Genomic DNA, 43,407 nt, shown 5'->3' with positions numbered 1-43,407 from the left:
CCGGCCCGCCGATCTCGCTCTCCTTCGCCGTGAGCACGCTGCACCCGGCGATCAGCACCGCCGTCGGCCCGGACGTGATGCTGGACGTCGCGGGCCCGCACCTGCCCGTCGTCGTGCGCTCCGCCGACGACGGCGACCTGACCACCCTTGCCATGCCAGTGAAAGGAACTGCCGGATGACGGACACGATGGCCGAGATCACCGCCGCGGTCGCCCAGGGCAGAACGGGCGCGACGGACGCCGCGCGGACGCGTCTGCAGAAGCTGTGGGACGAACTAGGACCGGGCGGGGATCCGTTCTGCCGCTGCGTTCTCGCGCACTACCAGGCAGATCTGTTCGCTGACCCGGCGGAGGCGCTGGTCTGGGATGTCAGAGCCCTGGACGCCGCCGCGGCAGTCACCGACGAGCACGTCCAGGCCCACGACGCCGGGCTTCGGATCGCGGGCTGCTACCCGTCACTGCACCTGAACTTGGCCGACAACTTCCGCCGCCTGGGCTCGTTCTCCGCGGCGGCGGAACAGCTCGCGGCCGCGCGAAACCGCCAGGACGCGCTGGCCGACGACGGATACGGCGCGATGATCCGACAGGCGATCGACGGGGTCGCGGAAGCCATCGAACGCCGGTCCACCGAACGACGCGCTACAGCGCCGGGGGCCGGATAGCCGGATGGGGCCCGGGCGGTTGCCGCGCTGGGGACGCCGCGACCGCCCGGAGGGTTACCGGATGTCGCGGACCAGTGCGCCCACGATCGCGTCCATCCGGTCCGACTGGGCCTTCGAATAGTCCGCCGTGTCGATGAACACGGTGACCGAGCGTTTTCCGTCCTCCGTCCCCGCGTTGCGGCATCCGCGGCCCAGGCTTTGCCGGCCGTGGTACCGAGGGTGCAGCTGAGGCACTGCGCTGCTGAGTCCGGCGCGGCGGCGCGGGCGAACCGCGATCCGCGCGTGCGTCGCGAACTACCGCACCACCGAAGCCGACATCGACCTGGTCGCCGGCCGGCTGATCGCGCTTGCCGGAAGGCGCTGACAGAAGTCCTTTGTGGAATGCGCGGACCGGTCCCGGAATCCGCTAACCCGGGTCCTGGCGGCGAACGTAGCGTCGCTGCTGTGCCGAAAGCAGTGCACCCCGAGCGGATCGACGGCCAGACCGTCGCGATCACCGGGGCCACCTCCGGGATCGGTTTCTTCGCCGCCGCGCAACCTGCCGAACTGGGTGCCCGGGTGCTGGTCCTCGGCCGCTCGGAATCCCGGGGCCACGCGGCGGTTTCCGCGCTCCCGAACCCGCGGCAGCACGAGTTCCTCCCCCTGGACCTCGCCGACCGGACGTCGATCGCGAGCGCCGGCGACCGGCTCGGCGCGGTGCCGCGGCTGGACGCGCTCGTGCTGAACGCTGGTGTCGTCGCCGGCGCGTTCGGTCCGGGTCCGGCGCATCGGATCGGCGCGTTCGGGGTGGAGGAGATCGTCGGGATCAACCATCTCGCGCACGCGGAACTGCTGCGGCGTGCGCTGCCGGCGGTCCGGCGGGACGCCGCGATCGCCAGTCTCGGCCGCGGCGGCGAATCCATCGAGGAATTGGCGCAGCGCCTGGGTTTTTCCGAGGCCAGCGCGTTCCGGCGAGCGTTTCGCCGATGGACCGGGCAGTCCCCCGGCGACTTCCGCTAACCCGGCACCTTCAACGCCCGCATCCGCGCGTACAACGTCGTCCGCGAAATCCCCAGCGTGCTCGCCGCTCGCACCTTGTTCCCGCCAGCCGACCGCAATGCCGCGACGATCGCGTTCCGTTCCGCCCGTTCGATCGGCGCCAGCTCGTGCCCCGAAGCATCGGCCACCAGCGCGGGCGGCAGGTCCCCCGGGCCGATCGCGCCCGCCGACCGTTTGCGGATCGCCTGGCTCAGCACGCCGCGCAGTTCAGGCAGGTTCCCCGGCCAGTCGTACGAGCCGAGGATCCGCAGCGCGCCGGGCGTGATGTTGTGCGTGCGCGCGGCCCCGAGTTCGGCCAGCATTCGGGCCGCGACCTCGGGAAAGTCCGCCCGGTGCGCCAACGGCAGCAGCTCGGTGTTCTCCCCGCACGACGCGATCAGCGCCCGCTCCGGGCCGGTCAGTCCCTCGCGTGGGCCAGTGGTCAGCACGAGGTGCGGGCCGACACCTCGGGCGGCATGGGTGGCGACCAGGCCGACCAGTTCGGCGGGCAGCTGGTCCGCGCCGTCGACGCAAATGCTGCCGGTGCCGGTCTCGACGGCGGCGGTGAACTTCGCGGCCCAGGCTGCCGACCCGCCGAGCACCGCTTCCGCGCCGGTCAACGTGGTGCACGGTTCCTCGGGCACCCGCAGCCGGGCCTCGGTGGTGCGGCCGGTCCCGGGCGGGCCCGAGATGTGCACGTGCCCGGTCACCGGACCGGGCGCGGCAGCGACGAGCCGCCGCGTCCGCCGGACCTCGGTCGCGGCCAGCGGGCGGATTTCGACCAGCACCCCGCCCCGAGCGCCGGGCACCGGTTCGGCCCGGACCCGGGCGCGCTGACCGGAGCGCAGTTCGGTCTCCAGTTCGGACGGTCCGCTTGCCTCGCCGGCCAGGTTCCACAGCAGCGCGACGTCCGCGCCCTCCAGCAGATCCGCGGCGGCTTGGTTGCACAGCAACAGGTCCGGGCCGATCGCGACCACCGGCCGGGTCGGGCGGGACGCTGCTTGGAAGGCGGCCAGCAGCGACCGTTCGGACACTCGGCTGCCTTCCAGCAGCTGCCGCTCGATGTCCTCGACAGCCTTCGCGACCAGCGGTGCGAGCAGCGGATTCGCCTCGGCGGCCAGCAGCGTGATGTCGAGCGCGCCCTCCAGCCTGCGCGTGACCGGATGGAAAATCGGGTGCCCGTAACAGCTGAACCCGCGCAGCGCCTCGGCGTAGTGCTCCGCCCCGTGCACCACGATGCTCGACCGGGTTTCCAGCGCGGTGCCCGGGCCGTTCGTCCCGATCGCGTCTTCCAGCAGGCAGGTGCCGACTTCGAGGCCCAGCCGCTCGAAGCAGTCCTCGGCGGCACGGTCGGCGCTCCACCGGTGCGCGATCCGGCCGTCGTGGTCGACGAGCACCGTGGACATGGCTGTTCCGGCGAGGCGATCGTCGAGGTCCTCCAGCACCGGCGCGGCCGCGAGCAGCAGCCGGCTGGCCGGGTCCACTTCCGCGGACCGCAGGTCGCACAGCGCCGTTTCGGGCCGCAGACCGGCGAGCGAGGCACGGCGCCAGGACTGGGCGATCGGTTCCCGCAGCGTCGCGCTGCGCGAGGACGTCATCGAGCTCACGCGGATCTCCACCTTCGTTGGTGACGCGGAGGACCATAACCATCGCTCTCCGCTGACGCTGTACAGAAGTTGAACAATTGGCGCCCAGTTCACCCGGCAAGGTGGTTGCCCACCACCACCTGCGTGCACGTGATGCGATCCGGCACGCTCTCGTTCCCTCGAAAGGGGAGGCAACGTGACTCTCAGTCACTCCGAGCCGGACACCGGGAAGGAGCGCGCGGGCGTTTCCCGGCGCGGGTTCCTCGGGTACGTCGTCGCGGCCGGGACCCTCGTCGTGGCCGCGGACGTCGGGCTCTCCACCCCCGCGGCGGCGTCGATCCCGTCGGTTCCGCAGCCGCCCGAGCTGTATGACCTCAACGACGCGCTCACCGACGCCGGGCTCCCGACGTCGCAGCTGATCACCGTCACCATCAACAAGGACGGCAGCGCCTCGTTCGAGATCCCGCGCGCCGAAGTCGGCCAGGGCATCACCACCTCGACCGCGATGATCATCGCCGAGGAACTGGACCTCCCGGTCGAGAAGGTGCACGTCACGCTCGCCCCGGCGCGTCCGGAACTGCTGTTCAACCAGCTCACCGGCGGGTCGAACACCACGGTCTCGACCTACACGCCGATCCGCGTCGCCGCCGCGATCGCCAAGCAGCAGCTGCTCGAAGCGGCCGTCATCCTGCTCGGCGGCACCGCCGAGCGGTTCATCGTCAAGGCCGGTGTCGTCACCGCGCCGAACGGCAAGTCCGCGACCTACGGCGAACTGGCGGCGAAGGCCGCGTCCAGCACCACCAAGCAGGTGCGGCTGGACCCGAGCAAGCTCAAGGGCTCCGGCGAGTTCAAGGTGCTCGGCAAGCCGCAGACCCGGCTCGACGCGCTCGACATCGTGACCGGCAAGAAGCAGTTCGCGATGGACCTCGACGTCCCCGGTGCGCTGCCGACGATGATCTGCCGTCCGCCGACGCTCAACGGCACGCCGAAGGCCTTCCGCAACAAGGCCGACGTGCTGAAGCTGCCCGGCGTCACCGACGTCGCGATCATCCCGACCGGGGTCGCGGTCCGCGCGGAGACGTTCGGCCAGTGCATCGACGGCGTGCGCGCGCTGCAGGTCGACTGGGGCCCCGGCAGCGTCGAGGGCGAGAACGACGAAACCGTGCTCGCCAACCTGCGCCGGGCCGAGCTTCCGCTGGCCGTGCCGAAGGTTCCGGTGCTGGCCAAGACGGTCGAGGCGGACTTCGAGTTCATGTTCCGCTCAAGCGCCGCGCTGGAGCCCTACTGCGCGGTCGCCGACGTCCGGGACGGCAGCGCCGAGATCTGGGCCGGGCTGAAGTCGCCGATCGTCTCCCAAGGCGAGGTCGCGCAGGCGATCGGATTGCCGCAGGGCAAGGTGAAGGTGCACGTCATCACCGGCGGCGGTTCCTTCGGCCACAAGCTGTTCGGCAACCACGCGATCGAAGCGGCGCAGGCGTCGAAGGCGTTCGGCAAACCGGTGCGGCTGATGTGGCACCGCGCCGACGAGCCGCGGCAGGGACGGCTGCACCCGATGGCCACGTCGCGGATGCGGGCCACCGTGCTCGCCGGCCAGGTGCTCACCTTCGAGCAACGGCACACCTCGGTCGAGACGTCGTTCCGGCACGGGCTCGGCGAAATGCTCACCTCGGTCGCCACGAAACTGCCGACCGGGCTGGGCAACCTCGGCGTGGCCGAGGCGGTTTTCGTGCTGAGCCAGGAAATGCCGTACAACTTCGGCGTCGTCGACCAGACGCTCACCGAGACCGACCAGCGGTTCAACACCGGCTCGATGCGCAACGTCTACTCGCCCGACGTCGGCTGCGCCAACGAGCTGATGGTGGACATCCTTGCCAGGGCGATGGGCAAGGACCCGCTGGACTTCCGGCTGGAATACCTCAAGAACGACAAGGTGAAGGGCGTCCTGCGCAAGGTCGCCGAGGTCGGCGGCTGGGGCAAGAAGATGGCCCCGGGCACCGCGCAGGGCATCGCGATCCACAAGGAATACAAGGGCGCGAGCGCCTGCCTGGTGGAGATCGACTGCCGCCCGGAGACGGTCAACCGCAAGATCCGCGACGGCGTCGGCGGCCCGCGCGTGACGAAGGCGGTCATCGCCCTCGACGCCGGGCTCGTGATCAACCCGCGCGGCATCGAGGCGCAGATCATGGGCGGTTTCGCCGACGGGCTGGCACTGGCGCTGACCAGCAGTGTCCACCTGAAGGACGGGCACTTCCTGGAAGCCAGCTGGGACAACTACTTCTACACCCGGCAGTGGAACATCCCGCAGGACTTCACCGCGATCGCGATGCCCTCCAACGGGCAGCAGCCGGGCGGCGCGGGCGAGGCGGGCGTCGCCTGCTCCGTCGCGGCCGTCGCGTGCGCGTACGCCCGCGCGACCGGGAAGGTCCCGAAGCGGTTCCCGATCAACCACGACGACCCGATCGGCTTCGAGGTCAAGTCGTTCGTCCCGCCCGTTCCCGAATCGCCGACCGACGGCCTGAGCCACACCTACTGAGGAGCACGATGAGCAAGCACACCTTCATCCTCAACGGGAAGCCGGTGTCGGTCGACGTCGACGACAACGTGCGGCTCCTGTGGGTCCTGCGCGACGTGCTCGGCGTCCGCGGCCCGAAGTACGGCTGCGGCATCAACGTGTGCAAGGCCTGCACGTCGCACTTCAACGGCAAGGCGTTCAACCCGTGTTCGGTGCGGGTGGCCGACATCAAGGCCACTGACGAGATCACCACGATCGAGGGCCTGCCGGACACCGTGAAGGCCGACCTGCACCCGATGCAGGAAGCCTGGCTGGACAACGACGTCGCGCAGTGCGGCTACTGCCAGCCCGGCCAGATCATGGCGGCGGTCGCGAAGGTCAAGGAGGCCAAGGCGAAGGGTCGCGAGATCAACGACGCCGACCTGGACGAGATCCGCAACGTCTGCCGTTGCGGGACCTACTCCCGGATTCGCGAGGCGATTAAGGCGGGGGCGGCGAGGATGTAGGCACTCGTGAGTGTTCATCCCGGTGAGAACCGGGACGAACACTCACGAGACCCCGCGCTGTCCCTGCCCCGCCGCCGAGCAGCATCACCGCCCCCAGCAGTTGCCCCGGCCCCAGCGCCTGCCCCAGCAGCACCCCCGCGAGCACGGCCGCGACCAGCGGTTCGGCCAGCGCCAGCAATCCGGCCAGCGTCACCGGCAACCCGCCGAGGGCGTGCAGTCCCGCCAGATACGGCAGCACGGTGCCGAAGACGGCCAGGATCGCCAGGGCCAGCCAGACCGGGATCGTCGCGCCGCCAAGCGCCACCGGGCCCGACGCGACCTCAAGAGTCCACAATGGACTGATCGCAATGGTCGCCACCGCGCCGATCGCCAGCCCCGCGGCGGTCATCCCGAGCGGATCGTGCCGCCGCGCCCCGCGTTCGCCGAGCAGGAAGTACCCGGCGGAACAGACCGCCGACGCCAGTCCGGCCGCGACGCCGAGGAAGTCCAGCTTCGCCCCGGGGCCGGGACCGGCGATCAGCACCAGCCCGGCGATCGCCAGCGCGATGCCCAGCCACACCGCCGCCGGCAGCCGCGTCCGCCGGACCACGCGCGCCCACAGCGCGACCAGCACCGGCGACAGGTTCACCAGCACCATCGCCACCGCGACCGGAATCCGGGACACCGCAACGAAAAAGAACAGTTGCACGCCCGCGACGCCGAGCAGGCCGTAACCGAGCGGCAGCCACAGTTCCCCGCGCCGGAACCGCAGCGCCCGCGGCCGCAGCAGTGCGACGCCGGGCGTCAGCAGCACCGCGGCGAGACCGATCCGCACCGCGGTGACCGCGGCCGGGCTCCAGCCCGCGTCCAGCACCGCCTTGGCGAGCGGACCGGAACTCGCGAACAGCACCCAGGAGACCAGGCTCAGCCCGGTCGCCCGCGCGATACCGCCCTGGCCGGTCATGCCCGCATTCTGCGTCCCTCCCCGCCACCGCGGCCACCGGTTTTCCGGAAAGGCCGTGAGGGGAACGAACCTCTGGCATCGCAGCGGACCGGGCGGGTGCGACGCGGGTCACAGCCAGGGTTGTCACATCCGGCGGGCGGCCGGCATCTCATGGGCATCCGCTTCACCACACTGGAGGATCCGATGAGCGCACGCTTCGACCTGATGAACAACGACCTCGGCAAGTCGATCGGCAAGCGGTTCGCCGGGCTGAGCATGCTGGTGCACAACTCGTCGCTGCCGAGGGCGACGCAGGAACTGGTTTCGCTGCGCGCCAGCCAGATCAACGGCTGCGGCTTCTGCACCGACATGCACACCAAGGACGCCACCGCGGCCGGCGAGACCGCGGAGCGGCTCCACCTGGTCGCCGCCTGGCGCGAGGCGAGCGTGTTCACCCCCGCCGAGCGGGCCGCGCTCGCGCTGACCGAGGAGGGCACCCGGATCGCGGACGCCGGCGACGTTTCCGACGAGACGTGGGCGCAGGCGCGCGAGCACTACGACGACGACCAGCTCGCCGTGCTGGTCGTCCTGATCGGCCTGATCAACGCGGCCAACCGGATGAACGTCATCGTGCGCACGCCTGCCGGGCTGTACCAGCCGGGCCAGGTCGCGAACGCCGGCTGAGGCGTGCGCACGGACCGCCGCCGGGCACCGGCGGCGGCCCGTGCGCTCACTCGATGCGGGCGATCGGCGCGCCCTGCTTCACCACCTCGCCCTCCCCCGCCAGAAACCGCACCACGCCGGAAGCCGGAGCCGGGACCTCCGCGTCGACCTTGTCCACCGCGACCTCCGCGATCAGCTCGCCCTCGCGGACGGTCGCGCCGTCCGTCGCGAACCAGGTGGCGAGGACCCCCTCGCCGGCCGGGTCGGTTTCGGACAGGACAGGGAACAGAACTTCGGTCATGCGCCCACCAGGTCGAGGACGGCCTGCCGGATCCGTGCCGGCGTCGGCAGCACCGCGTACTCCAGCGGACGCGCGTACGGAATCGGCACGTCCGGCACCGCTACGCGCGCGGCTGGGGCACGCAGCAGGCCCGGATCCCGCTCCACCACGCGGGCGATCACCTCGCCGGACAGGCCGAACGACAGGTAGTCCTCGTCGACCACGAGCAACCGGCCGGTTTTGCCGACCGAATCGAGAATCGTCTCGGTGTCCAGCGGGACCAGGCTGCGCAGGTCCACGACCTCGCAGTCGACGCCCTGTCCGGCGAGATCGCCGGCGACGTCGAGGGCGTGGTGCACTGACAGCGACAGCGTCACGACGGTGACGTCGCTGCCCGGGCGCACGACATTCGCCTTGCCGATCGGGACCTCGTGGTCGNCGTGGTCGCCTTCCGGCACCGGACCGATCGACCGGCGGTTCTTCGCCATCCACGGCAAGCCCATGACTCCCTTGTGGAACAGGTACACCACCGGGTTGTCGTCGCGGATCGCGGCGGTCATCAATCCCTTGGCATCGGCGGGATTGCTCGGCACGACGACCTTCATCCCGGGCAGGTGCGCGAACGTTCCCCACAGGCACTGGGAATGCTGTGCCCCGTCCGAATATCCGCCGCCGACCGCCGCGGTCAGCACCAACGGCACGGACACGGCACCGCCGGATTCGTAGTGGATTTTCGCCATGTGGTTGTAGATCTGGTCCATGCAGACGCCGAAGAAGTCGACGAACATCAGCTCGACGACCGGCCGCAGGCCCTCGACCGCCGCTCCGATCGCGGTGCCGATGAAGGCGGTCTCGGAGATCGGCGTGTCGAGCACCCGGCGCGGGCCGAACCGGTCGAGCAATCCCGTGGTGGAGCTGAAGATCCCGCCGTAGGACCCGACGTCCTCGCCGAGCACGAACACCCGCTCGTCGCGGTCCATTTCCTGGGCGATGGCCTCGACCATGGCCTTCGCGGTGCTGAGTTTCCGCCCGGCGGGCGCGGAGGGTTCGGTGAGCGTCATTGCTGCTTCTCCTCGCTGTGTCGTCAGGCTCGCGCGAACACGAATTCCAGCGCGGTGGCGGGGTCCGGCTCGGGGCTCTCTTTGGCGAACGCGATCGCCGCTTCGACTCGCTCGCCCGCCGCCGCCCGGAACCCGGCGACCTTCGCGTCGTCGAGATCACCGTCGGCGCGCAGCTGGTTCTCGTAGGTAGGCAATGGATCCCGGCCCGGTACACCGTCCAAATCAGACCGATAGCCCTGTGCGTCGCCCTCGAAATGCCCCCACAGCCGTAACGTGTGCACCTCGATCAGGCTCGGCCCTTCCCCGGCGCGAGCCCGCGCGAGGGCCTTGCCCGCCGCTTCGTGAACCGCCTCGACCGAGTTGTCCTCGACGCGCACGCCCGGAATCCCGTACCCGGCGGCGCGGTCCGCGTTCGACGTGACGCACGTGGACGCGCTGCGCGGCACCGAGATGCCCCAGTCGTTGTCCTCCACCAGGAAGACCACCGGCAGCTGCCACAACGCCGCGAGGTTGAGCGATTCGTGGAACGCCCCCTGGTTCGCCGCGCCCTCGCCGGTGACCGCGACGGCGACCCGGTCCGTCCCGCTGCGCTGGAACGCGAGCGCCTGCCCGAGCGCGGGCGGGTAGCCCTCGGCGATGATGCCGGAGCAGGAGAAGTGCACGGCGGGGTCGAACAGATGCATATGCCCGCCGCGGCCCCTGCCGAGTCCCGTTGTCCGGCCGAAGATCTCCGCGGTCATCCGGTTCAGGTCGACGCCGTGCGCGATGGCGAAATGATGCGGCCGGTGCGTCGCGGTGACCGCGTCGGCGGCGGTGAGATGCGCGCAGACGCCCGCCGCCACCGGTTCCTGCCCCACGGACAGGTGCATCTCGCCGGGAACGAGGCCGGCACCGATGTCGAAGACGGGTTTCTTGTCGGCGTGGTACTCGCGGAGGATGGCCTCCTCGTAGGTGCGGATCAGAACCATCGTGCGGTACAGGTCCAGCCTGTCCTGCGCTTCCATGGGACCTCCCGTTCGCTCTGGAGGCCACTTTCACCGGGCGCGGCCCGCCGGACAACGGGCGGGATTTCAGATGGTGATAACGGCCCGGTTCACGGTGTGACGGCCAGGGCGCGAGACACCCGTTGGGCGGCTCGACGCAACGACTGCGACGGCGCCGAACCCAACCGCCGCGCGGGCAACGAGATCGCTACCGCGCCCAACGCGCCCGGTGTGCGGACCGTCGTCGCCAAGCACGCAGTACCGAGCAGATACTCTTCGCGATCGTTGAACACATCCCCGCTCTGCGACAACCGCTGCTCCAGCACCCGGCTGTCGGTGATCGTGTGCGGCGTGAGATCCGCCAGCCGATGCCGCGACAGGTAGTCCCGGCGGCCCTCGCTGTCGAGGCCGGACAGGATGCACTTGCCGAACGCCGTCGCGTGCGCCGATTCGTGCACGCCGACCCACAGGTCGACCGACGGGGCGGCCGGGCCGTCGGCGATGTCGATGAGCTTGATGTCGCCGTCGGAGTAGAGCGAGAGATAGGCCGCGCCGTGCACCTCGTCGCGCAGGGCTCGCAGCACCGGGCGGATCTTCGGCAGCAGCGCGTGCAGCGACGTGTGCTGGCGCAGTCCGCTGACCTGGCTGCCGAGCGCGTAGCCGTCGTCGAGTTTGCAGAGGTATCCCTCGTGGACGAGGGTGCGCAGCAGGTGGTACGTCGTGGGCAGCGGCAGCCCGACCGTGCGGGCGAGCACCTTGGCCGGCACCGGCCGCTCGCTCGCGCCGACCGCGTCGAGCAGGTGCAGCGCGCGCTGCACGGACCCGATCAAGGTCGGCTCAGCCGCCATTCCCCTCACCTCCGCTTCGCTGCGGACTCCAGCATGCGCTACCGCTCTGACCTGGGCAAGAGCAGTTCCACCGGAGGGATCACGGGCCGCCGCAGAAGGTCCGTTCCGCGACGAACGGGTCCGGCGGGACGGTCACCCCGGTCCGGTGCACAGCTCCGGTGAGGTTGGCCCAGAACCGGCCCGGCGACAGCGGCTCGCGGGTGGATCGCTGGACCTCCGCCAGGTCTCCGCAGCTCAACGCGTGCCGGGCGGCGGCGACCTGGTCGGCGGTGATGTCTGCGCGCAGGACGAAGTTGCCCGGGCTGAGAACCGGCGCCGACGGGTCCGCGTAATCCGCCAGCAGCCAGGCGTTGCTCAGCGGTTTCGAATGGCCCGGTTTCACCGTCGGGAATTCGAACCGCGCGCCGATCGGGTTGGCCAGGCCCCAGAAGTCGACGACGCCGACGTCCACCGGCGACAGGACCCCGACCGTCCCCAGATACACCCCGATATTCATGGACCTCGACGGGACGTCCGCACGCAACCGTGCGGTGAGGACCCGCTCCCGCGGATCTCCGTAGGTCAGGGTGTCCGGCCTTGCGGCGTCCTTGAGATAGGTCATCTTCGGGGTGAAATCCGCCGACTCGGTGGGATACATCTTGCCGGTCCACGCGTGGTAGTAGCCGCGCTCGTCGTCGACGAGTCTGCTGTCTCGCGGGACGAACTGGCCGATGCTGGCGCAGAGAACCGCCCACGCGAGCAGGACGGTGCCGATCACGCGAGTGTTCTTCGCCGCCGGGAGCACCAGTACCGGCAGCATCAGCAGGAAGAAGATCGGCAGCACCATGCGCGCGTGCATGTAGTCGCCGCCGACCTTCAGCAGGTAGCCCAGCGACAGCACGCCGGCGACCACCGGGGTGAGCGTGACGATCCGATCGGTGCTGTGCCGCCGGAGGACGCCGGCGAGCAGGACGGTGCAGAGGACCAGCGGCAACCACAGCAGGTACGGGTCCACGAAATCGCCGACGTAGCCGAATCCGCGTCCCCAGAAGGATTCGCTCGCGTTCTTGGTGAGCGCGGGCATCGGCACGAGGATGCCGTAGAAGCCCATGCGGAAGATCTCGTAGCCGACCGGCAGCGCCCCGGCGGCCGCGACCGCGGCGAGGACGACTCGCCAGTTCGGCTTTGTCACCAGCCACAGCGATACCAGGAATACCGCCGCAACCAGCGCTTGTTCTGGACGCACCAGCGGGCCTAACCCCATCGTGAACGCTGCTGCGACAACGGGTTTGGCCGACGTACTGCCTCGAAAGCGCACGAGCAGCCACCAGCAGAGCGCCATCCAGAAGGTGTTCAGTCCGGTCTCCAGCCCGGACGTCGCGTACTGCCACACCGGCCGCACACCCAGCAGCACGAGGACGCCGCACGGCACCATCGCCGCGACGCGCCCGCCGTGCAACCGGATCGTCGCGCTGACCGCGAAGCCGAAGCCGGCACCGGTGAGCAGGAGGCCGAGCATCCAGGACAGCGCCGAGGTGTCCGACTGGCCGTACACGAATCCGGCGAACGCCAGCAACCATTGCCACAGCGTGCTCGTGGAAGCCTCGGCTCGTTCGCCGAGGTTGTAGACCGGACCGTTTCCGGCGAGGATTTGCTCGACGATCCTGGTGAAGATCAGCGCGTCGTCGCAGATCCAGCGGGTGACGTAGCCGAGAATGGTGATCAGAAGGACCGACCCCGCGATTATCCAGCTATTTCTTCGGCCGTTCCCGAATGCGTAATCGGGCTGATTTACGGCGCGCGGAAGCGCCCTTGGCATGGTGTTCATGAAACTCCTTGCGAAAAGAGCGCTATGCGATTTGACGGCGGTAGTCGATGATTCCGGCCGCGGTCAGCGCTGCGATGCCCGCGCCCACCAGGAAGACCTGCACCAGATCCAGCGGCTCGAAGGCGCCCGCGGCCATGGTCGCGAGGAGGACAAGCGGCTGGACCAGGACCAGCGAACAGCACACCGCGAGCGAGAACGACCACACCGGCGAACGTCGCCGGAATGCGAAATAGGCGGGAATGACGAGCGCTGCCGCCCACGCGAACCAGGACAGCCCGCGCAGATCCGACTCGGCGAAGGAACCGAAGTAAAACCCGGAAACCGCGACTCCGGTCAACGCGATCCGCCATTTTCGCGCGGACGGCGGCGGCGCGCCGAGATGGAATCCGGCGATCAGCAGCGGCAGCGGCAGCCATTGCGGAACGAAATAGCCAAGCAGATCAGGGCTGAAACTGAAAGAATACTGGTACAGGAACGCCGCGAATCCGGCGACCAGCACGACCCCGGCAACGCCCCGCGCGGCTCGGCGCCGTCCGGCGAAAAGGAGCGCGAGCGGTACGGCCGCGGCGGCGACCAGCGCGACGTCCTGCCCAAGCTGCTGGACCGACGGGAACGAGTAAAGCGACAGAGTGCCCTCAGCGGCGAAGGAATACAGACCACGCGTCCGCGGGTAGCCGAGCACATCGCACACGTCGTGGCCGAGGGAGACGACGCCCTTCATCACTCCCCAGAGGAGCCCGAGCAGGGCCACCAGCCGAACGGTGTCACCGAAAGCGACCACGCGCGCCGGTGCTGAGCCAGCGGCCAGCCGGGCGCGCAGGCCCAGCCCCAGCATCGCGAGCAGTTCGCGCCCTTCCGCGAGGCGACCGGCTTCCCGCGCGTCCAGCAGGGTGCCGACCATTTCGTCCTCGCGGTCGGCGCGGTACCAGCGGGGAAGAAGCCGCACCATCCGGCGGTACTGCAGCTCCGGCGCGGTCATACCGCGACCTCCGGAACATTCGCCGCCAGCCGCCGGGACGGCTCGGCCAACCGAGCGCACCGAAACCCGGGAGCGCTCATGCCCCACCCCCGAGCGCCCAGCCCCGCGCCCGCAAGACTGACTCGGCGGCAGCGGCGTTCGCGGCCAGCCGCCGGGACTGCTCGGCCAAAGTACGGCCGCCGAGGTCGGTCAGCCGGTAGTACCGACGGAGCCGGCCCTGGTGGACCTCTTCCCTGTCCCGTTCCGCCCATCCGTCCGCGACCAGCCGGTCCAGCACGCCGTACAGCGTGCCGACCCGCAGGCGGACCCGGTTTTCGGACAGCTTCTCGACGGCCTGGACGATGCCGTAGCCGTGTTTCGGCTCGTCGGCGAGCGCGGTGAGGATCAGGAAGACCTGCTCCGACATGCCTCGTTCGGTCACCCGTCCATATATATCACGTCGCGATATATGCGGGTGGGCGAAGCAAAGAACCTACCGGTCAGCGACCGCGGTCCCTTCCAGTTCGACCAGCAGCGCCGGGATCGCCAGCCGGGGCACGCCGAGCATCGTGGTCGACGCGGGGAGGGTGCCGTGGCGCCGGAAATGCGGGTCGGCGCCGGTCGGGTAGACGTTGAGCCGGACCAGGTTCTCCAGCGCCATGCCCGTTTCGGCGAGCACCGCTTCCAGGTCGTCGAAGCTCGGCGAGATCGGCCCGGACGGACGGCTTCGCCCGGAGGCGGCTTTCCAGGATTCCCGGCACGCCGAACGGACACTGCGGCAGCTCGCCACAGCCGCGGAAGTTTTTGCGCCGCAAGCATTGCGCGCCGCGTTGCACCAGCGCGCCACCGCGATCGCCGCCGCCCGCGCCGGGCCGGCCTGAGCCCTCGGCACCGGCACTGCCCGCACCTTCCGTAGTTGTGCGGATACCTACTCGCTGGTAAGTTACTCGCCAGTCGTGATCCACTTCATGGTTCAAAGGGGAGTCATGATCCGGAAACCCGTCCGTGCGCTGATCGCCGCCGCCGCTCTCGCGATCACGTCCGCCGTCGCGCTGCCCGCCGTGGCTTCGGCCGATTCCTTCTACAGCTACGACGGCAGCACCCCGCTCTCGTCCTACGCTCCGGGCACCGTCCTGAAAAGCCGGACGTTGACCTATCACGTTTTCGGCTTCCCCACTCCGGTGCGGGCCACGCAGCTGCTCTACCGGACCGCCGACGCACAGGGCAATGCCACCGCGAACGTCACCTCAGTCGTCCGCAATCCCTTGAGCAACACCGGAAAAGCCGTCTCGTACCAGTCCGCGTACGACTCGCTCGATCCCGCGGACGCACCGTCCCGCGCGATCGCGGGCGACGTCCGGCTCGGCGGCGTGCTGCCGAACGCCGAGTCGCTGCTCATCGCACCGGCGCTCGCGCTCGGGTACAGCGTCGTCATCCCGGACACCGAAGGCCCGAGTGCCGATTTCGCGGCGGGTCCGGAATACGGCAAGACCACTTTGGACTCGATCCGCGCGGCGACGCACGCGTCCGGCACCGGAATGACCGAATCCACCAAAATCGGCCTCCTCGGCTATTCCGGCGGCGCGATCGCGACCGGCTGGGCGTCGGCGATCGCCGGAAGCTACGCGCCGGAGGTCGAGAAGAACCTCGTCGGGTTCGCCGAGGGCGGGGTGCTCGTCGACCCCGCGCACAACCTCAAGTACGTCAGCGGCAGCCCGGTCTGGTCCGGCGTGATCCCGATGGCGCTGATCGGCGTCTCGCGCAGCTACGGCATCGACCTCAAGCCGTACGCCAGCGAGTACGGCCTCAAGGTGCTCGCCGAGCTCGAGCACGCGTCGATCGTCAACGCACTCGGCCGCTACCCCGGGCTGACCTGGCAGAAGCTGGTCAAGCCGGAGTATGCGAACCCGAACTCGGTGGCTCCGTACGTCGACGCGGTCAACAAGGTGAACATCGGCTCGGCGGCGACGCCCTCGATTCCCGGGTTCATCGCGCAGGCCGGCAACGGCGCGCTCGAAGGCACCGTCAGCAACGAACCGGGCATCGGCGGCGGCGACGGCGTGATGGTGGCCGGGGACGTCCGCGCGCTCGCGAATCAGTACTGCGGCACCGGAAACACCTCGATCAAGTACACGCAGTACGACGCACTCAGCCACGCCACCGCCGTCCCGGCGTGGGCACCGGCCGCGATCGCCTGGCTCGGCGACCGGTTCGCGGGCAAGGCCGCGCCGTCCAGCTGCGGGCACATCCCGGCGGGGAACTCGCTGGCGCCGGAGCAGCACACCGGCTCCTGAAGCGGCGGCGGCTCGGTCCGGCCTCGTGAGCGGCTCTCCCGGTTCTCACCGGGAGAGCCGCTCACGAGGCCAACTCCGCCAGCCGATCGAGCTGGCGCAACACGTCGCCGGGCTCCTCGTGGTCCTCAAGTTCGAACAGCACCCGATCGACCCCTGCCTCCGCGTAGTCCGCGAGCTTCTCCGGATCCGCCCCGTACAAGGTCACCGGCACCGGACGCCCTGCTCGCTCGCGCAGTTCCGTGATCCGCGCGCGCAGGAAGCCGATCGGGTACAGCGGCAGCGGAAGCCAGCCGTCGCCGTGGCTGAGGACCCGGTCCAGCACCTTCACCCCGACCCCGCCGATCAGCACGGGCAGCGGACGCGCGGGTTTGGGCCACGACCAGATCGGGTCGAAGTCGACGAACTCGCCGTGGAACTCCGGTTCGTCCTCGGTCCACATAGTCCGGACGGCGGCGACGTGTTCGAGCATGCGCGCGAGCGGACGCGCCGGATCGACGCCGTGGTTGGCCATTTCCTCGGCGTTCCAGCCCGGGCCGACCCCGAGTTCGAACCGGCCGCCGGACAGCACGTCGACGCTCGCCGCCTGTTTGGCCAGCGTGATCGGGTGATGCTGGCTCACCAGCGACACCGCGGTGCCGAGCCCGATCCGCGCGGTGCCGGCCGCGATGGCGGCGAGTGCGGTGAACGGGTCGAAGGTGTGCGAGTAATGCCGCGGCAGCGGTCGCGGTTCCGCCGCGCCCACCGGGTACGGGGTGAGCCGGCTGGCCGGGATGTGCGTGTGTTCGGTGAGGAACAGCGAGCCGAACCCGCGCTCCTCCACCGCCTTCCCAAGCCGCACGGGGGCGATGCCGTAGTCGGTGAGGAAGGTGACGATTCCGTGGTCCATGCGACCACCGTAGCCTAAATGTCAGTCGTATGACACTTAGCTCGGCGGTGCTAGCGTGACGCCGTGCCCCGAACCGAACGCCCGCGAGCCGACGCCCAGCACAACCGGCGCGCGATCCTCGCCGCGGCCCGCACGGCCGTCCAAGGCAGCGGCGAGGTCTGGCTCGACAAGGTCGCGCAGGCCGCGGGGGTCAGCGCGCGCACGCTGTATCGGCATTTCCCTGCCAAAGACGACCTGCTGACCGCGGTGCTCGAAGACTACTTCGCCGAGCAGGTGGAGCCGATCCGCCGTCGGGTCGCTGCCGAGCAGGATCCGCGACGGGCGCTGGAAATCGTGCTGGAGAGCGGGGTCGAGGCGTTTCGCGAGCACCCGGGGATCCTCGCGCTGGTCAACGGCAACGCACTCGCCGCCGAGATCGCCGGGCGGCATCTGGGGACGTTCGGCGAGGTGCTGTCCCGCGCACAGGAATCCGGCGCGGCGCGCGCGGACCTGACGCTCGAAGATCTCCCCTGCCTGATCACCATGGTCACCGCGGTCGCGGGCGCGCACTGGCGCCGCTATCTCGCCCTGCTGCTCGATGGCCTTTCCCCGGCCGCGGCTTCCGCGCTGCCCACCGGAAAACCCTTGCCCGCGGGCTGAGCGAACCGGGCTTTTCCTCGCCGGCCAGCGAATCAGCCGCCCGAATCGGCCGATGGAATGCACGTCCCGGCACCGGTCTCGCGCGGTCGGCGACGTCCGGTTCGGCACCGTGCGAGAGGTCCGGCACACGAACCGGTTCAGTCACGGCCGGTCGGGCGAAACGGGATCAAGCGCGCGGCGGTAAAGCGTCCGAGATCTCCCGGACCAGCGCATAGGACCGTTTCCGCTCCGCGTGGTCGTGGATCGGGGTGGTGATCATCAGCTCGTCCGCACCGGTTTCGGCGATGACCGCGCGCAACGAATTCCGCAGTGCGGCCGGGGCTCCGGCAAGGACTGGACCAGGCCCGATCGCCGGGTCGACGGTCGCGTCCTCCGGCCGTGGCAACAAGATCCGCTCGCCGCGCGAACGGCTCAGCGCCTTGGCCCGAACAGACCTGGCGAGCCATTCGGCCCGGTCTTCGGTCACAGCGGCGACCACGGCGACGCTGACCACAACGGACGGTTCGAGCGTCCGGCCGGGACGGAAGGTCTCGCGGTAGATCCGGGTCGCGGCGGCGGCTTCGGCGGGGCGGAGGTGGTAGGCGAACGCGTACGGCAGGCCCAGTTCCGCGGCGAGACGGGCGCTTGCCGTGCCTGAGCCGAGCAGCCAGACCTCCGGCACGTTTCCTCGCGCGGGAGTCGCGCGCAACGGCTGGTCGGCGTCGGCGAAGTACTCCAGCAACTCCTTGACCCGGCCGGGAAAGCTTTCCGCCGGGCCGGGGTTCAGCGCATCGGCCGCCCGTCGCGGACCGCCGAGCGCCCGGCCGAGCCCGAGATCGATCCGGCCGGGGTGGAACGCGGCGAGCGTGCCGAACTGTTCGGCGACCACGAGCGGCGGATGGTTGAGCAGCAGGACGCCGCCCGCGCCGACGCGGATCCGTTTCGTCGCGTCCGCGACACGGGCGGCCGACACGGCGGGCGCGGCGCTCGCGACCCCGCGCATGCCGTGGTGCTCAGGCAGCCAGTAGCGGTGATATCCCAGCTCGTCGGCCAGTTCGGCGAGGTCTACCGTGCGCTGCAACGCCTCGCGCGCGGTCGACCCCGCGACGATCGGCGATGTGTCCAGCACTGAAACCCGCATCCGCGCATCATCCCGGACCGGGTGCGCCACGACAACCGGACCGCCCGCGTCTCAAGTGGACGGTCCGGCCGCGGCTTACGAGGTCTCCCGCACCGGCGCGGGCGCGACCTCCTCCTCTTCCACCGCTTCGCTCAGCTGCCAGCCGCCCCGGCGACGCAGCACCACGAGGTAATACCCCAAGGCCAGCAACGCAATCGCCGCCGTGACGATGAGACTCGGCCGCCCGATCACCGGGTCGGTCGCGTTCACGTACAGCACGAACGCCAGCGCGACCAACGCCACCACCGGCGCGATCGGGAACCCGGGCATCCGGTACTTCGCCCCCGCCGTCGCTCCGGAGCGGCGGCCCAGGATCGCGCCGAGACACAGCGCCGCGTACACGACGACGATCGACGTGCTGGTCACGACGGTCAGGATCTGCGGGTCCACAAAGCACAGTGCGGCAGCGATGAAGCCGGTCGCCAGCGTCGCGACCCACGGGGTGCCGAACTTCGGATGCACCGCGGCGAGCGCGCGGTTCATCGCCTTCGGCCACGCGCGGTCCCGGCCGCTGCTGAACACCAGCCGCGAGCTGATCAGCACGATCGCGAGCACCGCGTTGATGATGGCGAGCGCGACCGCGAGGCTCAGCACAGTGTCGAGCGTGCTGCCGCCGCGGGATTGCACGAAGTACGACAACATGTTGGGAGAGCTGAACAAAGTGCCGAGATCCGGTGCGCCCATCAGTACCGCGGTGACCGGGATCAGCTCGGCCAGCACGGTGACCCCGAGTCCCATGAGGACAGCGCGCGCCACTCCGCGTCCGGCGTCCTGGGTTTCCTCTCCGAAGTAGACAGCCGAGCCATAGCCGTTGTAGGCGAAGATCGCGATCGCGGTAGCGATCATCACCGCGCTGATCGTCGCCGGGCCGCCGCCCGGGGCGACCGGATGCGCGAGCAGGTCGGTGAACGGCCGGGCAGGCTTGGCCAGCCCGAGCACCGCGACCACGGCCAGCGCCAGCAGCTCCACCGCGAGGAAAATGCCGGTGACCCAGGCGTTCAGCTTGATGTCGAACACCGCGACGATCGCGGCGAGCACGCAGGTCACCGACGCCACGACCGCGGGCGAGACGCCGGGCAGCACCACGCTCAGGTAGGTGCCGACGCCGAGCGCGATCACCGCGACGATCAGCACCTGCGTCACGATCATGATGCCCAGCACCATGAATCCGGACAGTTTGCCCAGCGTGCGGGCGGCGATCGTGTACTCCCCGCCCGCGCTCGGGAAGGCCGAGCCCAGTTCGGCGTACACGAAGGCCATGAAGACGCCGACCACGGCGGCGGCGAGGAAGGCGTAGAAGGCGCCCGATCCGGCGCCGGTGAGGACGCCCGGTGCGATGACGAACACCGAGGACGCCGGGCTGATCGCGGAAAGCGTGATCAGCAGCATGCCGAGGGTGCGCAACCCGCGGCGCAAGACGGGGGTGGACAACGCTGGCCTCCATCAAGTCGTTGCTCAGGTACGTTGTTTGAATGGAACTCAAATAACCAGCCGGGCGTTCAGCTAAGGCCCTCACGGTCGTCACGTCAAGACTTCAGCGGTCTCGATCCGTCCAGGGGTTGCATTTTTCGAGATTTGTTCAAAGAATCAGGGCATGGCAAGACCGAGCAAGGCCCCCGAGCGGCGGGCGGAACTGGTGGCCGCGGCACGGCACACGGTCGTCGAACGCGGCGTGCTGAACCTGAAGCTGCGCGACGTCGCGGACCACGCCGGCATGTCGCCGGGTTCCCTGTTGTACTACTACCCTTCCCTGAGCGACCTGCTCGAAGACGTGCAGCAGGAGGCCGTCGAACGCTTCTGTGTAGCGCGCGAAGCCGCTGTCGCCGCCGAGGCCGACCCGCGCGCCCGGATGCGCGCGATGATCGGCAGCGGACTGCCGAACGGCAAGAACGACGAACTGTGCGTGCTGCTGTACGAACTGGGCACCATCGCCCGCCGCGAACCGGCCTACGCCGCGCGGCACATCGCACTGTACGAACGCCAGGTCCGCGGCTACGTCGGCATCCTGGAAGCCGGTGCCGCGACCGGGATTTTCGACCTGACCGACGACCCGGTCACCATCGCCCGCAACCTCGTCACCCTCGAAGACGGGTACGGGCTCCACCTGACCCAAGCCGTCCCGCCGCTGGACCGATCCGTCGCCGAGGCGATGGTGCTGTCCTACGCGCGCGTGTCGACCCGATGCTCCCTGGAGGACCCCGCATGACCCGCGCCCGCGACCTAGGACTGGCCCTCGGCGGCAAGCCCGGCCCGCACAACGCGATCACTGACATCCCGGGCGTCGAGGTCGGATACACCACCCTGATCGAAGGCGCGTCGGTGCGGACCGGCGTCACCGCGATCCTGCCGCGCGGCCGTTCCCGGTTCGACGTGCCTTGCTCCGCAGGCACCTTTTCGTTGAACGGCAACGGAGAAATGACCGGCCGTGCCTGGCTGGCTGAGACGGGTTCGCTGACCCTGCCGGTTCTGATCACCAGCACCCACTCGGTCGGGCAGTGTCATCGGGGGACGATCGACTGGGTTGTCCGCGAACGCCCGGACGCCGCGGCGGAGTGGCTGCTGCCGGTGGTCGCGGAGACGTGGGACGGCTATCTCAACGACGTCAACGCCCCGACCATCCGGACCGGCCACGCAGTCGCCGCCATCGACGCGGCTGCCTCCGGCCCCATCGCCGAGGGTTCGGTGGGCGGCGGCACCGGGATGACCTGCTACGGCTTCAAGGGCGGGACTGGTACGTCGTCACGGGTTGTCGCGCACGGGCCGGACAGCTACACCGTTGGTGCTTTGGTGCAGGCGAACTTCGGCAGCCGTCCGGAACTCACCGTGGCCGGGTCGCACCTGGGCGTGGCGCTGGCCGACGACAATCCCATGGCCGACACCAGCTGGCTCGCCCCCGCCGGTGCGGGTTCGGTGATCGTCGTGGTCGGGACCGACGCGCCGCTGCTGCCCGGTCAGTGCACCGCGCTCGCCCGCCGGGTGCCTTTGGGGCTGGCCCGGACCGGGACCACCGGGTCGCACTTCTCGGGGGATCTGTTCCTGGCGTTCAGCACTGCCAACGCAGGCGCGCTGACCAGCCATTTCCCGCGGCCGGACGATGAGCCTTACGAGAGCATGCGGTTCATCCCGTGGGGTGCGATCGATCCGTTCTTCGAGGCGGTGGTGCAGGCGGTGGAGGAGGCGGTGTTGAACGCGCTGGTGGCCAACGAGGAGATGACCGGGCATCGGGGGCATCGGGTTCCGGCGCTTCCGTTGAGCCGCTGGCAGGAGGGGGCCTGAAGCAGGCGCGGCGGGCTCGCCCCACCGAAAAAAGCCACGCACAACGCTGCCGCCGACGCGCAAGTCGCCCCGACGGGCGGATCAGAACCGCGAGATCTCGAAGCCCCTTGACACCCCCGGTCCGGCGAACGATGACCGCCGCACGGCCGAGTCAGGGCGCACAGGGAAGTCATTGGCATCAGCAAGTCAACTCCGCAACGACATACCCCGGCCCCGGCGCCGATGTTGCCGCTCCGAGCTGTATGCGTTGTCATGACTCACGTCCGACAAGCCGGCACCCCGCGCTGCTTGGCAGGCCGCACTTCCGGAGATCCCCGCGGGGACCGTGAGTCACAGGTGCCCGGAATCTCACCGGTCAGACGGAGACAGCACGATGCCTGCTCCGCTGCCAGCCCACGTCGCACCCTTGCCCCCATACGCCAGGATCGTATATCTTTTGAGATATCTTCCTCTCCCGACGACATCCGGGCAGGTCAACCCCCATGAGTCCCGTATCGAGCACCACCCCGCCGGAGCGGCCGGGCAAGGTCATCGCGCTTCACCTGAACTACCCGTCCCGCGCGAAGCAGCGCGGGCGGACCCCGGCGAAGCCCTCCTACTTCGTCAAACCCACCACCTCGATCAGCACCTCCGGCACCCCCGTCGAGCGCCCGGCAGGCACCGAACTCCTCGCCTTCGAGGGCGAGATCGCCTTGATCATCGGCAAGCAGGCCCGCCACGTCAGCCCCGGCGAAGGCTGGAGCTGCGTCGAGAGCGTCACCGCCGCCAACGACTTCGGCGTATACGATCTGCGGCACGCTGACGGCGGTTCCAATCTCCGCTCCAAGGGCGGCGACGGGTTCACCCCGCTCGGCCCGGCCACGATCCCCGCCGCCGAGGTCGATCCCCGGAACCTCCGGGTCCGCACCTGGGTCAACGGCGAACTCGTCCAGGACGACACCACCGAAGACCTCATTTTCGACTTCGGCACCCTCGTCGCCGACCTCTCCCAGCTGAGCACCCTCGAACCCGGCGACGTCATCCTCACCGGGACCCCGGCGGGATCGTCGGTGGTGCAGCCGGGCGACACGGTCGAGGTCGAGGTCAGCCACGGCGACCTGACCACCGGGCGGCTGGTCACGCCGGTCACGGAGGGCACCACACCGCTCCCGGAGTTCAGCGCTCAGCCCAAGATCGACGACAACCAGCGCGAGCAGGCTTACGGCGACCGGGAATCCGCGGGGCTCCCGGCGGAATTCGTGCTCACCGAGGAACTCAAGACCAAGCTCACCAGCGTAGGCACGGCAACGCTTTCCGCCCAGCTGCGCAAAAACGGCTACAACCACGTCTCCATCGACGGCCTCGGCTCCACCCGGCCGGACACGAAACTCATCGGCCGGGCGAGGACGCTTCGCTACGTCCCCTTCCGCGAGGACCTCTTCACATCCCACGGCGGCGGCTTCAACGCCCAGAAACGCGCCATCGATTCGCTCAACCCCGGCGACGTCCTGGTCATGGAAGCCCGCGGCGAAAAGGGAACCGGCACGATCGGCGACATCCTCGCCCTGCGCGCCCAGGTCCGCGGCGCGGCGGGAATCGTCACCGACGGCGGCGTTCGCGACCTGGCGGCGGTGGCGGCGCTGGACATTCCGACCTACCACTCCGGTCCGCACCCGGCCGTGCTCGGCCGCCGCCACGTTCCTTGGGACGTCGACATCACCGTCGCTTGCGGCGGCGCGACCGTCCAGCCGGGCGACGTGATTGTCGGCGATTCCGACGGGGTCCTGGTGATTCCGCCGCACCTGGCGGAAAAGATCGCGGACGCGGCGATCGAACAGGAACGCCAGGAAACGTTCATCGCGGAGCAGGTCGCGAACGGCGAAAGCGTCGACGGCCTCTACCCGATGAACGAGCGCTGGAAGGCCAGGTACGCCCAGTGGCGCCCGTAGCCGGCGAGAGCAAATCCCAGCGCGCGTACCGCTGGATCAAGGACCGGATCGCGGACCGGACCTTCGGCCCCGGCTATCGCCTGGTCCTGGGGCAGATCGCCAGGGAACTGGACGTCAGCGTCGTCCCGGTGCGCGAAGCGATCCGGCTGCTCGAAGCCGAAGGGCTGGTCACGTTCGAGCGGAACGTCGGCGCGCAGGTGGTGATGGTCGACGAAACCGCCTACGAGCACACCATGCAAACGCTTGCCCTGGTGGAAGGTTTCGCCACCTCGCTGTCCGCCCCGAAACTGTCCGCCGAGGACATCGAGCGGGCACGGGCGGTCAACGAGCAGCTGCGCCTGTCGCTGGAGAACTTCGAGCCGCACCGGTTCACCGAGCTGAACCAGGAGTTCCACTCTGTTCTTTTCGAACCGTGCCCGAACCCGCACGTGCTCGATCTCGTGCACCGCGGCTGGCACCGGCTGGCCTCGCTGCGCGATTCGACGTTCAGCTTCGTCCCGGGCCGCGCGCACGAATCCGTGAAGGAACACGAACAACTGCTGGTGCTGATCGAGCAGAACGCCGACCCGCTGGAACTCGAACTGGCCGCGCGCAGGCACCGCACCGCCACCCTCGACGCCTACCTCGACCGGCGGGCCGCCCCGCCCGCCGAAGCTCCCTAGGAAGGACCCCACCCCATGAGGTTCCGCAGTACCCCGAACGCCATCACCGGCTCGATCGCGCCGCTGATGACCCCGTTCACCGCAGACGGCGAAGTCGACCACGAGAGCCTGGCCAACCTGGTGAACTGGCAGCTCGCATCCGGTTCGCACGGCGTCTCGATCGGCGGCTCCACCGGCGAACCCGGCGCGATGACGGTGGCCGAGCGCGCGGAGACGATCCGCACCGTCGCCAAGGCGGTGGACGACAAGGTGCCGTTCATGCCCGGCACCGGTTCGGCGAAGCTCGACGAGACGCTGGAGCTGACCGCCGAGGCACGCGACGCGGGCATCGACGCCGCGCTGATCATCACCCCGTACTACGCGCGGCCCACCCAGGAAGCGCTTTACCGCTGGTACGCCACGGTCGCGAAGGAATTCCCGGACCTGCCGATCGTCGCCTACAACGTGCCGAGCCGGACCTCGGTCGACCTCGCGCCGGAGACGGTCGCGCGGCTGTTCCGCGATTTCGGCAACTTCGTCGGGATCAAGGAGACCACCAAGGACTTCGAGCACTTCTCCCGCGTGCTTCACCTGTGCGGCAAGGAATTGCTCGTCTGGTCGGGCATCGAGCTGCTGTGCCTGCCGCTGCTCTCCCTCGGCGGCACCGGTTTCGTGAGCGCCACCGCCAACATCGCCCCGGCCGCCAGCGCCGAGATGTACCGCGCGTGGACCGAAGGCGACTTCGACCGCGCCCGCGAGATCCACTACGGCCTGCATCCGCTGGTCGACCTGCTGTTCGTCGAGACCAACCCGGCGCCGGGCAAGTGGGTGCTGGAGCAGCGCGGCCTGATCAAGTCGGGTTTCGTGCGGCCACCGCTGATCACCCCGACCGAACCGGGCATCGCCCGGATCACCGAACTGATGCGCCAGGGCGAGCAGTACCTCTCGCCCGTCGACGGCTTCACCGTGGAAGGAAAGTGACCATGACCGCGCACTACGTTCCGGAGAACCTGCCGGAGCACATCCGCCACTACATCGGCGGCGCGCCGGCCGACAGCGTCTCGGGCGAGACCTTCGAGGTGCTCGACCCGGTCACGAACAAGCCGTACCTGACGGCTTCGGCGGGCAAGGCCGAGGACATCGACCTCGCCGTCGCCGCGGCGAAGGAGGCGTTCGACCACGGGCCGTGGCCGAAGCTGCTGCCGCGGCAGCGCGCCCGGATCCTCAACAAGATCGCCGATCTCGTCGAAAGTCGCGACAAGCAGCTGGCCGAGCTGGAAACCTTCGACACCGGCCTGCCGATCAAGCAGGCGCTCGGCCAGGCACAGCGCGCCGCGGAGAACTTCCGGTTCTTCGCCGATCTGATCGTCGCGCAGGCCGACGACACCTATCAGGTGCCCGGCAAGCAGGTCAACTACGTCAACCGCAAGCCGGTCGGCGTCGCCGGGCTGATCACGCCGTGGAACACGCCGTTCATGCTGGAGAGCTGGAAGCTCGCGCCGGCGCTGGCGTCCGGGTGCACCGTGGTGCTCAAACCCGCCGAGTTCACGCCGCTGTCGGCGAGCCTGTGGGCGGACATCTTCCGCGAGGCGGGCGTGCCGGACGGAGTGTTCAACCTCGTCAACGGCCTGGGCGAGGAAGCGGGCGACGCGCTGGTCAAGCACCCGGACGTCCGGCTGATCTCGTTCACCGGCGAAACCACCACCGGCGAAACGATCTTCCGCAACTGCGCGCCCGGCCTCAAGGGCATGTCGATGGAGCTGGGCGGCAAGTCCCCGGCCGTCGTGTTCGCCGACGCGGACTTCGAAGCCGCACTGGACTCCACGCTGTTCGGCGTCTTCTCGCTCAACGGCGAACGCTGCACGGCGGGCAGCCGGATTCTCGTCGAGCGCCCGATCTACGAGGAGTTCTGCGCCCGGTACGCCGAACGCGCCCGCGACATCGTGGTCGGCGACCCGCACGACCCGGCCACCGAGGTCGGCGCCCTGGTGCACCCGGAGCACTTCGACAAGGTGATGAGCTACCTCGAAATCGGCAAGACGGAAGGGAAACTGCTCGCGGGCGGCGGCCGTCCGGAGGGCCTGGACACCGGGAACTACGTGGCCCCGACGGTGTTCGCCGACGTGAAGCCGGACGCGCGGATCTTCCAAGAGGAGATCTTCGGCCCAGTCGTGGCGATCACGCCGTTCGACACCGACGAGGAAGCCCTCGAACTGGCCAACAACGTCAAGTACGGCCTGGCCGCCTACGTCTGGACCGCCGACCTGACCCGCGCGCACAACTTCGCGCAGAGCATCGACGCCGGCATGGTCTGGCTGAACTCGCACAACGTGCGCGACCTGCGCACGCCGTTCGGCGGGGTCAAGGCGTCCGGCCTCGGCCACGAAGGCGGCTACCGCTCGATCGATTTCTACACCGAACAGCAGGCCGTGCACATCACGCTCGGCGACGTGCACACGGCGCGCTTCGGGGCCGGGAAGGACAAGGCATGACCACGACCCCGCCGGACGTCATCCGCTGTGCCTACGCGGAACTCATCGTCAGCGACCTGAAAACGTCGCGAGAGTTCTATGTGGACATTCTCGGTCTCGTGGTGACCTATGAGGACGACGAAGCGGTCTACCTGCGCGCGTTCGAGGAATACCTGCACCACTCGCTGATCATCCGCAAGGGCGCGGAGCCGGCGCTGTCCGTGCTCGCCTACCGGGTGCGCGGCGAAGCCGAACTCGACGTCGCCGAGGCGTACTACCGGGAACTCGGTGTCGAGGTGCGCCGCGTCCCGGCAGGCACCACGCGCGGCATCGGGGAAGCGGTGCGCGTAGTGGACCCGCTCGGCTTCCCGATCGAGTTCTTCTACGAGGCCGAACACGTCGAGCGCTTCACCCAGCGCTACGACGTGCACGGCCCGGGTGCGCTGGCGCGGCTGGACCACTTCAACGTGAACACGCCGGACGTCCCGGCCGCGCGGAAGTACTACGAGGGCCTCGGCTTCCGGGTGTCGGAAGACATCGTGGACGACGAGGGCACCGTGTACGCGGCGTGGATGTTCCGCAAACCGACCGTGCACGACGTCGCGCTCACCGGCGGCGCGGGCCCTCGCCTGCACCACATCGCGTTCGCGACCCATGAGCGGCACCAGATCCTGCACATCTGCGACCACCTCGGCGCGGTGCGGAAATCGGACCAGATCGAGCGCGGGCCCGGACGGCACGGCGTGTCGAACGCGTTCTATTTGTACGTGCGTGACCCGGACGGGCACCGGATCGAGATCTACACCCACGACTATTACACCGGCGACCCGGACAACCCGGTGATCAGCTGGGACGTGCACGACAACCAGCGCCGCGACTGGTGGGGCAATCCGGTGGTGCCGAGCTGGTACACCGAGGCCTCGCGGGTGCTCGACCTCGACGGCAAGCTCCAGCCGGTCGAGGAACGCACCGAAACGAAGGAAATGGACGTGACCATCGGCGCGGACGGGTTCTCCTACACCCGCGCCGCCGGGGCCGAGCAGGGTTTCAAACTGGGCGAACAGGTCTAAGGTGCGTCCCGTCGGTGAAGGACGCCCTGCGGGAACCTGATTCCCGCGAGGCGTCCTTCACCGACCGTCAGCAGCGGTACCGGCACTTCGACGGAGAGGTGACATGATGACGGCAATCTTGCAGACGCCGACCACGGTCGCGCAGGACTTCACGGAGTTCCGGTCCGCTGTCCTGCGATCGTTCGTGCCGCTGCAGGTGAGCACCGAGCACCGCGACCGCTTCCACGGCAGGCTCCGCACGCACGAGGCGGGCGAGATCGCGCTCACCGAGATCACCGCGTCGCCGCACGCGGTCGAGCGCACACCGGAACTCATCGCCCGCGCCGACCGGCCGTGCTACAAGCTGAGCGTCATGCTGGCCGGCACCGGCATCCTCACCCAGGACGGCCGCGAGGCGGTGCTGCGTCCCGGCGACGTCGCGCTGTACGACACGAACCGGCCGTATTCCCTGGTGTTCGAAGAGAATTTCCGGACGCTGGTGCTGATGTTCCCGCAACAGCAGGTCGACCTGCCGCGCGATCTGGTCGGCCAGCTCACCGCGGTGCGGATGTCCGGGCGCGAGGGCGTCGGCAACGTCGTGGTGCCGTTCCTGGCGCAGCTGGGCGGGAACCTGGACGTGCTGACGAGCCCGGTCGGGGTGCGGCTGGCCCACAACGCGGTCGACCTGCTGACCACGATGCTGGCCACCGAACTCGACCTGGACCGCGCGGCCGCCGACCCGCACCACGACCTGATGCGGCGGATCCGCAGCTACGTCGACGCCAATCTTTCGCGGTCCGATCTCGGCCCGGCGCAGATCGCCGCGGAACACTACATTTCGACGCGGCATCTGCACGGGTTGTTCCAGGAGCAGGGGACGACGGTGGCTGGGTGGATCCGGCAGCGTCGGTTGGAGCATTGCCGCCGGGATCTGCGGGATCCGCTGCTGGCGGCCCGTCCGGTCGCGGCAATCGCGGCGCGGTGGGGATTTGTCGACGCGGCGCACTTTTCGCGGGTGTTCCGGGCGGCTTTCGCGCAGTCGCCTAGTGAGGTGCGGGCAAGGGCGTCGTGAGTGGCGATCGCGGTGAGAACCGGGATCGCCACTCACGAGGCCCCTAAAGCCGCGCCCCACCCAACCGCCGCACCATGCCGTCACGACAGGCCCACTCCCACACATCCGCCGCCCCCGCTCACGTAAGCCCCCGGTCCCGCGTCGCGGCATCCGCGGCCGCACGCCCGTTGCCCACACACAAGAGACGAGGCGGCGCAGCCGCGAGCCGCCCGCGCGACGGCAGGCCCACCCCCGCACAACAGCGAGGCGGGCGGCAGAGACGTCGTGAGTGGCGATCCCGGTGGGAACCGCGGTCGCCACTCACGAGGGGTTGACCGCGAGCGTCCGGCAGTTGCCCGCCAGCGCATGAACGTTCGCTCACGGGCCGGGGCGCGGCGAGCATGATGGGCATGTCCGACCCTTCCCCTGACGAATGGCGCACCTACGACGAGTTCGCCGCCGGGATCGACACCTACCGGCTGCCCAACGCGGACCTCACCGGGCGGGAGCTCACCGTCACCCTCGATGACGGAGCGAAGCTCGAGCTGCGGTTCCTCGACGGCGAACGGCTTACCCGCGACGGCGTCGAGGACCCGTACGACGCGGTCGCCGTGCGTCCGGACGTCTTCTTCGTGAATCTGCCGCTGACCAGCGTCGAAGGCGAGGCCCTCACGATCGTCTACTCGACCACCACGCACCGCGCGATGACCGTGCGTTCGGTGATCGGCGACGAGGACGTCGAAGGCACGCCGCGGGTTTCGCAGACCTTCCACGCCGGCACCACCGACGGCGGCGAGCCGGCTGGCGAGGCGCCCGGTCCGTCGCGGGACCTCATCGGCAAGCGCAACGTCTACCGCTACAGCCCGAATCACCTGTACGAGCACGTTTACCTCTCCTCCGAACGTTACTGCTGGCAGTGCGTCGAGGGCGTGCAGCGCGGGCACGGCGACGTGGACATGTCGACCGTCTGGAAGTTCGCCGACGGCCTGTACCTGTTCTGCTTCCGGGAGTTCCGGATCGCGGTGGCCAGCGTGTGGCTGCACGACCTCGGCTACGACCTGCGCACCACCGGCGTTTTCCTCGGCATCACCGGCGACGGCCGGTCCGAGCATTCCCGCGCGGGCGGGCACATCTACCCGCTCGGCTCGATCAGCTACCCCGACGTCCAGCCTGTCTAAGGAGTCTCTCCGTGTCCAATGTGGACGTTATCACCGCGCACTACGAGGCGAGCGACCGCGGCGACCTCGAGGGCATGCTCGCCCCGATCGGCCAAGAGACCACCTGGACCGAGGCCGCCGGATTCCCCTACGCGGGCACCTACACCGGCCCGGACGAGGTGCGGCGCAACGTCTTCGAGGCGATCGCCCGCGACTGGGACGGCTACCAGTTCTCCCTGTCCGCACTGCTGGACGCCGGCGATTCGGTCGTCGGGCTCGGCACCTATTCCGGCACGAACCGCAAGTCCGGCAAGGCTTTCACCGCGCGCGTGGCGCACGTGTGGAAGTTCGACGGCGGCAAGGTCGCGAGCTTCGAGCAGATCGTCGATTCCGCCCCGGTCGCCGCGGCGACCGACTGAGTCCCCCGCGAAACGGCGGTGCCGGTCCTTCCCCCGGCACCGCCCCTTCTTCCCTCCCCTCTGGTCACTGCGGACCGGAAAGCCGAGCCATGATGAGAAAGTTCCTGCCCGCGCTCGCCTCGGCCGTGCTCGTCACGCTGGTCGCGGCGGGCTGCGCGGGCACCGCCGATCCGAACGGACCGATCGTGGTCGGCTCGGTCAACGCGTTGAGCGGACCCGCCACCTTCCCGGAATCCTCCCAGGCCGCCAAGGCCGTCTTCGACGCGGCGAACGCCGCGGGCGGCGTGCGCGGGCGCAAGATCGAATACCACGCCATCGACGACAAGGGCGACCCGGCCGCCGCCGCGGCCGCCGCCCGCGAGATCGTCGGCGGCGATCAGGCGGTGGCGCTGGTCGGCTCGTCCAGCCTCATCGAATGCCAGATCAACGCCAAGTACTACCAGCAGGAAAAAGTCCTGTCCCTCTCCGGAATCGGCGTCGACCCGTCGTGCTTCACCAGCCCGAACATCGGACCGGCCAATGTCGGGCCGTTCCACGACATGACGCTGACCCTGCTGTACGGCTCCGAAGTGCTGCACCTGCAAGACATGTGCGCGTTGCTGGAAATCGCCGGGAACACGTTGCCATACTATCGCGCGGCCATCGACGAATGGTCGAAAATCACCGGCAAGAAACTGAAGTACGTCGACGCGACCGTGCCGTACAACGGTTCCGACTACACGCCCTACATCGTCAAGGCGCGCGCCGCCGGATGCAAAGCGGTGACGGTCAACCCGGTCGAGCCCGACTCGATCGGCCAGCTGAAAGCCGCGCAGGCACAGGGCTGGAAAGACGTGACCTGGCTGCTGCTCACGAGTGTCTACAGCGAACAGTACGCGAAGGCGGTTTCCGAAGCGGGCAAGGGCGTTTACGTGCCCGCCGAGTTCTACCCGTTCACCGACCCGTCGAGCCCGCGCACCAAGGCGTGGCGGGATCTCATGACCCGCAACAACATTCCGCTGACCTCGTTCAGCCAGGGCGGTTATCTCGCGGCGAAGTACTTCCTGAAGGTGCTGGAAGGCATGCGGGGCGACATCACGCGGGAATCGGTGACGAAGGCGCTGCGCGAGATGAAACCGATCTCCGATCCGATGGTCGGCACGCCGTACGTGTTCGGCCCCGGGCAGACGCACCACGACAACACCGCGGGCTGGCCGGTGAAGCTCGCCACGGGCACGAACCGGTGGGAGATCGCCGGTACCGACTGGCTGCGGATTCCGCGGCGCTGACCCGCTCGGGAAAGAGGAGACTGCAATGGTGCAGGGAGCGCTGGCCGGGCTTGCCGCCGGCGGGCTTTACGCGGTGCTGGCGGTGTGCCTGACGCTGATGTCGCGGCTGGTCCGGGTCGTCAACTTCGCCCAGGCGGCCACCGGCATGTTCGGCAGTTACGTCGGAGTGGCCCTGTCCGTCCACGGCGGACTGCCGGAATGGCTGGCGGTGCTGCTCGGCGTGCTGCTGGGCGGGGTGCTGAGCGTGCTGATCGGCTGGGTCGTCTCGACCTGGCTGGCCGAGGCAGGCACCGGCACCCGCTCGGCGGTCACCGTCGCGGTGCTGCTGCTGTTGATCTCGTTGTCGTTCATCCTGTTCGGCAACAAACCGCAGCCGTTTCCGGCGTTGCTGGCCGGGCCGGCCTTCACCGCCGGCGGCGTGGTGATCAGCCAGGTGACGGTCGTGACCGTCGCGCTGGCGGTGGTGATCGCCCTCGCCGCGCGGCTGATCCTGACCAAGACGCCCGTCGGCATCTCGCTGCGCGCGTTGTCGGAACGCCCGACGACCGCTGAGCTGCTGGGCATCCCGGCGAAACGGCTCAGCGCGGCGGTCTGGGGCGCCACCGGCCTGATCAGCACCGTCATCATCGTGATCGTCGCCCCGTCCCAGTCGAACGACGCCACCTCGCTGGCCATGCTGGTCGTGCCCGCCGCCGCGGCGGCCCTGCTCGGCGGGTTCCGCCGGCTGGACCTCGCCGTCGCCGGCGGACTCGTGCTCGGCATGCTGCAGGGCGCGCTCGCGCAGGTCGACCAGCTTTCGGTAGTGCGGAATTTCGTCCCGTTCCTGGCCATCGTCGGCCTGCTCGTGTGGTCTCAGCGCAAGGAGGTGTGGGATGCAGCTCGCTGACCGGGGCGCGGTGTCCCGCTTCGGAACCCCACTGGTCGTCGCGGTGGTCGCGGTAGTGGCCGGAATCGGCCTGACCGTCGGTCTCAACGGCTACTTCGCCTACCTCGGCGTGAGCGTCGTCGTGGCCGCGATCGCCTTGCTCGGCCTCGGCGTCGTCACCGGCAGCGCCGGCATGATCTCCTTGTGCCAGCTGACCTTCGGCGCGATCGGCGCGTGGGTCGTCTCGGCGCTGAACGTCGCCGACGCTCCCGGCGGCTTTCTGTTCTGGCTTCTGCTGGGCGGTCTGGCGGCAGGCGTCGTCGGTGTCCTCATCGGACTCCCCGCGTTGCGTCTGCGCGGGATCAACCTGGCGGTGGTGACGCTCGGCCTCGCCGCGGCCGCCGACGTCACCCTGGTGGAAATCCAGTTCCCCGGCACCACGGACGGCGTTTCGGTAGACCGTCCGTCTTTTGTAGCTGACGACAACGCGTACTTCCTCCTGTGCGTCCTCGTCCTGATCGTCTGCGCCTTGCTCGTGCACTTCCTCCGGCGCGGTCCGTGGGGCAGCAGCTGGGCCGCGGTGGCGTTCTCCGAACGCGGCACCGCCGCGGCAGGCGCCAGCGTCCGAATGGCCAAGCTGTCGGCCTTCGCGGTCAGCGCCACCCTGGGCGGTCTCAGCGGCGGCCTGCTTACCGCACAGGTCGGGTTCGCTTTCCCGACCAGCTTCGCCCCGCTGCAGTCGCTGGCGTTGTACGTGCTGGCGATCATGTCCGGCGCGCACTTGATTGACATGGCAGTGTTCGGCGCGGTCCTGTGGGTCGCGGTGCCGGAGCTGTTGAAGCGATGGGGAGTCCCGCAGGACTGGGGCTACGTCATCTTCGGTCTGCTGGGCCTCCAGGCGCTGGCCGGACGCGGCAACCTGGGCACGGCGATCCGCGAGTTGCGGCGTCGCCGCTCCAGGGCCAGCGCCGGGGTGCGGATCACTGCTCTGGACGAAGAACCTCCGCGGCTGCCGCCCGGCGAACCGGTGCTGGTGGTCCGCGGCCTGAGCGTCACCTTCGGCCAGGTGAAGGCACTGTCCGGAGTGGACCTGGCCGTTCCCAAGGGCGGAGTCCTGGGCGTCATCGGCCCGAACGGTGCGGGAAAGTCCACTTTGGTCGACGCCATCAGCGGCTTCCTGCCGCAGGCTGAAGGAATCGCAGAACTGGCCGACCGGCCGCTCACCGGCAATCCGACGCAACGAGCCCGCTCCGGTCTGCGCCGGACGTTCCAGCAAGACCGGGTCCCGGCGGGCTTGACCATCGAGGCGTACGTCCGCTTCGTGGCTCGCCGTCGCCCGGACGCCGCCGAAGTCGCTGCCGCGCTGGAGTTCTTCGGGTGCCCGCCGGCCGCGACGCCGCTGGAACGGGTCGACGTGGGTGCGCGCCGCCTGGTCGAGGTCGTCGGGCACCTCATGGCCAAGCCCCAGGTGCTGCTCCTCGACGAACCGGCGGCGGGTCTCCCGCACGAGGAACACGTCGCGTTCGGCGAACGCCTGCGGCAGGTCCCGGCCAGGTTCGGCGTCTCGGTGCTGATCATCGAACACGACCTGGACCTGGTCCGGTCGGTCTGCGACACGCTGACCGTGCTCGACTTCGGCGAGGTGCTGGCGAGCGGCCCGCAGGCGGAAGTGCTGGCGGATCCGGCGGTTCTGAAGGCCTACCTTGGCGAAACGGAGATGCTGTGAGCACGCTGCGCATCGAAAACCTGACCGTCACGCGCGGCGCGGGCCCGGTCATCTCCGACGTCGGCCTGACGCTGGAACCGGGCAAGATCACCGCGCTGGTGGGCCCCAACGGGGCGGGCAAGACCAGCCTGCTGGAAGCCCTGTCCGGGGTGATCCCCGCGGCGACCGGGACTATCCACGTCGGACACACCGACGTCACGAAACATTCGCGGGTGGCCAGAGCGCGACTGGGACTGGCGCACGTCGAGCAAGGACGCGCGGTCTTCGCCAGCCTGACCGTCCTGGAAAACCTGCGCCTGACCGCCACCACCCCGGCCGGCGTGGAAGAAGTCCTCGCCCTCTTCCCGGAATTGGAGAAACGCAAGAACTCGCCCGCCGCGCTGCTGTCCGGCGGCGAGCAGCAGATGGTGGTCCTGGGCCGGGCTTTCGCCGCGAAACCGAAGTTCCTGCTCATCGACGAGATGTCGCTCGGCCTGGCTCCGGCCGTCTTCACCAGGCTTCTCCCGGCGGTCACCGAATTCGCCAGCGCGGGCGCGGCGATTCTCCTGGTGGAACAGTTCACCCACCTGGCGCTGAAAGTCGCGCAGGAGGCCCTGGTCGTCTCCTCCGGCAAAGTCACCTATGCCGGGGAGTCGCAGCCCCTGCTGGACCACCCGGACACGCTGCACCAGGCGTATCTGGGCACCAACTGAACCGGGGAGCGGGCGGCCGCGGTGGGGCGCCCGCTCCCCGGGGGGACTCAGCCCTTCCGGATGGTCATCTTGGCGATCCGGTCGCCGTCGACGTCGAAAACGAACTTCGAACGGCCGTTGGCGTGGTTGCTTCGCCAGTCCCCGACGACGGTGACGACGTCGCCGGAAACCGTGCTTTCCTCCGGGGTCAGGACACCGCGCGCGCCGATGAATTCGACGTCGCTCCATCTCTTGATCTCAGCTCGTCCGGTGAATAACCGGCCCCAGTCGTCCACCACCCCGGTCTCGGCGAACGCGTCCAGGAACGCGCCCTCGTCGTGCAGGTTCACCGCGGTGACGAACGACGACACCGGTTCGGGAATTTCCACCTCTGACATCGAGAATTCCTTGCTGTCGTAGCGAAAATCAGCGCGTAGTGTAGCCGCCGTTGGCGAAAATCGTCTGCCCGGTGATCCACCAGCCCGACGTCGCCAGGAACGTCACGATCGGCGCGATGTCCTCGATCTTCGTCAACTGCCCGCCCATCGCCTGGGACTGGTGGAATTCCACCCGCTCCGGGGTTTCCTGGCCGTAGAAGAACGGCGTGTCCATCGGGCCGGGCCCGACCGCGGTGACCGAGATCCCGCGCGAGGCGAACTCCTTGGCCGCGGCGCGGGTGAAGTGCTCGACCGGGCTCTTGCCGCCCGCGTAGGTCGAGTACCCGTCGGTGAACGCGGCGAGCAGGCTGGTCACGATCGTGATGATCTTGCCGCCGTCGGCGACGTTCTTGCCCGCCTCCTTGATGAAGAAGTACGCCGCCTTCGAGTTGATGTCGAACATCGAGTCGTACTCGTCCTCGGTGGTCTCGGTGATCGGCTTGCGCAGCACCTTGCCCACCGTGTTGACCGCGACGTCGATCTTCCCGAGCGCCGCTTCGGCGGCGGAGAACAGCTTCTCCACGTTCGCCGGGACGGTCAGGTCGCCGGTCAGCACGACACCCTTGCCGCCCGCCGCCTCGACCGCGGCGAGCGTCTCCTCCGCCTGCGGCCGGGTCGAGGAGGAGTTGTAGTGGATCGCCACGTTCGCGCCGGCCTCGGCGGCCTGCCTGCTGATGAGCCCGCCCAGGTTCTTCGCCCCGGCGGCGACCAGGACGTTCTTGCCCTTGAGGGTGTGGTCGGTCATGAGGACCCCTCCATCTCTTTATCGCTGATATGCGTCACTGTATCAGTGCAACAGCGGCTACCATAGCGGTGTGACACAGATTGCGAACGCGGATACACGGACCCGGCTCCTGGACGCCGCCGCCGAGCAGGTCGCCGCGACGCCGGGCGAGGACATTTCACTGCGCGCGATCTGCGCCCAAGCCGGGGTGAAAATGCCGACGCTCTACCACTTCTTCGGCAGCAAACAGGGCCTGCTGGACGCGGTCGTCGAGCGCGGCTTCGACCTGTACCTGGCGGAGAAGGGCGCCCACGAGCCGTCCGGCGACCCGATCCAGGACCTGCGCGACGGCTGGGACGCCCACGTCGCGTTCGGAATCGCGAACCCCGGCTTCTACACGCTCATGTACGGCCAGGTCCACCCCGGCCACGCCCCCGAGGCGCAAGAACGCCCCAGCGCGATGCTGCGCGCCCTGACCCGAGCCGCCGCCGGCCAGGGACGCTTGACCGTCCCGCCGGACCAGGCGGCCGCGCACATCCTCGTGGCGAACATCGGCGTCACGCTGCGGCAGATCATCCTCGCCGAAGAAGACCGCCCGCTGTCCGTGGCGGTGCGGGAAGGCGCGATCGCCGCGATCACCGGCACCTCGGCGACCGGCGACCGGCACGCCGAAATCCACCGCGTACTGGAACACGCCGCGGCCAACCCGGAGATCCTGGGCGCGGCGGAAACACAACTGCTCACCAAATGGCTGCGGACCCTGGCTGAACCAACCTGAGACACCCCAACACCGCACCCCGGCATTGCCCGGGCGGGAGCGAAGAACAGCCCGGTGCCCAATCAGGTCGAGCGGCGCCTACGCCCCCATCCCGGCCCGCTCGAACGCCAAGGTAGGCAAATCAACAGCATGCGCCCCGCCATCGGCGACCACCACCGCCCCAGTAATATAAGAAGACTCCGAAGACCCCAGGAACCGCACAAGAGAAGCGATTTCCTCCGGCTCGGCAGGACGCCGCAACGGAACCTCGGCAGTCACCCGCCGGTACCCCTCGTCATGCCCGCCGGCAAACCCGGCCGCCTCGGCGAACTGCTCCATCTCCCCGTCCGCCATCGGCGTCCGCACCCACCCCGGGCACACAGCATTGGCCCGGACCCCGCGCGGCCCGTAATCCCGGGCAATAGAGCGAGTCAGCCCGATCAACGCGTGCTTGGCCACCGTGTACCCGGCGACATTGGGCCCGGCGAACAACCCAGCCAGCGAAGAAACAATCACGACCTGCCCGCCGCTCTCCACCAAGGAAGGCAACGCGGCCCGGCACAACACGAACGCGCTCGACAAATTGGACCGAAGCGCGATCTCCCATTCCTCGTCCCCGGTGTCCACCACCGAGGACAGCCCGTGCCCGCCGGCATTGGCCACGATCACGTCCAGCCGCCCGTATTTCGAGACGATTTCCGCGATCGCCGCCTCCGCGTCCTCCCGGACGCTGGCGTCGCAAGCGATCACGTGCGCACCGGTCTCCGCAGCGACCTTCTCCAGCGGCTCGCGCCGCCTGCCCAGAACCACGACCTGTGCGCCTTCGCCTGCGTACCGCCGAGCAACCGCAGCCCCAATGCCCGTCCCTCCGCCGGTAATCGCCACGACCCGCGTGTCTGCCATCGTCATTTCTCCCTTTCAAGCAGGAAACCCAGACCGAGCCGAATAGCCGAAGTCGGCGAGCAAGGCCTGTCCGTTCACCGTCCGCGCCCGCGCGGAAGCCAGATACACCACCTGCTGGGCGACCTCGTCGGCCGCCTGGACCGGGAATCCCGGTTCGTCCAGCAGCTCGCCCAAATCCCCGCGCGCCATCGGCGTGTCCACCACCGACGGGCACACGCAGTTGACCCGGACGCCGTCGAACTCGACCGACAGCGCCCGCGTCAACGACACCACCGCGCCCTTCGACGCGCAGTAGGGCACCATCCCGGGCGCGCACACGAAGGCCGAATCGCTGGCCAGGAAGACGATCGAACTCCCGTCTCCCAGCCAGGGCCGAGCGTGCTTCGCGACCAGAAACTGCCCCAGCACGTTCACCGCCATGACCGAGGTGAAGTCCGCCGCGCTGGTCTCCGCGAGCGGCCGGCCGACCGGCCCGGAGATCCCGGCGCAACCGACTACCACGTCGATCCCGCCGAAAGACTCGGCCACGAGCCGCACCGCCGCGGCGACCTGGTCCTCGTCGGTGATGTCCGCCCGCGCCGCGACGACGTCCCCCGGCAACGACGGCGGCCGGACCCGGTCCAGGATCCCGACCCGCGCGCCCTCCGCCAGGAACGCCCGCGCGCAGGCCAGTCCGATCCCGGACGCGGCCCCGGTGATCAGCACGGCCTTGCCGTCGAGGTCGAGTCGCATCCGGCAATCCTGCAACAACGGCTCCGCCGGGGATTGGCACCGAGTGCATCCTTGTTGTCAGCGGCCGCACGACCCCCGGATCCCGGCTACCGCTGCCCCCGGTGCAGCGCGAACACTGCGGCGAGGAGCGCGAAGGGACACCATGAGCAACGCACACCCCCACCCCCTTGACCCGCTGACCGCCGACGAGCTCGCCACAGGCCGGGCAGTGCTGGAGGCACAGGGGCTGATCACCGAGACGACGCGGTTTCCGCAGGTCCTCCCGGTGGAGCCGGACAAGGCCGCCGTACTGGGCGGTTCCCGGACCGACCGCCGGATCCAGTTCACCCTGCTCGACACCGCGACCGGCGAATCGGCCGACGCGGTCGTGTCGGTGACCGCCGGTGAGCTGGTCAGCCACGAGAAGTGCGGCGAGGGCCAGCCCCCGTATCTCTTCGAGGAGTACGACCTGGCCGAGGCCGTCACCAAGGCCTCCCCGGAGTGGCAGGCGGCCATGGAGCGCCGCGGTCTCGGCGACCGCGTCGAGCACGCGTTCTGCGCCCCGCTCGCCCCCGGTCACTTCGGCCGCGAGGACGAAACCGGCCGGGTCATCCGTTCGCTCACCTTCCTGCGCGAGGACGACACCGACAACCCCTGGTCACGGCCGGTCGAGGGCCTGGTCGCGCACCTCAACCTCACCGAACAGCGCGTCCTGCGGGTCGAGGACGAGGGCGACGTTCCGGTCCCGGAGGACTCCGGCCGATACGGCCACCGCCCCGCGCGCACCACGCTCAAGCCGATCGAGATCACCCAGCCGGAAGGCCCGAGCTTCCAGGTCGACGGCTCGCTCGTGACGTGGGAGGGCTGGCAGCTGCGCGTGGGGTTCAACGCGCGCGAGGGCCTGACCCTGCACCAGCTGACCTTCCAGGACCGCTCGGTGCTGTACCGCGCGTCGGTGCCGGAGATGGTCGTTCCCTACGGGGACACCTCGATCGGCCGGTTCTGGATCAGCTACTTCGACGCCGGCGAGTACCTGCTCGGCAAGAACGGCAACAGCCTTCGCCTCGGCTGCGACTGCCTCGGCGTGATCCACTACTTCGACGCCTTCCTCGCCGACGACCACGGCCAGCCGGTGCGCGTGCCCAACGCGATCTGCATGCACGAGGAGGACTACGGGATCCTCTGGAAGCACACAGATCTCGACGGCAAGGCCGAGGTCCGCCGTTCGCGGCGGCTGGTGATCTCGTCGATCTCCACCATCGGAAACTACGACTACGGTTTCTTCTGGTACCTCTACCTCGACGGCACCATCGAATGCGAGGCCAAGGCAACCGGCATCGTCTTCTCCGGCGCTGGCGAGCCCGGGTCCGCGAATCCGCACGCGTCCGAGATCGCGCCCGGCCTGTTCGCTCCGGTGCACCAGCACCTGTTCTGTGCCCGGCTCGACTTCGCGGTCGACGGCCAGCGCAACTCGGTGTACGAAGTGGACACTGTCGGGATTCCGATCGGCGACGAAAACCCGTACGGCAACGCCTTCACCTGGAAGGCCACCGAACTGCGCACCGAACAGCAAGCGAAACGGCACGCCAACCCGGCGACCGCGCGAGTGTGGGAGGTCCGCAGCACCGAGCACACCAACCGGCTCGGCGCGCCGACTGCGTACCAGCTCGTGCCGCGGCCGTCGGCGACCCTGATGGCGCAACCGGAATCGACAGTCCATCAGCGCGCGACCTTCGCCACGAACCACCTGTGGGTCACGCCCTACGCGCCCGGCGAACGGTTCCCGGCGGGCGAGCGCCCCAATGCGCACCCGGGCGGGGCCGGCCTGCCCGCGTGGACGGCGGCCGACCGCTCCGTCAGCGACACCGACGTCGTGCTGTGGCACGTCTTCGGCCCGACGCACATCCCGCGTCCGGAGGACTGGCCGGTCATGCCGGTCGACTACTCCGGATTCATGGTGCGCCCCTACGGGTTCTGCGACCGGAACCCGGCACTCGACCTGCCCTCGGCCGCCCACGGCCACTGTGAACACTGAGGAAGGCTCCATGCCCGCGACCAATCTGTCCGACACCTCCACCTGGCTCCCGCTCGACGGTCTCGCCCCCGGCTTCGACGCCAGCAAAGCGGCCACTGTGGACGATCTCGACAACCAGTCGTTCACTTTGGACTGCGCCGACGGCGGCACGTTCTCGATCAGTTTCTCGGGCGGCCGCGCGTCGTGGGACGAGGACGGCGCGGCCGGCGAGACCGCTTCCGAGACATTCCTCGTCGACGCCGGGCTGTTCTACGTGCAGTTCCATCCCGGTGCGGAAACCTCGTACAGCCTGCTGCTGGACGTACGCCAGGGCCGCGCGCTGGTCGTCACGAGCACGATCGGCGACGGACTTCCCCGCGTGACACAACGGTTCCGTCCCGCGACCATCCAGGGCCGCGAGGCACACGGCGAGGAAATCGCGCCCAGCACGGCGTTGATCGGCCGCCGCGTGCAGTGGGTCTACAGCGAAGAGCACGCCTACGAGCACGTCTACCTCACTCCGCACTGGTACACCTGGCAGTGCCTTTCCGGCCCGGAGCGCGGCCTCGCCGACACCGACGAGAACTCCGTGTACCAGATCCGGCCCGGGATCTACGTGTTCACCTGGCGCGAGAAGGTCATCCCGTGCGCGTCGGTGACCGTGGCCGACCACCGCAACGTGCGGGAGCTGCGGTCGCACGGTTCGCTGTTCGGACTGGGCGAGGACGGCAAGTCGCCGACGCACTTCACCTTCGGCGCGTATGGCCGGCTGCTCAGCAACACTGTTTATTCGCCGGACTACGACCCCGCCGGACAGTGACCCATGGCGCCTGAACTGCTCCTCACCAACGCCACTGTGTACACAGTGGACGAAGATCGGCCGTGGGCGACTTCGCTCGCGGTGGAGAACGGCCGGGTGACGACTGCCGAGGCCGGTCCGGGCACCGAGGTCGTCGATCTCGGCGGCGCTTTCGTGCTGCCCGGTTTCGTGGACGTGCACAGCCACCACGCCCTCGCCGGACGGGAATTGTTCGAACTGCGCTTGGAAAGCGGCGCAGGTCTGGACGAAATCCTCGCCGCGGTCACGGAATGGTCGGCTGGGCTCGGTCCGGACGAATGGGTCGCCGGCGGCGCTTGGCCGTCCACTTTGGCCCCTGAACTCGGCCACGAGTCCGTGCGGCGAGCGCTGGACGAGGCGGCGGGCGGGCGTCCGGTCGTGCTGATCGAGGACAGCAGGCACAACCGGTGGGCGAGCAGCCGGGCGCTGGAACTGGCCGGGATCACCGCGGCCACTCCGGACCCGGCGGGCGGGACGATCCACCGCGACCTCGACAGCGGCGCGCCGACCGGTTTGCTGATCGAGACCGCGGGCTTGGCGGTGGAGCGGGCGATGCGGGACACGCGCGCGCTCACCGCGGAGCAGCACGCCGAAGCATCGCGGCGAGCAATCGCGATTTTGCATTCCTACGGCATTACCGCATTCCAGGACGCCGGGGCCACTCTCGACATCCTCGCCGCGCTGAAGACGCTGGACGACGCCGGCGAACTCGCCGCGTGGGTAGTGTCGTCGATGCTGGTCAACGACCCGATCTTCGGCGCGGACCCGATCGGCGAACCGCTGCTCGGCCGGGCCGCGGAGTACCGCAGCGAGCATCACCGGCCGGACTTCGTGAAGATCTTCCTCGACGGCACCCCGCCCGCGCACACCGCGGCGTTCCTGGAGCCGTACCTGCACCACGAGTGCTTCTGCGGCGACACCACGATGCCGCCGGAGGAACTCGCGGACTGGCTGGACGTCGCCGTCTCGGCCGGGCTTTCGGCGAAGATCCACTGCGCGGGCGACGCTGCCGTCCGGGCCACTTTGGACGCTGCCGGCAACCTCCGCGCCCGCGGCGACTACACGACGAAAATCCAAGTGGCGCACGGACAGTTCATCCACCCGGACGATCTGGAGCGGTTCGCGACGCTCAACGTGTCGGCGGACATCTCGCCGTTCCTGTGGGTGCCCGGCGTGATCCCGGACGCCATCGCACAGGTGATCCCCGCCGAACGCGCGGCGCGGATGCAGCCGAACCGCACGCTGCTGGACACCGGCGCGCTGGTCGCCGGGGGTTCGGACTGGCCGGTGAGCGAATCCCCGAACGCCTGGGAAGGCATCGAGGGCCTGATCACCCGGCAGGACCCGTACGGCAAGCACCCCGGGAGCCTCTGGCCGGAGCAGGCCATCACGCTGGCCGAGGCGATCCAGGTGTTCACGCTGAACTCGGCCCGCGCGTGCGGGCTCGACGACGTGACGGGGTCGCTGACGCCGGGCAAGTCGGCGGATTTCGTGGTGCTGGACCAGGATCCGTTCCAGACCCCGGCGGAAGAGCTGGCGGGGATCACGGTGCGGGAGACGTGGTTCGGGGGCAAGCGGGTGTTCGCGCGGGGTTGAGGGGGTCGTGGGTGTTGATGCCGGTTAGAACCGGCATCAACACCCACGACCCCGGTTTCGCCCGCACCAACCCCGCAGCCAGCCGCCGCCCACGCCACCAGCCGTGCCAGCCCCCAGCCGCTC

Annotated in this window: 44 protein-coding genes; 26 read left to right on the top strand and 18 right to left on the bottom strand. The window is 69.4% G+C overall.

The features are described from left to right. Positions 1–175 precede the first annotated feature (175 nt). Positions 176–661 carry a hypothetical protein gene (locus A4R44_RS16015; RefSeq protein ID WP_067580757.1) on the top strand — a complete coding sequence of 162 codons (486 nt, stop codon included), beginning with the start codon at positions 176–178 and terminating at the stop codon, positions 659–661. Between the two features lie 54 nt (positions 662–715). Here the strand turns inward: A4R44_RS16015 and A4R44_RS16010 are convergent, their stop codons facing one another. After that, positions 716–895 carry a hypothetical protein gene (locus tag A4R44_RS16010; protein ID WP_067580755.1) on the bottom strand — a complete coding sequence of 60 codons (180 nt, stop codon included), beginning with the start codon at positions 893–895 and terminating at the stop codon, positions 716–718. A gap of 210 nt (positions 896–1,105) precedes the next feature. Between A4R44_RS16010 and A4R44_RS16005 the strand changes: the two genes are divergently transcribed. Next, positions 1,106–1,660, top strand: a complete 555-nt coding sequence (locus A4R44_RS16005; protein ID WP_157904882.1) for an SDR family NAD(P)-dependent oxidoreductase — start codon at positions 1,106–1,108, stop codon at positions 1,658–1,660. Here A4R44_RS16005 and A4R44_RS16000 read toward each other — a convergent pair. Then, on the bottom strand, positions 1,657–3,276 hold the full coding sequence (locus A4R44_RS16000; RefSeq protein WP_067581269.1) for a sigma-54-dependent Fis family transcriptional regulator: 1,620 nt from the start codon (positions 3,274–3,276) through the stop codon (positions 1,657–1,659). The genes A4R44_RS16005 and A4R44_RS16000 overlap by 4 nt on opposite strands. Before the next feature lie 184 nt (positions 3,277–3,460). Between A4R44_RS16000 and A4R44_RS15995 the strand changes: the two genes are divergently transcribed. Then, positions 3,461–5,797: a molybdopterin cofactor-binding domain-containing protein gene (locus A4R44_RS15995; RefSeq protein ID WP_067580750.1), complete on the top strand. Its 2,337-nt coding sequence runs from the start codon at positions 3,461–3,463 to the stop codon at positions 5,795–5,797. Between the two features lie 8 nt (positions 5,798–5,805). Beyond that, positions 5,806–6,282 carry a (2Fe-2S)-binding protein gene (locus A4R44_RS15990; RefSeq protein WP_067580747.1) on the top strand — a complete coding sequence of 159 codons (477 nt, stop codon included), beginning with the start codon at positions 5,806–5,808 and terminating at the stop codon, positions 6,280–6,282. On the opposite strand, the gene A4R44_RS15985 is transcribed toward A4R44_RS15990, so the two are convergent. Beyond that, positions 6,257–7,225 carry a DMT family transporter gene (locus A4R44_RS15985; protein ID WP_067580745.1) on the bottom strand — a complete coding sequence of 323 codons (969 nt, stop codon included), beginning with the start codon at positions 7,223–7,225 and terminating at the stop codon, positions 6,257–6,259. The two genes, A4R44_RS15990 and A4R44_RS15985, sit on opposite strands and share 26 nt — an antisense overlap. Before the next feature lie 183 nt (positions 7,226–7,408). Between A4R44_RS15985 and A4R44_RS15980 the strand changes: the two genes are divergently transcribed. Next, a complete protein-coding gene (locus A4R44_RS15980; RefSeq protein WP_067581267.1) occupies positions 7,409–7,888 on the top strand; it encodes a carboxymuconolactone decarboxylase family protein in 480 nt (159 codons plus the stop codon). A 46-nt stretch (positions 7,889–7,934) separates the two neighbouring features. On the opposite strand, the gene A4R44_RS15975 is transcribed toward A4R44_RS15980, so the two are convergent. From A4R44_RS15975 to A4R44_RS15940, 8 genes are all read right to left on the bottom strand, one after another. After that, entirely contained in the window at positions 7,935–8,168 is a 234-nt protein-coding gene (locus A4R44_RS15975; protein ID WP_067580742.1) for a biotin/lipoyl-containing protein, read from the bottom strand. Next, a complete protein-coding gene (locus tag A4R44_RS15970; protein ID WP_067580740.1) occupies positions 8,165–9,208 on the bottom strand; it encodes an alpha-ketoacid dehydrogenase subunit beta in 1,044 nt (347 codons plus the stop codon). The genes A4R44_RS15975 and A4R44_RS15970 overlap by 4 nt, the downstream gene beginning before the upstream one ends. A gap of 23 nt (positions 9,209–9,231) precedes the next feature. Continuing rightward, positions 9,232–10,212 (bottom strand): thiamine pyrophosphate-dependent dehydrogenase E1 component subunit alpha, encoded by a 981-nt coding sequence (locus tag A4R44_RS15965; protein ID WP_067580737.1) that lies wholly within the window; start codon positions 10,210–10,212, stop codon positions 9,232–9,234. A gap of 89 nt (positions 10,213–10,301) precedes the next feature. After that, on the bottom strand, positions 10,302–11,039 hold the full coding sequence (locus A4R44_RS15960; protein ID WP_067580735.1) for an IclR family transcriptional regulator: 738 nt from the start codon (positions 11,037–11,039) through the stop codon (positions 10,302–10,304). Between the two features lie 79 nt (positions 11,040–11,118). Continuing rightward, a complete protein-coding gene (locus A4R44_RS15955; protein ID WP_067580733.1) occupies positions 11,119–12,846 on the bottom strand; it encodes a hypothetical protein in 1,728 nt (575 codons plus the stop codon). A 22-nt stretch (positions 12,847–12,868) separates the two neighbouring features. Continuing rightward, positions 12,869–13,825 (bottom strand): hypothetical protein, encoded by a 957-nt coding sequence (locus tag A4R44_RS15950; RefSeq protein WP_067580731.1) that lies wholly within the window; start codon positions 13,823–13,825, stop codon positions 12,869–12,871. A gap of 76 nt (positions 13,826–13,901) precedes the next feature. Then, the gene (locus A4R44_RS15945; RefSeq protein WP_338080316.1) at positions 13,902–14,246 is read right to left on the bottom strand and encodes a PadR family transcriptional regulator; all 345 of its coding nucleotides are present in this window, start codon (positions 14,244–14,246) and stop codon (positions 13,902–13,904) included. A gap of 51 nt (positions 14,247–14,297) precedes the next feature. Then, a complete protein-coding gene (locus A4R44_RS15940; RefSeq protein WP_067581265.1) occupies positions 14,298–14,594 on the bottom strand; it encodes a hypothetical protein in 297 nt (98 codons plus the stop codon). Between A4R44_RS15940 and A4R44_RS50325 the strand changes: the two genes are divergently transcribed. Continuing rightward, complete coding sequence (locus A4R44_RS50325) at positions 14,512–14,685, top strand: hypothetical protein (protein ID WP_369805901.1); 174 nt, start codon at positions 14,512–14,514, stop codon at positions 14,683–14,685. The two genes, A4R44_RS15940 and A4R44_RS50325, sit on opposite strands and share 83 nt — an antisense overlap. A gap of 105 nt (positions 14,686–14,790) precedes the next feature. Continuing rightward, positions 14,791–16,098 (top strand): lipase family protein, encoded by a 1,308-nt coding sequence (locus tag A4R44_RS15935; RefSeq protein ID WP_067580726.1) that lies wholly within the window; start codon positions 14,791–14,793, stop codon positions 16,096–16,098. A gap of 61 nt (positions 16,099–16,159) precedes the next feature. Here A4R44_RS15935 and A4R44_RS15930 read toward each other — a convergent pair whose 3' ends face one another. Next, a complete protein-coding gene (locus A4R44_RS15930; protein ID WP_067580724.1) occupies positions 16,160–16,984 on the bottom strand; it encodes an LLM class F420-dependent oxidoreductase in 825 nt (274 codons plus the stop codon). 63 nt (positions 16,985–17,047) lie between these two features. On the opposite strand from A4R44_RS15930, the gene A4R44_RS15925 reads away from it, so the two are divergent. Further along, positions 17,048–17,623: a TetR/AcrR family transcriptional regulator gene (locus A4R44_RS15925; protein WP_067580721.1), complete on the top strand. Its 576-nt coding sequence runs from the start codon at positions 17,048–17,050 to the stop codon at positions 17,621–17,623. Between the two features lie 166 nt (positions 17,624–17,789). On the opposite strand, the gene A4R44_RS15920 is transcribed toward A4R44_RS15925, so the two are convergent. Together A4R44_RS15920 and A4R44_RS15915 are read right to left on the bottom strand one after the other, a co-directional pair. Then, positions 17,790–18,743 carry an MsnO8 family LLM class oxidoreductase gene (locus tag A4R44_RS15920; RefSeq protein WP_067580719.1) on the bottom strand — a complete coding sequence of 318 codons (954 nt, stop codon included), beginning with the start codon at positions 18,741–18,743 and terminating at the stop codon, positions 17,790–17,792. Positions 18,744–18,818: 75 nt separating this feature from the next. Beyond that, the gene (locus A4R44_RS15915; RefSeq protein WP_067580717.1) at positions 18,819–20,213 is read right to left on the bottom strand and encodes an APC family permease; all 1,395 of its coding nucleotides are present in this window, start codon (positions 20,211–20,213) and stop codon (positions 18,819–18,821) included. Positions 20,214–20,376: 163 nt separating this feature from the next. Here A4R44_RS15915 and A4R44_RS15910 point away from each other — a divergent pair, with 163 nt between their 5' ends. From A4R44_RS15910 to A4R44_RS15845, 14 genes are all read left to right on the top strand, one after another. Beyond that, a complete protein-coding gene (locus A4R44_RS15910) occupies positions 20,377–20,988 on the top strand; it encodes a TetR/AcrR family transcriptional regulator (RefSeq protein ID WP_067580715.1) in 612 nt (203 codons plus the stop codon). After that, entirely contained in the window at positions 20,985–22,058 is a 1,074-nt protein-coding gene (locus tag A4R44_RS15905; RefSeq protein ID WP_067580713.1) for a P1 family peptidase, read from the top strand. The genes A4R44_RS15910 and A4R44_RS15905 overlap by 4 nt, the downstream gene beginning before the upstream one ends. 482 nt (positions 22,059–22,540) lie before the next feature. After that, complete coding sequence (locus tag A4R44_RS15900; protein ID WP_067580711.1) at positions 22,541–23,986, top strand: fumarylacetoacetate hydrolase family protein; 1,446 nt, start codon at positions 22,541–22,543, stop codon at positions 23,984–23,986. Then, on the top strand, positions 23,974–24,648 hold the full coding sequence (locus A4R44_RS15895; RefSeq protein ID WP_067580709.1) for a GntR family transcriptional regulator: 675 nt from the start codon (positions 23,974–23,976) through the stop codon (positions 24,646–24,648). Before A4R44_RS15900 ends, A4R44_RS15895 begins: the two co-directional genes overlap by 13 nt. A 15-nt stretch (positions 24,649–24,663) precedes the next feature. After that, on the top strand, positions 24,664–25,608 hold the full coding sequence (gene dapA / locus A4R44_RS15890; RefSeq protein WP_067580707.1) for a 4-hydroxy-tetrahydrodipicolinate synthase: 945 nt from the start codon (positions 24,664–24,666) through the stop codon (positions 25,606–25,608). A gap of 2 nt (positions 25,609–25,610) precedes the next feature. After that, entirely contained in the window at positions 25,611–27,119 is a 1,509-nt protein-coding gene (gene hpaE / locus A4R44_RS15885) for a 5-carboxymethyl-2-hydroxymuconate semialdehyde dehydrogenase (RefSeq protein ID WP_067580705.1), read from the top strand. Next, a complete protein-coding gene (gene hpaD, locus A4R44_RS15880) occupies positions 27,116–28,168 on the top strand; it encodes a 3,4-dihydroxyphenylacetate 2,3-dioxygenase (RefSeq protein WP_067580703.1) in 1,053 nt (350 codons plus the stop codon). Before hpaE ends, hpaD begins: the two co-directional genes overlap by 4 nt. A 103-nt stretch (positions 28,169–28,271) precedes the next feature. Further along, positions 28,272–29,219 carry a helix-turn-helix domain-containing protein gene (locus tag A4R44_RS15875; RefSeq protein ID WP_067580701.1) on the top strand — a complete coding sequence of 316 codons (948 nt, stop codon included), beginning with the start codon at positions 28,272–28,274 and terminating at the stop codon, positions 29,217–29,219. 389 nt (positions 29,220–29,608) lie between these two features. Beyond that, positions 29,609–30,376: a MoaF C-terminal domain-containing protein gene (locus A4R44_RS15870; protein WP_067581263.1), complete on the top strand. Its 768-nt coding sequence runs from the start codon at positions 29,609–29,611 to the stop codon at positions 30,374–30,376. A gap of 11 nt (positions 30,377–30,387) precedes the next feature. Beyond that, the gene (locus A4R44_RS15865) at positions 30,388–30,774 is read left to right on the top strand and encodes a nuclear transport factor 2 family protein (protein WP_067580699.1); all 387 of its coding nucleotides are present in this window, start codon (positions 30,388–30,390) and stop codon (positions 30,772–30,774) included. Positions 30,775–30,863: 89 nt separating this feature from the next. Next, on the top strand, positions 30,864–32,042 hold the full coding sequence (locus A4R44_RS15860; protein ID WP_232791625.1) for an ABC transporter substrate-binding protein: 1,179 nt from the start codon (positions 30,864–30,866) through the stop codon (positions 32,040–32,042). A gap of 25 nt (positions 32,043–32,067) precedes the next feature. Next, positions 32,068–32,928 carry a branched-chain amino acid ABC transporter permease gene (locus tag A4R44_RS15855; protein ID WP_067580697.1) on the top strand — a complete coding sequence of 287 codons (861 nt, stop codon included), beginning with the start codon at positions 32,068–32,070 and terminating at the stop codon, positions 32,926–32,928. Then, positions 32,915–34,633: an ATP-binding cassette domain-containing protein gene (locus tag A4R44_RS15850; protein ID WP_067580695.1), complete on the top strand. Its 1,719-nt coding sequence runs from the start codon at positions 32,915–32,917 to the stop codon at positions 34,631–34,633. Before A4R44_RS15855 ends, A4R44_RS15850 begins: the two co-directional genes overlap by 14 nt. Then, positions 34,630–35,325: an ABC transporter ATP-binding protein gene (locus tag A4R44_RS15845; RefSeq protein WP_067580693.1), complete on the top strand. Its 696-nt coding sequence runs from the start codon at positions 34,630–34,632 to the stop codon at positions 35,323–35,325. Before A4R44_RS15850 ends, A4R44_RS15845 begins: the two co-directional genes overlap by 4 nt. 47 nt (positions 35,326–35,372) lie before the next feature. Here the strand turns inward: A4R44_RS15845 and A4R44_RS15840 are convergent, their stop codons facing one another. Together A4R44_RS15840 and A4R44_RS15835 are read right to left on the bottom strand one after the other, a co-directional pair. Beyond that, positions 35,373–35,702, bottom strand: coding sequence for a nuclear transport factor 2 family protein (locus A4R44_RS15840; protein ID WP_067580691.1), 330 nt, complete (start codon positions 35,700–35,702; stop codon positions 35,373–35,375). A gap of 28 nt (positions 35,703–35,730) precedes the next feature. Continuing rightward, complete coding sequence (locus A4R44_RS15835) at positions 35,731–36,486, bottom strand: SDR family oxidoreductase (RefSeq protein WP_067580689.1); 756 nt, start codon at positions 36,484–36,486, stop codon at positions 35,731–35,733. A 70-nt stretch (positions 36,487–36,556) separates the two neighbouring features. On the opposite strand from A4R44_RS15835, the gene A4R44_RS15830 reads away from it, so the two are divergent. Continuing rightward, positions 36,557–37,243, top strand: a complete 687-nt coding sequence (locus A4R44_RS15830; protein ID WP_067580687.1) for a TetR/AcrR family transcriptional regulator — start codon at positions 36,557–36,559, stop codon at positions 37,241–37,243. Between the two features lie 78 nt (positions 37,244–37,321). On the opposite strand, the gene A4R44_RS15825 is transcribed toward A4R44_RS15830, so the two are convergent. Then, positions 37,322–38,125, bottom strand: coding sequence for an SDR family NAD(P)-dependent oxidoreductase (locus tag A4R44_RS15825; protein ID WP_067581259.1), 804 nt, complete (start codon positions 38,123–38,125; stop codon positions 37,322–37,324). A gap of 15 nt (positions 38,126–38,140) precedes the next feature. After that, complete coding sequence (locus tag A4R44_RS15820) at positions 38,141–38,857, bottom strand: SDR family NAD(P)-dependent oxidoreductase (RefSeq protein WP_067580685.1); 717 nt, start codon at positions 38,855–38,857, stop codon at positions 38,141–38,143. A 142-nt stretch (positions 38,858–38,999) separates the two neighbouring features. On the opposite strand from A4R44_RS15820, the gene A4R44_RS15815 reads away from it, so the two are divergent. The 3 genes from A4R44_RS15815 to A4R44_RS15805 are packed head-to-tail and all read left to right on the top strand — an operon-like array spanning position 39,000 to position 43,284. Beyond that, a complete protein-coding gene (locus tag A4R44_RS15815) occupies positions 39,000–40,871 on the top strand; it encodes a primary-amine oxidase (protein WP_067580683.1) in 1,872 nt (623 codons plus the stop codon). A 10-nt stretch (positions 40,872–40,881) separates the two neighbouring features. Continuing rightward, positions 40,882–41,670 (top strand): MoaF C-terminal domain-containing protein, encoded by a 789-nt coding sequence (locus tag A4R44_RS15810; protein ID WP_067580681.1) that lies wholly within the window; start codon positions 40,882–40,884, stop codon positions 41,668–41,670. A gap of 3 nt (positions 41,671–41,673) precedes the next feature. Then, positions 41,674–43,284 (top strand): amidohydrolase, encoded by a 1,611-nt coding sequence (locus tag A4R44_RS15805; protein WP_067580679.1) that lies wholly within the window; start codon positions 41,674–41,676, stop codon positions 43,282–43,284. Positions 43,285–43,407: the final 123 nt, after the last annotated feature.

The organism is Amycolatopsis sp. M39, from assembly GCF_001651785.1.
Taxonomy (GTDB): Bacteria; Actinomycetota; Actinomycetes; order Mycobacteriales; family Pseudonocardiaceae; genus Amycolatopsis; species Amycolatopsis rubida.
Note: the sequence above shows the minus strand (reverse complement) of the source record. Positions and strands in the feature narration are given on the sequence as shown.

Coding starts and splice junctions, on each gene's coding strand:
- A4R44_RS16015 (WP_067580757.1), top strand. CDS start 176: ATGACGGACACGATGGCCGAGATCACCGCCGCGGTCGCCCAGGGCAGA.
- A4R44_RS16000 (WP_067581269.1), bottom strand. CDS start 3,276: ATGACGTCCTCGCGCAGCGCGACGCTGCGGGAACCGATCGCCCAGTCC.
- A4R44_RS15990 (WP_067580747.1), top strand. CDS start 5,806: ATGAGCAAGCACACCTTCATCCTCAACGGGAAGCCGGTGTCGGTCGAC.
- A4R44_RS15985 (WP_067580745.1), bottom strand. CDS start 7,225: ATGACCGGCCAGGGCGGTATCGCGCGGGCGACCGGGCTGAGCCTGGTC.
- A4R44_RS15980 (WP_067581267.1), top strand. CDS start 7,409: ATGAGCGCACGCTTCGACCTGATGAACAACGACCTCGGCAAGTCGATC.
- A4R44_RS15975 (WP_067580742.1), bottom strand. CDS start 8,168: ATGACCGAAGTTCTGTTCCCTGTCCTGTCCGAAACCGACCCGGCCGGC.
- A4R44_RS15965 (WP_067580737.1), bottom strand. CDS start 10,212: ATGGAAGCGCAGGACAGGCTGGACCTGTACCGCACGATGGTTCTGATC.
- A4R44_RS15960 (WP_067580735.1), bottom strand. CDS start 11,039: ATGGCGGCTGAGCCGACCTTGATCGGGTCCGTGCAGCGCGCGCTGCAC.
- A4R44_RS15955 (WP_067580733.1), bottom strand. CDS start 12,846: ATGAACACCATGCCAAGGGCGCTTCCGCGCGCCGTAAATCAGCCCGAT.
- A4R44_RS15950 (WP_067580731.1), bottom strand. CDS start 13,825: ATGACCGCGCCGGAGCTGCAGTACCGCCGGATGGTGCGGCTTCTTCCC.
- A4R44_RS15935 (WP_067580726.1), top strand. CDS start 14,791: ATGATCCGGAAACCCGTCCGTGCGCTGATCGCCGCCGCCGCTCTCGCG.
- A4R44_RS15930 (WP_067580724.1), bottom strand. CDS start 16,984: ATGGACCACGGAATCGTCACCTTCCTCACCGACTACGGCATCGCCCCC.
- A4R44_RS15920 (WP_067580719.1), bottom strand. CDS start 18,743: ATGCGGGTTTCAGTGCTGGACACATCGCCGATCGTCGCGGGGTCGACC.
- A4R44_RS15910 (WP_067580715.1), top strand. CDS start 20,377: ATGGCAAGACCGAGCAAGGCCCCCGAGCGGCGGGCGGAACTGGTGGCC.
- A4R44_RS15905 (WP_067580713.1), top strand. CDS start 20,985: ATGACCCGCGCCCGCGACCTAGGACTGGCCCTCGGCGGCAAGCCCGGC.
- A4R44_RS15900 (WP_067580711.1), top strand. CDS start 22,541: ATGAGTCCCGTATCGAGCACCACCCCGCCGGAGCGGCCGGGCAAGGTC.
- dapA (WP_067580707.1), top strand. CDS start 24,664: ATGAGGTTCCGCAGTACCCCGAACGCCATCACCGGCTCGATCGCGCCG.
- hpaE (WP_067580705.1), top strand. CDS start 25,611: ATGACCGCGCACTACGTTCCGGAGAACCTGCCGGAGCACATCCGCCAC.
- hpaD (WP_067580703.1), top strand. CDS start 27,116: ATGACCACGACCCCGCCGGACGTCATCCGCTGTGCCTACGCGGAACTC.
- A4R44_RS15875 (WP_067580701.1), top strand. CDS start 28,272: ATGATGACGGCAATCTTGCAGACGCCGACCACGGTCGCGCAGGACTTC.
- A4R44_RS15870 (WP_067581263.1), top strand. CDS start 29,609: ATGTCCGACCCTTCCCCTGACGAATGGCGCACCTACGACGAGTTCGCC.
- A4R44_RS15860 (WP_232791625.1), top strand. CDS start 30,864: ATGATGAGAAAGTTCCTGCCCGCGCTCGCCTCGGCCGTGCTCGTCACG.
- A4R44_RS15855 (WP_067580697.1), top strand. CDS start 32,068: ATGGTGCAGGGAGCGCTGGCCGGGCTTGCCGCCGGCGGGCTTTACGCG.
- A4R44_RS15850 (WP_067580695.1), top strand. CDS start 32,915: ATGCAGCTCGCTGACCGGGGCGCGGTGTCCCGCTTCGGAACCCCACTG.
- A4R44_RS15840 (WP_067580691.1), bottom strand. CDS start 35,702: ATGTCAGAGGTGGAAATTCCCGAACCGGTGTCGTCGTTCGTCACCGCG.
- A4R44_RS15835 (WP_067580689.1), bottom strand. CDS start 36,486: ATGACCGACCACACCCTCAAGGGCAAGAACGTCCTGGTCGCCGCCGGG.
- A4R44_RS15825 (WP_067581259.1), bottom strand. CDS start 38,125: ATGGCAGACACGCGGGTCGTGGCGATTACCGGCGGAGGGACGGGCATT.
- A4R44_RS15820 (WP_067580685.1), bottom strand. CDS start 38,857: ATGCGACTCGACCTCGACGGCAAGGCCGTGCTGATCACCGGGGCCGCG.
- A4R44_RS15815 (WP_067580683.1), top strand. CDS start 39,000: ATGAGCAACGCACACCCCCACCCCCTTGACCCGCTGACCGCCGACGAG.
- A4R44_RS15810 (WP_067580681.1), top strand. CDS start 40,882: ATGCCCGCGACCAATCTGTCCGACACCTCCACCTGGCTCCCGCTCGAC.
- A4R44_RS15805 (WP_067580679.1), top strand. CDS start 41,674: ATGGCGCCTGAACTGCTCCTCACCAACGCCACTGTGTACACAGTGGAC.